General features: G+C 52.2%; 41 protein-coding genes, 1 pseudogene and 1 riboswitch (1 of these 43 running past the window's edge). Of the genes and pseudogenes, 35 read left to right on the top strand and 7 right to left on the bottom strand.

What is annotated here, in order from left to right:
- The 3 genes and pseudogenes from ACFQ2I_RS19155 to ACFQ2I_RS19145 form a co-directional block, all read left to right on the top strand.
- Positions 1 to 239 (top strand): annotated as a pseudogene (locus ACFQ2I_RS19155) (DUF2087 domain-containing protein); its annotated part reaches 517 nt to the left of the window's first position; the annotation flags it as partial.
- Between the two features lie 907 nt (positions 240 to 1,146).
- Entirely contained in the window at positions 1,147 to 2,382 is a 1,236-nt protein-coding gene (locus ACFQ2I_RS19150; RefSeq protein ID WP_377567087.1) for an S-layer homology domain-containing protein, read from the top strand.
- Positions 2,383 to 2,397: 15 nt separating this feature from the next.
- Positions 2,398 to 8,745 carry a glycoside hydrolase family 78 protein gene (locus ACFQ2I_RS19145; RefSeq protein ID WP_377567085.1) on the top strand — a complete coding sequence of 2,116 codons (6,348 nt, stop codon included), beginning with the start codon at positions 2,398 to 2,400 and terminating at the stop codon, positions 8,743 to 8,745.
- 5 nt (positions 8,746 to 8,750) lie between these two features.
- Here the strand turns inward: ACFQ2I_RS19145 and ACFQ2I_RS19140 are convergent, their stop codons facing one another.
- Entirely contained in the window at positions 8,751 to 9,914 is a 1,164-nt protein-coding gene (locus tag ACFQ2I_RS19140; RefSeq protein ID WP_377567083.1) for an ROK family transcriptional regulator, read from the bottom strand.
- 139 nt (positions 9,915 to 10,053) lie between these two features.
- On the opposite strand from ACFQ2I_RS19140, the gene xylA reads away from it, so the two are divergent.
- From xylA to ACFQ2I_RS19110, 6 genes are all read left to right on the top strand, one after another.
- Positions 10,054 to 11,364, top strand: coding sequence for a xylose isomerase (gene xylA, locus ACFQ2I_RS19135; protein WP_377567081.1), 1,311 nt, complete (start codon positions 10,054 to 10,056; stop codon positions 11,362 to 11,364).
- A 24-nt stretch (positions 11,365 to 11,388) separates the two neighbouring features.
- Positions 11,389 to 12,891 (top strand): xylulokinase, encoded by a 1,503-nt coding sequence (gene xylB, locus ACFQ2I_RS19130; protein WP_377567079.1) that lies wholly within the window; start codon positions 11,389 to 11,391, stop codon positions 12,889 to 12,891.
- A gap of 191 nt (positions 12,892 to 13,082) precedes the next feature.
- A complete protein-coding gene (locus ACFQ2I_RS19125; protein ID WP_377567077.1) occupies positions 13,083 to 13,736 on the top strand; it encodes a hypothetical protein in 654 nt (217 codons plus the stop codon).
- Between the two features lie 62 nt (positions 13,737 to 13,798).
- A complete protein-coding gene (locus tag ACFQ2I_RS19120; RefSeq protein ID WP_377567075.1) occupies positions 13,799 to 14,119 on the top strand; it encodes a hypothetical protein in 321 nt (106 codons plus the stop codon).
- Between the two features lie 141 nt (positions 14,120 to 14,260).
- Positions 14,261 to 14,434, top strand: a complete 174-nt coding sequence (locus ACFQ2I_RS19115) for a hypothetical protein (protein ID WP_377567072.1) — start codon at positions 14,261 to 14,263, stop codon at positions 14,432 to 14,434.
- 43 nt (positions 14,435 to 14,477) lie between these two features.
- Positions 14,478 to 14,867, top strand: a complete 390-nt coding sequence (locus ACFQ2I_RS19110) for a hypothetical protein (RefSeq protein WP_377567070.1) — start codon at positions 14,478 to 14,480, stop codon at positions 14,865 to 14,867.
- Between the two features lie 180 nt (positions 14,868 to 15,047).
- Here the strand turns inward: ACFQ2I_RS19110 and ACFQ2I_RS19105 are convergent, their stop codons facing one another.
- Entirely contained in the window at positions 15,048 to 16,319 is a 1,272-nt protein-coding gene (locus ACFQ2I_RS19105) for a BaiN/RdsA family NAD(P)/FAD-dependent oxidoreductase (RefSeq protein WP_377567068.1), read from the bottom strand.
- 610 nt (positions 16,320 to 16,929) lie between these two features.
- On the opposite strand from ACFQ2I_RS19105, the gene ACFQ2I_RS19100 reads away from it, so the two are divergent.
- From ACFQ2I_RS19100 to ACFQ2I_RS19070, 7 genes are all read left to right on the top strand, one after another.
- Positions 16,930 to 18,315 (top strand): ATP-binding protein, encoded by a 1,386-nt coding sequence (locus tag ACFQ2I_RS19100; RefSeq protein WP_377567066.1) that lies wholly within the window; start codon positions 16,930 to 16,932, stop codon positions 18,313 to 18,315.
- A gap of 22 nt (positions 18,316 to 18,337) precedes the next feature.
- Positions 18,338 to 18,472, top strand: coding sequence for a hypothetical protein (locus tag ACFQ2I_RS19095; protein ID WP_377567064.1), 135 nt, complete (start codon positions 18,338 to 18,340; stop codon positions 18,470 to 18,472).
- A gap of 100 nt (positions 18,473 to 18,572) precedes the next feature.
- Positions 18,573 to 19,007 carry a BrxA/BrxB family bacilliredoxin gene (locus tag ACFQ2I_RS19090; protein ID WP_377567062.1) on the top strand — a complete coding sequence of 145 codons (435 nt, stop codon included), beginning with the start codon at positions 18,573 to 18,575 and terminating at the stop codon, positions 19,005 to 19,007.
- Between the two features lie 13 nt (positions 19,008 to 19,020).
- On the top strand, positions 19,021 to 19,830 hold the full coding sequence (gene nadE / locus ACFQ2I_RS19085; protein ID WP_377567060.1) for an ammonia-dependent NAD(+) synthetase: 810 nt from the start codon (positions 19,021 to 19,023) through the stop codon (positions 19,828 to 19,830).
- 222 nt (positions 19,831 to 20,052) lie between these two features.
- A complete protein-coding gene (locus ACFQ2I_RS19080; protein WP_377567058.1) occupies positions 20,053 to 21,471 on the top strand; it encodes a copper resistance D family protein in 1,419 nt (472 codons plus the stop codon).
- 88 nt (positions 21,472 to 21,559) lie between these two features.
- Entirely contained in the window at positions 21,560 to 21,952 is a 393-nt protein-coding gene (gene acpS, locus ACFQ2I_RS19075; protein WP_377567056.1) for a holo-ACP synthase, read from the top strand.
- Between the two features lie 63 nt (positions 21,953 to 22,015).
- On the top strand, positions 22,016 to 22,255 hold the full coding sequence (locus tag ACFQ2I_RS19070) for a hypothetical protein (protein ID WP_377567055.1): 240 nt from the start codon (positions 22,016 to 22,018) through the stop codon (positions 22,253 to 22,255).
- An 83-nt stretch (positions 22,256 to 22,338) separates the two neighbouring features.
- Here the strand turns inward: ACFQ2I_RS19070 and ACFQ2I_RS19065 are convergent, their stop codons facing one another.
- Positions 22,339 to 22,725 carry a c-type cytochrome gene (locus ACFQ2I_RS19065; protein ID WP_377567054.1) on the bottom strand — a complete coding sequence of 129 codons (387 nt, stop codon included), beginning with the start codon at positions 22,723 to 22,725 and terminating at the stop codon, positions 22,339 to 22,341.
- Positions 22,726 to 22,878: 153 nt separating this feature from the next.
- On the opposite strand from ACFQ2I_RS19065, the gene mutY reads away from it, so the two are divergent.
- From mutY to ACFQ2I_RS19045, 4 genes are all read left to right on the top strand, one after another.
- The gene (gene mutY / locus ACFQ2I_RS19060; RefSeq protein WP_377567052.1) at positions 22,879 to 24,054 is read left to right on the top strand and encodes an A/G-specific adenine glycosylase; all 1,176 of its coding nucleotides are present in this window, start codon (positions 22,879 to 22,881) and stop codon (positions 24,052 to 24,054) included.
- 42 nt (positions 24,055 to 24,096) lie between these two features.
- Positions 24,097 to 24,738: a bifunctional 4-hydroxy-2-oxoglutarate aldolase/2-dehydro-3-deoxy-phosphogluconate aldolase gene (locus ACFQ2I_RS19055; RefSeq protein WP_377567050.1), complete on the top strand. Its 642-nt coding sequence runs from the start codon at positions 24,097 to 24,099 to the stop codon at positions 24,736 to 24,738.
- A 23-nt stretch (positions 24,739 to 24,761) separates the two neighbouring features.
- A complete protein-coding gene (locus ACFQ2I_RS19050; RefSeq protein ID WP_377567048.1) occupies positions 24,762 to 25,673 on the top strand; it encodes an alpha/beta hydrolase in 912 nt (303 codons plus the stop codon).
- Between the two features lie 94 nt (positions 25,674 to 25,767).
- A complete protein-coding gene (locus tag ACFQ2I_RS19045) occupies positions 25,768 to 26,985 on the top strand; it encodes a transglutaminase domain-containing protein (RefSeq protein ID WP_377567046.1) in 1,218 nt (405 codons plus the stop codon).
- Between the two features lie 63 nt (positions 26,986 to 27,048).
- Here ACFQ2I_RS19045 and ACFQ2I_RS19040 read toward each other — a convergent pair whose 3' ends face one another.
- Complete coding sequence (locus tag ACFQ2I_RS19040) at positions 27,049 to 28,203, bottom strand: conserved virulence factor C family protein (protein WP_377567044.1); 1,155 nt, start codon at positions 28,201 to 28,203, stop codon at positions 27,049 to 27,051.
- Between the two features lie 217 nt (positions 28,204 to 28,420).
- Here ACFQ2I_RS19040 and ACFQ2I_RS19035 point away from each other — a divergent pair, with 217 nt between their 5' ends.
- The 4 genes from ACFQ2I_RS19035 (at position 28,421) to ACFQ2I_RS19020 (ending at position 33,773) form a co-directional block, all read left to right on the top strand.
- Positions 28,421 to 29,488 carry an MBL fold metallo-hydrolase gene (locus tag ACFQ2I_RS19035; protein WP_377567042.1) on the top strand — a complete coding sequence of 356 codons (1,068 nt, stop codon included), beginning with the start codon at positions 28,421 to 28,423 and terminating at the stop codon, positions 29,486 to 29,488.
- A 126-nt stretch (positions 29,489 to 29,614) separates the two neighbouring features.
- The gene (locus ACFQ2I_RS19030) at positions 29,615 to 31,237 is read left to right on the top strand and encodes an ABC-F family ATP-binding cassette domain-containing protein (protein WP_377567040.1); all 1,623 of its coding nucleotides are present in this window, start codon (positions 29,615 to 29,617) and stop codon (positions 31,235 to 31,237) included.
- Between the two features lie 191 nt (positions 31,238 to 31,428).
- Positions 31,429 to 32,325 carry a cation diffusion facilitator family transporter gene (locus tag ACFQ2I_RS19025; RefSeq protein ID WP_377567038.1) on the top strand — a complete coding sequence of 299 codons (897 nt, stop codon included), beginning with the start codon at positions 31,429 to 31,431 and terminating at the stop codon, positions 32,323 to 32,325.
- A gap of 371 nt (positions 32,326 to 32,696) precedes the next feature.
- The gene (locus ACFQ2I_RS19020) at positions 32,697 to 33,773 is read left to right on the top strand and encodes a C40 family peptidase (protein ID WP_377567036.1); all 1,077 of its coding nucleotides are present in this window, start codon (positions 32,697 to 32,699) and stop codon (positions 33,771 to 33,773) included.
- A 73-nt stretch (positions 33,774 to 33,846) separates the two neighbouring features.
- Here the strand turns inward: ACFQ2I_RS19020 and ACFQ2I_RS19015 are convergent, their stop codons facing one another.
- The gene (locus ACFQ2I_RS19015; protein WP_377567034.1) at positions 33,847 to 34,467 is read right to left on the bottom strand and encodes a YqaA family protein; all 621 of its coding nucleotides are present in this window, start codon (positions 34,465 to 34,467) and stop codon (positions 33,847 to 33,849) included.
- Positions 34,468 to 34,750: 283 nt separating this feature from the next.
- On the opposite strand from ACFQ2I_RS19015, the gene ACFQ2I_RS19010 reads away from it, so the two are divergent.
- The 10 genes from ACFQ2I_RS19010 (at position 34,751) to ACFQ2I_RS18965 (ending at position 54,870) form a co-directional block, all read left to right on the top strand.
- Entirely contained in the window at positions 34,751 to 35,977 is a 1,227-nt protein-coding gene (locus tag ACFQ2I_RS19010; RefSeq protein ID WP_377567032.1) for a Gfo/Idh/MocA family protein, read from the top strand.
- Positions 35,978 to 36,360: 383 nt separating this feature from the next.
- A complete protein-coding gene (locus ACFQ2I_RS19005; protein ID WP_377567030.1) occupies positions 36,361 to 37,371 on the top strand; it encodes an ABC transporter permease in 1,011 nt (336 codons plus the stop codon).
- A gap of 32 nt (positions 37,372 to 37,403) precedes the next feature.
- On the top strand, positions 37,404 to 38,423 hold the full coding sequence (locus tag ACFQ2I_RS19000; protein ID WP_377567028.1) for a Gfo/Idh/MocA family protein: 1,020 nt from the start codon (positions 37,404 to 37,406) through the stop codon (positions 38,421 to 38,423).
- 29 nt (positions 38,424 to 38,452) lie between these two features.
- Entirely contained in the window at positions 38,453 to 39,337 is an 885-nt protein-coding gene (locus tag ACFQ2I_RS18995) for a carbohydrate ABC transporter permease (RefSeq protein WP_377567026.1), read from the top strand.
- A 53-nt stretch (positions 39,338 to 39,390) separates the two neighbouring features.
- The gene (locus tag ACFQ2I_RS18990; RefSeq protein WP_377567024.1) at positions 39,391 to 41,082 is read left to right on the top strand and encodes an extracellular solute-binding protein; all 1,692 of its coding nucleotides are present in this window, start codon (positions 39,391 to 39,393) and stop codon (positions 41,080 to 41,082) included.
- A gap of 60 nt (positions 41,083 to 41,142) precedes the next feature.
- Positions 41,143 to 42,132, top strand: coding sequence for a DUF4838 domain-containing protein (locus ACFQ2I_RS18985; RefSeq protein WP_377567022.1), 990 nt, complete (start codon positions 41,143 to 41,145; stop codon positions 42,130 to 42,132).
- A 40-nt stretch (positions 42,133 to 42,172) separates the two neighbouring features.
- Positions 42,173 to 43,951: a sensor histidine kinase gene (locus tag ACFQ2I_RS18980; RefSeq protein WP_377567020.1), complete on the top strand. Its 1,779-nt coding sequence runs from the start codon at positions 42,173 to 42,175 to the stop codon at positions 43,949 to 43,951.
- A 15-nt stretch (positions 43,952 to 43,966) separates the two neighbouring features.
- Positions 43,967 to 45,541: a response regulator gene (locus ACFQ2I_RS18975; protein WP_377567018.1), complete on the top strand. Its 1,575-nt coding sequence runs from the start codon at positions 43,967 to 43,969 to the stop codon at positions 45,539 to 45,541.
- A gap of 54 nt (positions 45,542 to 45,595) precedes the next feature.
- Positions 45,596 to 52,738 (top strand): DUF2341 domain-containing protein, encoded by a 7,143-nt coding sequence (locus tag ACFQ2I_RS18970; protein ID WP_377567016.1) that lies wholly within the window; start codon positions 45,596 to 45,598, stop codon positions 52,736 to 52,738.
- 170 nt (positions 52,739 to 52,908) lie between these two features.
- Positions 52,909 to 54,870: a DUF4838 domain-containing protein gene (locus ACFQ2I_RS18965; RefSeq protein ID WP_377567014.1), complete on the top strand. Its 1,962-nt coding sequence runs from the start codon at positions 52,909 to 52,911 to the stop codon at positions 54,868 to 54,870.
- 449 nt (positions 54,871 to 55,319) lie between these two features.
- On the opposite strand, the gene ACFQ2I_RS18960 is transcribed toward ACFQ2I_RS18965, so the two are convergent.
- Together ACFQ2I_RS18960 and ACFQ2I_RS18955 are read right to left on the bottom strand one after the other, a co-directional pair.
- On the bottom strand, positions 55,320 to 55,868 hold the full coding sequence (locus ACFQ2I_RS18960; protein WP_377567012.1) for a phosphoribosyltransferase family protein: 549 nt from the start codon (positions 55,866 to 55,868) through the stop codon (positions 55,320 to 55,322).
- Positions 55,869 to 55,922: 54 nt separating this feature from the next.
- Positions 55,923 to 57,005 (bottom strand): NCS2 family permease, encoded by a 1,083-nt coding sequence (locus ACFQ2I_RS18955; RefSeq protein ID WP_377567010.1) that lies wholly within the window; start codon positions 57,003 to 57,005, stop codon positions 55,923 to 55,925.
- A 114-nt stretch (positions 57,006 to 57,119) separates the two neighbouring features.
- Positions 57,120 to 57,221, bottom strand: a riboswitch (purine riboswitch).
- A gap of 104 nt (positions 57,222 to 57,325) precedes the next feature.
- Here ACFQ2I_RS18955 and ACFQ2I_RS18950 point away from each other — a divergent pair.
- The gene (locus ACFQ2I_RS18950) at positions 57,326 to 57,583 is read left to right on the top strand and encodes a hypothetical protein (protein ID WP_377567008.1); all 258 of its coding nucleotides are present in this window, start codon (positions 57,326 to 57,328) and stop codon (positions 57,581 to 57,583) included.
- Positions 57,584 to 57,671: the final 88 nt, after the last annotated feature.

Here is a 57,671-nt window from a genome sequence, read left to right as displayed (position 1 = left end):
AATACTTTCCGGATGGACTGGATGGGCCGCTTTTATCATTCCCCCGCAAGGAGAAGCGGAAGATCGCCGTGCTTCGTCATATCGCCACTTTCTTCGAAGGCGGAGAGAATTATTCGGAGAAGGAAGTGAATGAGCGGCTCCAGCAATTCTGGAGCAAGGATTATGTGACACTACGGCGTTATATGATTCAATACGGCTTTCTTGATCGCGAGGAGGATGGCTCCGCTTACTGGTTGAAGGAGACGGGGAGAGGTGCGACTGAGGAGGCAACTATGGCAAGCCGAAGTATAGAGCCGAACAGCAAGAATGGAAAGGGGAAAGTGGCAATGAGCAAATCAGTGGGCTTATCCAAGGAGCAGCGCAAGCTGCTGACTGCGGAATACCAGGAGCGTGAACGTTCCATGGGCGTGTACCAGATTACGAATGAGAAAAACGGCAAAGTCTTCATCGGCGCTTCCAATAATCTGGACGGACTATGGAATCGAGAAAGGTTCATTCTCGATATGGGGACGCATATGAACAAGGGGCTGCAAGGAGATTGGAAGCAGCATGGCGCTGAGGCGTTCCGCTTCGAGATTGTGGAGACCTACACGCCGGAAGAGAAATTGCGCTATGATTACAAGGATGTGCGTGATGAGGAAGGACAGGAGCTCGCAGAAGTGGTGCGGGACTACAGGAGGAAAATGGATAAGCTAAAGAAGCGATGGCTGGAGAAGCTTCAACCTTATGGCGAGAAAGGGTATCATTAGTGTAGATTAACTCATACCTTGATGGCTGAACGGTGCGGGAACAGTAGGAGTGTTGGTGGAAACTGGATGGTGCTAGTGTGGCTGGAATGGTGCTGATGGGGGTAACGGATTGACGTGTGAACTAAAAAGTGCCTCAAAAGTGTTGACAACGCTCAGCCTGTAAAGTAACATTGTGGTAGATTTTGGCGAATTGATAAATGCATATAGAGATAAATGTGAAGCGAAGCACGCTTTTTCTTACGAATCGTAAGGGAAGTGTGCTTTTTTGCATTGGGAAATGTTGAAATTCAAGGAAAGTTGAAGAAAAATGTTGGCAATTGAGGTGATAGGTGGTACAACAAAACGAGTAACTTGTTACTAGAAAACATGAAAGAAACTATAGAGGAGGATGTTGACAATGTGGAAGAAGCTTTTTAGTTCCGTGCTTGTATTTGGAGTAGCTGTGGGGATTATAGATGGAACGGGTGCTGTTGGTGATGCTCAAGCTCAGGAGATAGAAGCGGTTTCTGGAAGTAACACTACTTTTACGGATATAGATGGACATTGGGCCGCATCGGATATTCAGCAAGCGGTGATGAAAGGTTATGTGGAAGGGTATGATAACGGCACATTTAAGCCAGAGAGAAGCGTGAAGCGGTCAGAGTTTATCAAGATGATCGTTTCGGCCATGGCATTAGATGTAGAGGACGTAACGAAGGGCAATGATTGGTATAAGGCTTATGCGGCCGCTGCGAAGGAAGCAGGTATATACCAGGACGAGTTCGGATCGGAGCAACAGTGGAATGAAGCGATCACACGGACGGAAATGGCGAAGTTCGCGGTAAAGGCTGCCGGTAAAGATGAAGGACAATACTACTACATCGACTTCAATGATCCAGGATACATGTACTTGGCAACGGATGCCGGCCTTATTCACGGGAAAGGCGGGGGAAAGGTAGCTCCTGAAGGGTTAACGACACGCGCCCAATCTATTACTGTTATTGAACGGTTACTGAAGCTGCAAGATGGGGAAGTGCTGCCTAAAGCGGATAAGCTGACACGTTCGAACGCTGAGTTCAATTGGAGAAGGACGAATATCAATACGATGCTGGATGATTACTTGGCAGATTCCTATCATCCATATGATGAAAGCTTTATGGTGGAGTCCCGTGATGGATTATACAAAGGCGAGTTGATTCGAATGACGGTTATTGACCTTGAGGATGAAAACGATCCTAATCGGAATTTAGTAGATATAAATGGTTTGCAGTGGGGAGCTAGACCCCAATACAAGCCGGAGAAATATAATTACTATCCGCTTAAAAACCTCAAAGAAAGTTTTTTGGTTGTTTTTACCACTAAAGTTCACTATGTAAAGGATACAAAGAAATACGGTTCGGGGGATTATGTCTCTATGAATAATTACTATGGTAAATATAGTTCTGACGATCGGGATGAATTGAATCGTGGGGTTCTGAACGGCATTCCATTTCTGTTTTCTATGGAAGGGGAAATTCAATCGCAAATGGTGCTGCTTCCTAAAAAGGTGATGGAAAGTCATAACAGTGTGTTGAGATTTGGATTAAAATCAAGTGCAGTCACTGTAGGTATAACAGATATTGAGGTTTTTAAAGGAGTTATAGAGCATGAATAGGTTAGGTGACAAGTAATGAAACGAAAAAAAATACTTTCTGTAGGCATTATTATTGCGGTCATTACTTCTTTGTTCTATGGGATATTTATAAATGAGAGAATAGATGCTGCTCCGATCATCAAGGAAGTGGAAGTCTCATATAACGGTGTAGATGATAGTGAAATCATTAAAGGCGGTTCGAAATATCATTACACGGCTTACAAGGATATGGTAGCAAACATAGATATTCCCGAGATTCCCGGTATGAAAATTGTTGACCTTGCATGGCACTGGGGGAGCGAGAGAGATAATAATGGGGTCATTTCAGCTGCTCTTGGGAAAAAATCATGGTCAGGCGCCTATACAATAACAGGTGAAGCGTTTGAGGTAATATCCGAAGGAAATACATCTGCGCAAGGCTGGTATGCTTGGGACAGATACAGTCTAGGCAGTACAGGTTCCGGCAGGATATGGTATCCCGGCGGAGGGTCTGAATTGGCCTTTTGTAACGGTGTTACCGAATCTCAGACACCTGCTGGCAATTCGCTCCCTTCTAATAATCGAGATCCTAGAGTGCCGGGGCCTAACTATATGCCAAAATACCCCGGATGCAAATCCGAACAATTGAAGCTAAAAGCGACTCGTAACCAGCCATGGCAATTTGTTGGGGATGATAAAACTTGGGTGAATCCTGTTATGGTTTCCTGGTATAAAGAAGACGTGGAAATCGATCCTTCAAACGATGTGAGGATCAATGAAGACGTAGAGATACTAGGTCCTGGCGGTAAAACAGGTTATGTAGATAGCGACAATAATACAGCAGCTAGAGAAGTGAAAATCTTGGATTCAGAACGAGAAAAATATGAAATCACATATGAGCAAGATTTTAATACGGATACGTACAACTTGCCATGGGCAGCGGATTACGCGCAAATGAATATTTACTTCGCTGCATTTACGGTAGATATCCATTCTAAAACCTACCGTCATTACAACAAGCTCATTGTGACGTATGATGATGAAATGCCCAACATCGAAGAATCAGAAGTGAAAGTCAGGCATATGGTTCGATCATCGCCAAGCGGTGCATTCATCAAGAAAAATGAGGATACGTTCACCTATAACGAGATTCTGCCGCACACAAAATCATTCGAAGCAGAGGGCAGTTTCGGTAACGTATTGGGCCATAGTTTAAGTTATACCGGATATGATGCCAGTTTTACGGGTGGTTCAACGGTCGAAGCAACGTTGACCGAAACCAATAAAATAGCGTATGTATCGTTTTACTATGAACAAAGTTTGCCACAGTTCACCGGCGACTTTGATATCGTGCCGAATGTGATCAATTATCGGGAAACGTTTGAACTGGTGCCTAGAGATTTCGTGATGGATGGCTGTACTTACATCAGTCATCGGTATCGAATCGAGAGGAACGGGAGTGCGTCAGGGACAGATAGCGTCAGCGGTCAAACCAAGAGCAGCGTGTTCCCTTATGCGAAGTATCCCCATGTCATAGGGGTAGGGGAGCATACGGTCAGCATTAAAATGAAGACGAGCTGCGGCGAATCCGAATGGATGGCGCACAAGATATTGACGGTGAATGACATTGAAGGGAATAATCCACCGATTTTTGAAGCTGGTTGGGTTCCGCCGGGCTTGCACTATAAGCCTTACGTAAAGCAGATTGTGCCTGTTGGGACAAAAATGGACTTGGTGTACCTTGAGCAGCCCGAGCCATACGATCCGGACGGAGATTTACTCGTCTATAAAGGTTTTGATTTTTCTGAATTTAATGAATGGTCAAAAAACATTCCCGATAGAGGATTCGAATCATACAACGGGTATCGCAATATCACCTTGGATACGGTCGGCTTTTTTTGCGGTAAAGTAACGATAGGGGATATTTGGGGCCTGGATACGTCTCGCACAGCATGTATTGATGTTGTCCCTCCCAATCCGGTGCCGGTCATTACCGGATCAATTGAGGTCATTGAGGGCAGACCGCTTAAAGACGAACTTAGCTCTGAAAACAGTTACAGCCCTTATGAGAATCGGAGCATTGATCACTCACGCGATGAATGGTCGAATAAAAAGTCGGTATACACGACGATTGGCCAGCAAATCGTCACGTTAGACGTATACGACAATACAGGACTCAAGTCGTTGTCTCCCGCCGTCCACAAGATTAACGTGAAGCCTGATCTACCGCCTATTCCAACACTGAAATATACCGATGTAGGAGTCAGGAATATCGATATCGGATTCACAGATGAATCCTACAGTCCTGATGGGGATATGATCGTAGCGCGGGAATTTTCACTTGTCTATGATAAAAACAATGACGGCAATTTCGATGAACCGGCTACTGCTATTACGGTTGATGCTTCAGGTAAATTCAACTTAAAGCCTGAAAAGGTCGGCAGATACATGATCTATGTGCGAGTAACGGAGGATTGGGGGAAAACAGCGCTTAAAGGATTCCCATTGGAAATCATTAACGACGCGCCTACTGTCTCCTTCCATGTGGAGAGCGAAACCGCCCCACCGCCAGCGGCAGGAAGGGTGTTCACGATTACGCCTGGCCAGCTTATGGGGAATGACTGGAAGAACACGAACGTAGGTAAATCGTGGTCAATTGATCCTTTGGAACAGTCTCTTTCTACCGTCAATTTGTTTAAAACAAATGCAATCAAGGTGAGTGACAACGTCAATTACGATTGGAGAGGTGTATCTCTAGCGACAGCCGATATATCTCCAGTACGCTTACTGTCCGATGCCCCACCCATACAGTTATTTGAAAGCTTTACTCTCGTAGTTGAAAAAAATACATCTCATGGCAAAGAATCGGATCTATACGTCTACAGTAACGGTGTCGAAGTTCGGAAAATGCTCAGATCAGAAGTAAGTTTTGTCGATTATTACAGTCAATTACTATACATTAGAGATTCCTCGAAAAGCATAGATGAAGTATTCTCCTTCCGAGGATTCGCTTTAGGTGAGGGGGCTTTAAAAAGCAAGCCGGGAAGAAGGGCATGGAATTGTATCAGTAGTAACTGCTGGATGGCTGGAACTCACTCCTTACTTGACTACAAACCCATGTACTTTAATCACGACATGAAAGAGGTCTATACCACCAAAACATATAAACGAAATGATGGAACCTACGTTTGGAATGAGGGAAAGGATTACTCGAACAACTACAGTTATGATGCGCCTACTGTATGGAAGAGTAAGACAGACTTCCAAACTGATCTGTCTGAGAGTAATGTGAAATCGGATGGAACGATATATGAGCATAACTTCAAAGGTTACGACAGTAAAGGGAACGTTTACTACGAATCATGGGACTATCATTCAGGTTCTGAAAGCAGTAGAAATTATCACGGTGCCTATCTGACCATGCTCGATGGAGATACGGGAGAAATGGTTAGGAATTTTTATGACGGAGGCACCATTAATTGGTCGGATTTATCTGTAGGTACAGGGTACAGAGGTAAAGTTGTAGGAAATGATGCAGGCAACAAGATTGCGTATTCATTTTATAACACTACGTTCAGTCAAAATATCCATAAAATCATCGTTAGAAATAAGTCTAACGGTTCGATAGCGAGTCAGACAGATGTAGGAGAATATGAAGAGGTCGTATCCAGCTATAAAAATTTGGTCATCACTAGACAGGGTGACATCATAAGGGCGCGTGATTTTAACAATATTTCAACGATTAAATGGCAGCGCAACTTAGGGGATAAATACCAATTACTAACAACCATCATTGTTTCGACAAACGGTTTTATGTATATTGTCCCCAATAACACAAATGTGCTGAAAGAAATCGATTTAGCTAACGGAAGTGTGTTTAATCTCAATCTTCCGGATTTTGAAACTACGTCTCTTAGTCTTCAACTCACTCGCGAGGGCGATCTTAAAGTGTCTTCCTGGAACAAATACGTATTGATATCCGGTAAAGAGCCTATACGGAGCAGTAATTACGATGTATACGGGACGTTCTATTCCGATAAGTTGCCTAAGTTGGACAATTTCATTTTCTCGTACAAGTTTAAAACAAATTACTTTACGGACTATGATCGCTATTCCGGATTCTCTTTCAGGTCGCAAGACAATACGTATCAGAACACATTTAGAGTCGAAACATCATTTGATAAACTATTGCTGACCAAAATCGAGAGTGGAGTGCGAAGTGTCGTGGCTGAAGTGAATTACAGCTTTGACCCGCATATGTACTACAATATTTCCGTCAAGACGCTTCATGATTCCATTAAAGTCTATGTGAACGGTGTACCGTTGATCGATGTATCCGATGATACCTTTACGTCTCCAGGCTACTTTGGCTTGTTCTCTGCCGCAGCTCTGACGGAGTTCAAGGACATCGTGATGACGGAAGTCATTGCGACGAAGGAAACGCAAGAGAACGTCGTCATCGTGAACGAGCCTGTAGAGTACGTGACAAGCTATGTCGATACAGAAGGCGATGATCTTGTACAGGCATTGAGCAAGTGGCATTACGATCATGTCGAGCCCTATAAATTTTTGGACACTGGCGACGGACATTATGGCCTGTCCGCTTTGCACGGGAAAAAGAAAATAGCACCATTATCGCCCGACAAGCTGGGATTGTATCGAATCACCTATCAGGTTCCTGATGACCCTAACCGCGATTACTTGTATCCTAGTGCCGTGTTCGATGCGTACAGGGAGTATTCCAATCCTTATTCGCAGAACATTATTGTCCACCGCAAGCCTATCGCACAATTTAGCTTAACGGTGGATGGCGCCAATAAGCGGGTGGTATGGGATGACAGGAGCTACGATCCGGATCGATATGCATCGGATACCAGGTATTCGACCGAAAATACCGGTATCGACTATCGCAAGACGCGTGGAGTCATGGAGAGAAGGTACTACTACATTACGCCAAGCGGTGAGTACGTCGCGGAAAAGCTGCTAACGCCTACAGAACGAGGCATACATGAAGTAGGGTTGGCGGTGAAAGATGAATACGGCGCTTGGAGCGATTACTATGTCGTCACTATAGATGTGACCCATATACCGGCTCCCAACACCCCGCCTGTAGCTGGATTTACAGTCAATAAAAAGACAGCTTACAGAGGGGATACGATCACGATAAACTCCACCGCTTACGATAAGGAGGATGGAAATCGGACAAAGATCAAGCATTACTATTATCTGAAAAACATGGATACAACGGATGTGGAGCTTGAAGTAAGTACGAGCAGGACAAGCTGGAGCAGGGTATTCCATGATTTCGGCACCTACAGGATACGGCAGCTAGTGGAAGACTCCGTTGGCGCTACTGATCAGGCGATTGATGAGATTGAGATTGTGAATCGAATACCCGTCGGCCATATTACCGTTCCATCCAGCTCGAATGCCAGTGAACCCACAAAATTCACCACGCTTAGACCGACTTTCAAGTGGACTTATTGGGATGCGGATGGAGATGCACAGAAAAAGTACCAGCTGAGAATATACCGATATGGCGGCTATGTCATGCATGAGTCAGGCGTTCTCAATGGCGCGGATTTGGAATGGACACCTTTGTTCGATCTCATGGAGAAGCTGAATATGTATGTTCAAGTGAGAGTATATGACGGCTATGACTGGAGCAGCTGGAGCCCGGCGAAGTACTTTTATATTGAAACGAATCGACCGCCTACGGCAGACTTTACCTGGTCGCCGCAACCTGTATATGAAGGTGATAATGTGACGTTCGCCAGTGCTGTGCACGATTCTGACGGAGATACGTTGACATTAGGCTACGAGTTGACAAGTCCATCTGGGACGAAGCGAAATTATTCCTATACTGTCCACCCTCCGTATCCTTCAACGGGGCCGGAGTATCGGATGACGGAGCTGGGAGCGTGGCGCATGAAGCTGTCAACCAGCGATGGCAAAAGAAGTCCGATTGTCGTCGACAAAACAATCCATGTGCTGCCGCTTGCGATTGCTGGAACTGTGGAGCATACGGAGGAATGGAACGACCGCCGAAGACAGTACAACAGGAACAAGAGCGGCAATCCGGAGACGCCCCGTGGAGAGGCGGTGTTCTGGGCCGGTGAGAAGCTGGTGCTGAAGGCGACGACTACGGAGACAGGAACGGATACGAAGGCGTCGCACGTAGAGGTTCAATTCCAATCCGTTACAACAACCTTGCAGCCAGCAGAAGCTGAGGCGGACCAATGGAGCGGAGAGCTGTGGGAGGAGTCGTTCCTGGAACTGGAGGATGGGCCGTATAATGTGACATTCACCGCATTCTACAATAACGGTACGATAAAGACGGCAACGGTAACCATTGAAATCAAAGGGAATGCGTCAAGCATAAGCGGCGTGCATCGGGTGAAATAAGCGGGCTAATGCCCGCTCTTCACCTCTGTCCAGAACGCTTCGATCGCGTAATAGGCTGCACCGCGCACAGCGGATTGCTCCCCCAGCTCGGCGAATTGGATGAGCAGCCGCTTATGATGAAAGCGAAGCGTGCGTTGCGATACGGCTTGCTCAATGGCTGGCCGTATCCATTCCGCCGCTAGAGACATCCGGTTGCCGATGATGACAGCTTCCGGATTGAATATATTGGCAATATTGGCGATGCCGATGCCGAGATAAGTGCCGATGTCATGGAAGAGCTCTCGCATATGCGGTTTATTCTGCTCGGCAGCTTGAAGCATGGCATGAATATCATGATATCCGTATGCAGCGCCGGCTTCCAGCAATGCATGTTCCGAAGCGTACAACTCCCAGCACCCTTGATTGCCGCAACTGCAGCTCCTGCCGTCGAACTGAATAGACAGATGTCCCAGCTCTCCCGAGAAGCCGGAGCTGCCCTTGTATAGCTTATTATGCAAGACAATGCCCGTACCGATGCCGATACCGGCACTGACATATATCTGGTCTCGGTATGGTCTGCCCGCTCCGTAGATATGCTCGCCTAGTGCTCCCGCATTCGCTTCGTTGTCGATCATAACCGGCAGCTGGTAAAGCTTCTCCAGTGCGTGCTTCAATTCCACCTGCGACCATCCCATGTTAGGGGCGAATACGACTGTGCCTTCTTCGTTCACGATACCGGGAACGCCAACTCCGATGCCTATAATGCCATAAGGGCTGTCGGGAGCTTGCTGCTTGAATTGATCTATACATTCCGATATTGCCGTTATTACAGCGTCATGGCGGCAATCTATCACGGGATGATGAAGTTGCTGCAGCATCGTTCCGTCCAGATCGGTCAGAATGCTTCTCAAATAATTCACACCGACATCGATTCCGATTGCGAAGCCGGCTCTGCTATTGAACATGAGCATCACAGGCTTTCGGCCGCCGCTGGATGCTCCCGCTCCGACCTCCAACACCAGCTGGCGGTCGATCAGATCCTGTACCAGACTAGAGACGGTCGCTTTATTCAGTCCCGTCTTTTGAGCGATAGCAGCCCGGGATAAAGGGGCATACTGCAAGATGCATTCCAATACGATGGAAGTGTTAATTTGTTTTATTAGAGCAGGATCTCCTGTCGGTTTTGCCATGCTTCTTCAATAGCCTCCGTTTGCATAAGAACGTTCGTATAAGTGCCAGTATAGCATAAAGTTAGTTTGTTTAATAGACAAACTAAGTCAGCGTATGCTATTCTGACGGTATATTTCGTATAGGGGAGGAATTGTGGCGATGACTTATTTTTCTGTAGACCGGATTCAATATGAGGGGGTAGCAAGCGGCAATGCGTTCGCATTCAAGAGGTATAACCCAAGTGAAGTCGTACTAGGCAAGACGATGGAGGAGCATCTTCGCTTCGCTGCGGCGTATTGGCACACCTTCAATGCCAACGGCTCGGACCCGTTCGGAGCGGGTACGATGGTGCGTGGCTGGGATAAGTACGATGGGCTGGATCGCTCTAAAGCTCGTGTGGAAGCCAATTTCGAATTTTTGGAGAAGCTTAACATCCCGTTCTTCTGCTTTCATGATGTGGATATTGCGCCGGAGGGTGAATCGCTGCGGGAGACGAACAAAAATTTGGACGTTATCGTCGCCATGATGAAAGACTACATGCGTGACAGCGGCAAGAAGCTGTTATGGAATACGGCGAATATGTTCACCAATCCAAGGTATGTGCATGGCGCTGGGACGTCCTGTCATGCGGATGTATACGCTTATGCAGCCGCTCAGTTGAAGAAAGCGCTGGAGGTCGGCAAGGAGCTGAACGCGGAAAATTATGTGTTCTGGGGCGGGCGCGAAGGTTATGAAACGTTGCTAAATACGGACATGTCGCTGGAACTGGACAATTTGGCACGGTTATATCATATGGCGGTAGACTATGCGAAGGAGATCGGATTTCATGCGCAGTTCCTGATTGAGCCGAAGCCGAAGGAGCCGATGAAGCACCAGTACGATTTCGATGCCGCTACGACGATTATGTTCCTTCAAAAATACGGACTGCAGGATCATTTCAAGCTGAATATTGAAGCCAACCACGCGACGCTTGCCGGTCATACGTTCGAGCATGAAATTGCAGTCGCGGCGATGAACGGCATGCTTGGTTCGCTTGATGCGAATCAGGGCGATCTGCTGCTGGGATGGGATACGGATGAATTTCCAACGGATCTGTACGCCACGACGTTGGCCATGCTGGAAGTGCTGAAGGCGGGAGGGCTCGGACGGGGCGGCATCAATTTCGACGCGAAGGTACGTCGGGCTTCGTTCCATATGGACGATTTGGTGCTGGCTCATATAGCGGGGATGGACAGCTTCGCATGGGGATTGAAAGCAGCGGCGAAAATAATCGAGGAAAACATACTGGAAGAAATCGTTGCTGAACGCTATCGCAGCTTTAACGATGGAATTGGCGCGGATATCGTAGCGGGAAAAGCGACCTTGCAATCATTGGAGCAATATGCGTTGAACAATCCCGTAGCACGGCTTCAGTCGGGACGTCAGGAGCTGCTGCGACTCAAGCTGAGTGAAGTCATATTCAGCGTATAACTATTGGTTAATCGGAGGGATAGCATGCGCTATGTAATCGGTATCGATCTGGGGACGAGTGCAGTGAAAGCGCTGCTTGTCGATCGCAATGGGCAGGTGGCTGGAGAAGCGTCGCGGAGCTATCCGCTTATTCAGGAGCGATCAGGCTGGAGCGAGCAGCGGCCCGAGGATTGGGTTGAAGCGACAGTGGAAACGCTATATGCCTTAATGCAGAGCTCTGGAGCAGCGCCGGATGCAGTGGAAGGAATCAGCTTCTCAGGGCAGATGCATGGACTTGTCTTGCTGGATGCGGGAGGTCGGCCATTACGCAACGCGATTCTATGGAACGATACGCGAACGACTTCGCAATGTCGCCATATTGAAGCAGCGCTGGGCGACAAGCTGCATGCCATAGCACGGAATCCAGCCCTGGAAGGAATGACGATGCCCAAGCTGTTATGGGTACAGCAGCATGAGCAGGAGCTGCTTGCGCAGGCGGAGACGTTGCTGCTCCCAAAGGACTATGTGCGTTATCGGCTGACTGGAGAGCTGCACATGGATTATTCGGATGCGGCGGGGACGCTAATGCTGGATATTGCGGCCAAGCAGTGGAGCCGAGAGCTGTTAGCGGCAGTGGGGCTATCAGAATCGGAGAAGCTGCTGCCCCCATTAGTGGAATCCCATCAGGAGGTAGGCGCACTGCTTCCCGCTATAGCGGACCGGACCGGATTGGTTGGTTCCACCAAGGTGTTCGCAGGGGGCGCGGATAATGCATGCGGGGCTATCGGCGCCGGTATTTTGGATGAGGGATTAACGTTATGCAGCATAGGCACCTCGGGAGTTATTCTGACCTACGAAGGGAATGTAGGAAGATCGTATGACGGAGGCATGCACTTATTCAACCATGGCAAGCAAGATGCTTATTACGGCATGGGCGTTACTCTTGCTGCGGGTTATTCACTGAGCTGGTTCAAGAATACGTTCGCGGCGGGTGAATCCTATGATGAATTGCTGGCTGGCTTGAGCGAGGTGGAGGCTGGAGCGGGCGGGCTCTTGTTCACCCCTTATCTGGTCGGAGAGAGAACGCCGCATGGCGACGCCGTTATACGCGGAAGCTTTATCGGAATGGACAGCTCACACGAGAGGATTCATTTCGCCCGGGCAGTCATGGAGGGGATAACCTTCTCGCTTAATGAGTCGCTACACTTATTCCGAGCGGCAGGCAAGCCGATCGACAAGGTCGTATCAATCGGCGGCGGCGCCCGCAATCCGGCATGGCTGCAAATGCAAGCGGATGTGTTCGGCGCATCGGTAATCTCACTGAAGCATGAGCAAGGGCCGGGGCTTGGCGCGGCAATGCTGGCGGCTTACGGATGCGGCTGGTTCGACAGCTTGGAGCAATGTGCGCGGCGGTTCGTAGATTACGGTATGACATACGAACCTCATCCCGAGAGGACGACCAAGTATGAGGAGCTGTTCCAGATATATCGGGACGTGTATCGACAGACGCGCGGCTTGAACGAGGCTCTGGCAGCGTATAGGTTGTAATTGGCAAGGCAAGTAACATGAGCATATGTCTATGCGGCTGCAGCAGGTGACAAGCAGCTGGGATCAAGAAACACTTTTCTAATTCATGAATCACATATACAGCGTGAAGCATACGCCGTTATCTCTTGGTTTGAGATAGTCGGCGTGTTTGCGTTTCATGGCGATCATTATTTTGTGGAGGGTTGATGAGGATGTCATTTGAAGTGGAGTTTCAGGCTTTCCTGGAGAAGCAGATATCAGAAGCGACCGGCACTAGATTGGATATGCTGCAGAAGGAACTAGTCGGTGAGAAGAAACTTTTTCAAGAAGTATTGTGGCCTATATTTCAAACCTTCGAAGGTTTCGTTCTGGAATATGAGCTTCAGAGCTCTTCGGGTGTGAAGATGTATATGGATGCATATTTCAAGCCGTATGGTATTGCGTTTGAAAGCGACGGTTATGTCGTGCACGGCGAGAATATTTCGAGAAGCAGATTCAGCTTCGAAAAGCAGAGGGTGCGAACGATGGCAAAGAGCGGTATTGTGTACATGCCGTTCAGTTGGGATGAGTTGGATAAGAAAGCGGAGCAATGCAGAGCTTCCGTATATGAATTGCTCAGCCGTTTTCGAGCATCCCCCGATTCAACGCTTAACGTCTACGAGAGAGAGGCTATTCGGTATGCACTGAGGCTTGGCAGACCTATTAGAAGAGAAGACTTATTCAGTCTGCTTAAGAAAAGTGATTGGATTGTTAGAAACGTAATCAAATCACTAGTTGACAAGAGTTTGATAGTCCCTCTTAAACCTAACAACAGTAGGCATTATGAATATGTAGTGGATAAAAATGCGATTAAGTTCATTTTGTGATTGTGGAGTGTATGTGGCATGCATAAGAAAGGCGGATCGGCGGAAATGGGGCGGCTGAGTGTATGTGGCATGCATTAGGCGGGCGGATCGGCGGAAATGGGGCGGTGGAGTGTATGTGGCATGCATTAGGCGGCTGGATCGGCGGAAATGAGGCGGTGGAGTGTATGTGGCATGCATTAGGCGGCTGGATCGGCGGAAATGAGGCGGTGGAGTGTATGTGGCATGCATTAGGCGGGCGGATCGGCGGAAATGAGGCGGTGGAGTGTATGTGGCATGCATTAGGAGGGCGGATCGGCGGAAATGGGGCGGTGGAGTGTATGTGGCATGCATTAGGCGGGCGGATCGGCACAAATGAGACGGTGGAGTGTATGTGGCATGCATAAGAAAGGCGGATCGGCGGAAATGGGGCGGTGGAGTGTATGTGGCATGCATTAGGCGGGCGGATCGGCACAAATGAGACGGTGGAGTGTATGTGGCATGCATAAGAAAGGCGGATCGGCGGCGGAAATGGGGCGGTGGAGTGTATGTGGCATGCATTAGGCGGGCGGATCGGTGGAAATGGGGCGGTGGAGTGTATGTGGCATGCATTAGGCGAGCGGATAGGCGGAAATGAGGCGGTGGAGTGTATGTGGCATGCATTAGGCGGGCGGATCGGCGCAAATGAGGCGGTGGAGTGTCATGAATTGAGCCTAATATAGGTATGCTATAGAGAGCTAAATTACTGTAAAGGGGCAAATGAAAATGACGCATCAAGCAGCGATTATGTTCGACTTCAGCGAGGGAAAAAGCGCGAGGTTGGCTTATGATATGTTGAACGAGCTTGGTTATGATCCTGTCATGCATGACGAGACCAGGCTGCATATTCATGTAGAGGGCAATGACCTCACTTCCGCACTGGAAATCGCACAGTCTCACGGAGGCAGACTTGTAGAGCAAAGAAGCATGAGCGAAGAGGATATAACCAGTTCAGCATATGAACTGGATAGCATCACAATTCCGGCCCATGTTGTCAATGAGGATCTCATTCAAGCTGAGGATGGTGACAACGGGGAGAATGTTGCTGATAAAGTTGATGAGTTTTTGCCCGATTCAGAAAGCTACAACCACTTCTCCGGAGATGTGCACATCTGAAAGAGAAATAGCCCATCTAACAGCAAAAAATCCATACCCATGAAGCCGCTTCACGGTACTCCCAAGGCGTACACGAGGCGGCTTCATGGGTATGGCTTCAAATCTGCCAAGTGGTATTCAAACAGTTGCAACGATTTCCACGAATTGTCGTTATTATTACTTTGCGGTTCGAGCTCCCTGTCACGATTCCGAGAGCGCTGATTGCGCCGCATGGAGGCCGGCATTGTAGCCTGTCGAGAAAGCAGCGGTAATGTTGTAACCTCCCGTATAGCCGTGGATATCCAGAATTTCACCACAGAAGTACAGTCCGCCCATCAGCTTGGATTGCATCGATCTCGGATCAACCTCCTTCAGATGTACGCCGCCGCCGGTTACGAAAGCTTCCTCGATCGAGCGCGTGCCGCTGATCCACACCGGGAATGCCTTCGCTGTCCGCGCCAGCTCCATCCACCCTTGCTTCGGAATATGATCGAATGTGATATCCTCCTTAACGTCGGATAGCTGGAACAGTAGCGGCAGCATGCGCTCAGGAAGAACAGATTTGAGGACGTTCTTAACGGCCTTCCGCGGTTCGGAGCCGCACAGCTTCAATGTGTATTGGAACAGTTCATCCAGGGACCATTCCGGCTTCAGGTCAATCGTTGTCTTCACTGAACACCCAGAATTCTTCTTCAGCTCCTTCACGACAAAACCGCTGCAACGAAGCGCAATCGGTCCCGACAAGCCGAAGTGGGTGAAGAGCATATCGCCCTCATGCTCGATCAATCGCTTGCCCTTGTTGTTCCAGACGGAGAGCGATACGTCTCGCAACGACAACCCTTGCAGTAGCTTGTTCTGAATGAACGGCTCCCTGGATGTCAATGGCACTTCCGTCGGGAATAGTTCCACGATTTTATGGCCGGCTTCTTCCGCCCAAGCGTAACCGTCGCCGGTGGAGCCGGTATGTGGAACCGATTTGCCGCCTACCGCAACAATAACGGAACGGCTGTACAACTGTTGGCCTCCTTGCAAATGTACACCTGCGACGTGACCATCCTTATACAGCACTCTTTCTACTGGGCTATTCGTACGAATATCTACGCCCAACTCCTGCACCTTCCGCACGAGTGCATCGACGACGGATTTGGCCTTGTCTGTGACAGGGAACATTCTGCCGTTATCTTCCTCCTTCAGCTTGATGCCAAGCCCTTCGAAAAAAGCAATAATGTTACTGTTATTGAAAGTGGCGAATGCGCTGTACAGGTATTTTCCGTTACCAGGGATATGCTTGATCAATTCGTCAAGCCCCTTCGCATTCGTCACATTGCAGCGTCCCCCGCCGGAAATGCCGAGCTTTCTCCCCAGTTTGTCCCCTTTGTCGAGAATCAGCACTTTAGCGCCGTTCTCGCCTGCAGCGACCCCAGCCATTAATCCGGATGATCCTGCGCCAACGATAATTACATCATATTTCATAATATTGCTCCTATTGTCGGTATTAGATATCGTTAACAAAGTCTATAGTCAAATGCAAGCTATACAGTATAATTTAGTTATTATACACCAATAAGGAGGAAAATGGTGAAAGCGGCTCGGACAATGCCGGTATGTTGTAGCCGCTTACCAGGAGTAAGGCCATAGCCCAACAGTCGTTTATTCAAGCGGAAGATGCTTAGGATGAACGTTATTGATGAACTCCGATGTTGTAGACGGAATGCTTATGCAACGGGACACCTCGGTTGTATAAACCTGAATATCTCTTAAATTCCAGTTAAAGGAGGCGCGGTCTTCAGTGCTGAAGGATTTGTTGCTTCAATTTTTCCTATCCGTTCTACCCGTCTTTGCATTTCTGCTTTGGCATGATAAAGAACGCGGCTGGCAAGGTTTCAAAGTGTTTATTACGGCCACAAGCGGAGTGGCAATGATATTATGTATCCTTACTTCTACTCAACTCCATGTATATGATCTCGATTTTCGCATGGTTCCCTTGGTTATCGGTTCGCTATATGGGGGGTTCCGCTCCCTTGCTATTCTTTCCGCTCTGTACATACTCCTTAGAATTCCGTTTTTGGAGACGACGACTGAGGTGATCACATTCGTGGTCTTCATGCTTGTCGTCGTTCCGCTACTATCACTTACAGTCCGCAAATTTCAGAATGTCAGTTCGCTGCGCAGAGAGAGAATAGGCACAGGGATTATTGCCGGCATCATTCTATATTGCACCTTATCCATGAACGCTTACTTGCTTTTTACCGGAATCGGATGGTCCTACAGCGTTGGTATTACATTCCTGCTTGCAGCCATCGGCTTGTGGCTGGCTTGCTGGCTATCCATTTATATTATCGAAGGCATTACGGAGAAGCAGTCGCTCTACGATGAAGTCAAGCAGTTGTCCGCAAGCTACCGTAACGAGGTAGAGAAGCTGCAGCAATTCATTGACAAGGCGCCGCTTGCCGTCATGATTGTAGATCCAGAAGGGAAAATTACGCACGCGAACGAAGAATCGGTGAAGCTGTTAAGCCTGAAGGAGCAATATATGAAAGCGAGCAGCTTGCTGAACGAGAAATATGACGACGTATTCCAGAGGGATGCTGGAGGCACCGGGAAGGAGTTGCTCCACGGCGCGCTGAACGGATCAGCCTCTACGTTGACGCCTTATTTGGAAGAGGAGAAAATGCTTCTCTACACGTCTGTCGCGATGTGGGATGTGACAGAACAGCATATTTCCGGTGCAGCTATTATTGCTCAGGATATTACCGAACTCAGTCAGCTTCGCAACGAAGTAGGCCGTATGGAGCGGTTAAGTCTGGTGGGGCAGATGGCCGCCAGCATTACGCATGAAATCCGCAACCCGATGGCCGTCATCCGAGGCTTCGTCCAATTGATTCAAGAGCGTAGTCCGGAAAGCCAATTCGAATATTTCCGCATTATAATGGAGGAACTTGACCGCACGAATCTGATCATTAACGATTTTCTCTCGCTGGCTCAGAACAGGGAGCTTAAGATGGAACCGGTGTCATTGAACAATACGATCAAGGATCTGGTGCCGCTGCTCAGCGCAGATGCGAATCTGCGGGGACAGACGCTTGATGTGAATCTGTGCGACAATCTGCCGCTAATGATGCTGAATGATCGGGAAATGAAGCAGATGCTGCTTAATCTGGCTCGAAACGGTATGGAGGCGATGGAGGAGAAAGGGGTGCTTTCCATTAGTACGACGTATACCGATGATGAAATATGCGTCTGTATAGCTGACGAGGGAATAGGGATTCCTGAAGATAAGATCAATCGGCTGTTCGAACCATTCTATAGCACGAAAACAAGAGGCACCGGGCTTGGTCTTCCCTTGTGTCTCAGCATTGCGGAGCGACACAGAGGCAGAATCGATGTGACGAGCAACGCAGGACAAGGTACGACTTTCCATGTGACATTCAACATTTCTACTCCAATTCCAGAGCATAATAAGTTGTGAAATGAATAGAGGAGGAGAGCGAATGTCCCATCGTAAGAATCACAATGATTCAAAGGCGCAGAGGAGACAAGCAGCGGACAATGCCACCAGAAGCTCGATAGCTGATGCAAGCGGCATGGACAAGAAGCTGAACGGACCGAATCGCCCATCCACATAGTATTACAAGAGCAGCCGGAGCGTATAGCTTCGGTTGCTTTATTTTCACAAGGAACGTTATAATAGTAGCTAAATTGGAATTATTAAAAGGAGTGTATGATATGTCAATGTCATTCGAGAGATATATGCTGGATATGGTGCAGCCGATGCGCGATGAGTTAACCAGATTGGGGATTCAGGAGCTTCGTACTCCTGAGGAGGTAGAGAGCAATCTCCCTGATGCCAAGGGAACGGCGCTTGTCGTCATTAATTCCGTATGCGGCTGCGCGGCGGGGCAATGCCGTCCTGGCGTAGCGGACGCGCTCAAGCACAGCAAGACGCCGAATCATCTGTTCACCGTGTTCGCAGGACAGGACAAGGAAGCTACAGCGAAGGCTCGCGAATACTTCGCGCCGTATCCGCCGTCGTCTCCTTCTATCGCGCTAATGAAGAACGGCGAGTTGGTTCACTTCATCGAGCGGCATTCCATCGAGAACCGCTCTGCAGCTGACATCGCTGCGGATCTAACGGAAGCTTTCGACAAATATTGCGACTAAAGGGTGTATGTCCATGAGCTTGCAGAAGCAAATTATTGAACGGCTTGGCGTCAAGCCGTTGATTAACCCGCAGGAAGAGATTCGCAAGAGAGTGGATTTCTTGAAGGAATATGTGAAGAAATCCGGTGCTTCCGGACTGCTGATCGCCATTAGCGGCGGCATAGACAGCGCTGTTGCGGCCGGATTATGTAAGCGCGCGACTGACGAGCTGAGCGAAGAGACGGGACAGCCGTATATGACGCTGGGGGTGTTCCAGCCTTACGGCCAGCAGTCGGACATTGCTGATAGCTATGCCGTCGCGGAAGCGTTAGGATTGGCGCATAAGGCGGAGACGAATATCGAGGAGGCGGTCGACGAGATCTCTCTCGAGGTGGAGCACGCCTTCAAGTCACTCGGCATGCCGCGCCACATTAGTCGCGGAGGCAAGGGGAATGTCAAGGCGCGAACGCGGATGGTCGTGCAATATGCGCTCGCGTTCGATCTGAACTTGCTAGTCGTCGGTACAGATCATGCATCGGAAGCGCTGACGGGTTTCTTCACGAAGTGGGGCGACGGAGCGGTCGATATTACGCCGCTCAGCTCTCTGAACAAGCGGCAGGTCCGTGAGCTTGCGTCCCATCTGGGCGTGCCTCAGTCCGTGCTGGATAAGGCGCCGACCGCAGGGCTCTGGGATGGTCAGACAGACGAAGGAGAGCTTGGCATCAAGTACAGCGACAATAACGATTATCTAGAGGGTAAGGAGATCTCGCCCGACATCCGCGAGAAGCTGGAGCGGCAATACTTAAAGACAGAGCATAAGCGTTCTCCGATCCCCGGTATATAGCGGCAAGCGAAAGTCAAGACTGCTGGCAGATGCAACAGGCTGTCCGGCAGTCTTTTTTTCGTGTCCATCGTCCATCATACGTTCACAATGTTGTTGGCGATATGACTCGAAGGAGTCATGCCGTTCGCGCGAGTACTTGATACAATGAACGTTATGGGAAATTAGGGTGGCGTTAGCATCAGAATACGTCAATAGTCATGTGCTGAAAGAATGGAGGTACATATGTTGAAACGAATACTGGCAGCGGTTTTTATGACAACGGCCATATTAGCAGGTGTGCTTTTGCCGATGACGCTGGGAGCGGATGGCATTGTCTTCGGACAGGATGCTGCGGCCATCGCCGAAGCTGCAGGGGAGCATGATCATCATGCGGATGGCGATGGCGATCATAGCCATTTCGGCGGACAGCGGCTTATGGTTGTGATGCGGATAGCGGAAGTGGTCGCTGCGGCAGCGGCGGGGGGCTTCCTGTTTTTCCGCTATGTGTTGTATCGGAAGGAGAAGCTTCCTATTCCAGGCGCATTCACTCCGGAGGCGGAGCGGTACTTGATGTTCGTCGTTGCCATGATCTGGCTCATGACGGGGTGGGCAAGAATCGGGATGCTGATGGATCAATTCGACGGGATCCCGTTCGGCACGATCGTGGCATCGACGACAATTGGCAAGATGGCGGTCATTCGTCTCGGCGGAGCATTGCTATTGGCCTTGCTCACATTCGCGCCGGAGCGCGAGAAGCTGTGGGCCAATCCGCTGAAGGGGGTGACGGTGATCGGCCTGATCGTCACCTTCCCGCTGACGGGTCACGCCTATGCCGTTGCTTCCGGAGCTGCTGCGGCGGTCTCGTCACATGCGCTGCACATCGCTTTCGCGTCTGTCTGGGCTGGCGGGCTGGCTGGGTTATGGGCTGTCAGCTTCGGCATCGACCGTGCAGACCAGCTTAACCGTCTGGCAGTGACATTCTCTCGATGGGCGCTCGTCAGCATCGTCATTATTATAGGCAGCGGAGTGTGGCTGGCGATCGTCCATCTGTCCTCATGGCGGGAGCTCTGGATGAGCGAGTACGGCATCATTGTTCTGACGAAGAGCGTGCTGATGCTGCTTATCGTCTTCATCGGCATCCTTCACCGCAGCAAGCTTATGGGACTGCTGGATCGGGGGCAGGAACGCAGCTTCCTGACAGCGGTCCGCATGGAGATCGTGGCGGCGGTCGCTCTGTTCCTGCTGGCAGGCTGGCTGTCTTCGACTTCACCTGCTCCGGTGGAGGCGAGCGCGCTGGGGGACAAGCCTTTCTATTGGCATGAGATGGGCGAGGAAGCTCATATGACGCTTCGCATGAATGAAGGTGCAGCTCCAGGCGAGCAGCTCGTGAGGCTGTATGTATGGCTGCCGGAAGGGCAAGGAGCACCGAAGTCTATAGCAGTCGGCTACCGTAGTGGAGATGACGACACTACTGCCGAGGTGAACATTCCGATGGAGCCGATGCCGGAAGGGCAGGAGAAGACGTTTGATTTTCCGGGGTTCACGAAGTACAGCTACTCTGCTGAAGGCGGCTACCTGCCACCCGAAGCGTCCGGCGAGGTCATCGTGAAGCTAACGGATGCCAACGGGAAAGCATTTCACTATAAACGCCAATTTCCTTAGTACTGAGCGTATTAGCATTATCGTTAAGCGTTGACTTTGCATCCGTCATTTGCTAAGCTCACCAACAAAGACAAGAACGGGTGATGGTATGATAACGGGAATCGGTCATGATATGACGGATGTGGCACGGATTGCGGAAGCAATCGAAGGAAAGGCGGGACAGCGCTTTAGAGAACGAGTGCTGACGGAGGCGGAACGCAAGCTGGCCTCAAGCTATTCGGGAGCGCGGCTGCACGGCTTTGTAGCGGGGCGCTTCGCCGCCAAGGAAGCCGTTGTGAAGGCTTTCGGCTGCGGTATCGGCGCCGTGCTTGGCTTTCAGGATATAGAGATTATGCCTGATGGGAGCGGCAGGCCGATCTGCACGCTTGACGAAGCGGCTTGGAGCAGACTGGGCTTGCCACCGGAGGGCATTCGGCTTCACGTGACGATTACGCATGAGAAGAGCATAGCTTCCGCATTTGCGGTTGCGGAGCGAGTATAAAGGGGACCTTTTGCCCATACTTGGAATGTATTGTAGCAAGCAGGGCGAAAGGAGTGATCATTCATGAATGATGATGATAAACGCGGTGTAAGGCGGGGGAGACCGCATCGCTTCAGGACGGGAGAATGGGTGCAGTGCGGCGGCGTGTACAGTGACGATTGGGGAGAGAATATGATGCTGCTTCAAGGCGATCTGTTCCCCGGCAACCCGCAGATGGGACATACAAGCTGGACGCTGCAAGGGCCTTCCATGGGCATTAGGCAACCGAATAGCGGCTGGAACCGGTATGATGCCGGCTTCTAGAGCAAAGAAAGGATATGCCGGGGTTGCCGTAAGCAACTGGCCGGTCATATCCTTTTTTTTGCTGCTGGGGCAACTTTCTTCCTTCAATCCAATGCAGAGCCTGCAAGCCACGCGGCAAGTCCGCTAATCTCCTCCTCGCTCAGTATGTCCATGTACGGCTGCATAAGTCCGCCGCCCTCCTGTATCCGCGTTGCAATTCCCTCGAAGCTCATGCGCTCGCCCACCTGCTGCAGATTCGTATTGCCGCCGACCAGCCCCTGAAGCTCGCTGCCGTGGCAACTCAGGCAATGGGCTCTATATACGGCTTCTATGTCGGTGGGAGCGTCCTTCAGTCTGACCTTGTCTTCATCGCTGCTGCTGCCGCAGCCTGAGAGCAGCATAAGCAGCAGCAGCGCTGCGACGGCGATGAGAGGCGTGGCAAGGCTTCGCCTCCGTTGAAGTCGTGCATATGGCAGACCAGTCATCTTCATAAGCGCATCCCTCCTATGTTATTAACCTATTAACCCGTATAATAAAGGATAGTGTATGAACGAACAACATGGACCGCACGGAATGTGCGATAATGGACACAATTCGTGTAACGCATTATACACAATTGTGGAAAGGCAAGGGGAACAGGAGTCATGATGACAATGTCAACAGAGCAATATTTCAGTACGGAGCTGCTGGCCTGGTACCGGCTGCAGAAGCGTGATCTGCCGTGGAGACAGAATCGCGATCCTTATCGCATATGGGTATCGGAGATTATGCTGCAGCAGACGAGGGTGGATACGGTCATCCCGTATTATCTGAGGTTCATGGAAAAGTTCCCGACTGTGCGTGCGCTGGCGGAGGCGCCGGAGGAGGAAGTGCTTAAGTGCTGGGAAGGGCTCGGCTATTATTCTCGGGCAAGGAATCTGCAGGCTGGCGCCAGAACGGTCGCAGACCTGTATGACGGCATTATTCCGGATGACACGGCCTCCGTATCGGGCTTGAAGGGAGTGGGCCCCTATACGACCGGCGCCATTATGAGCATCGCCTTCAACCGCCCTGAGCCCGCCGTAGACGGCAACGTGATGCGCGTGTTGTCGCGCTACTTCTGTCTGGAGGAGGACATCGCGCGGCCGGCTACTCGGGTCAGCATCGAGAAGCTTGCCGCATCACTCATTCCGGAAGGAGAGGCGGGGGATTTCAATCAGGCGCTGATGGAGCTAGGAGCGCTTGTCTGTACTCCGAAGTCGCCGGGCTGCCTGACCTGTCCGGTCATGGAGCATTGCGCGGCGCGTATCGCGGGCCGTGAGCTGGAGCTGCCCGTCAAGACGAAGGCGAAGCCGCCTCGTGTGGAGCTGCGAGCGAGTGTCATCGTCACGGGGCGAGGAGAACAGGAGGGCAAGGTGCTCGTCCGGCAGAGGCCGGATTCCGGACTGTTGGCTGGTATGTGGGAGTTGCCTCATATCCTGCTTCCGGACGGCGGCAAGATGTGGTTCCCGGAATCGGAGCGGGAGCGGAACAGTGAAGCTACGGAGCAACTGGCGCGGCTTGTCGACGAGGAAGCAGGCGTGTTGATCCGGCCGCACGGCATACGTGAAGATGCGGATCATCTATTCAGCCATATTCATTGGAAGATGCGCATCTACGAAGCGGATACGGGGAAGGCAGACGATGCGGTGGAACCGCTAGCCGCGGCGGAAGCACCAGCTCCCTATCACGTATCTTCGCCTTATAGATGGATTGGCAAGGAGGATATGGGGGAGCTTCCGTTCCCGAATCTCTTCCTGCGCATACTGAACGACTACTGGGAAGGCAAGAGACAACGTTAACATGCAATCATATTCACAGATGATAAGAAGGGGATGGCAATCATGGCACTAGAGGGGAATATGCAGGAGCTGCTGCTGAAGCACAAGATTGTTGCGATATTAAGAGGGGTGGAGGAGTCTTACGCCGACGATACGGCCAGAGCGTTGATCGAGGGCGGCATTCGGCTGATGGAGATCACGATGAATACGGAAGGCGCTACCGGCATGATCGAACGATGGCGGACGATATTCGGAACGAAAGCGGCGATCGGTGCGGGTACCGTCACGGATATCCGGCTAGCAGAGCAGGCGGTGGCTGCCGGTGCGCAATTCCTCATCTCGCCCAACTTGGACGAAGAGGTAATCGCGTACGGCAAGGAGCGCGGCGTTGCAGTGTGGCCAGGCGTGATGACGCCAACCGAGATTGTGAAGGCCTGGAAGGCGGGAGCAGAAGCCGTCAAGTTATTCCCGATGGGAACGCTCGGCGTCGGTTACTTGAAAGAAATTCGCGCACCGCTCGACCATATCCCGATCATGGCTACAGGAGGAGTCGATCTGCACAACATTCGGGATTACTTCCAAGCGGGAGCATGCGCGGTCGGCATGGGCGGCAAGCTGGTCAATCTGGACTGGGCCAGTGCGGGTGAATTCCATAAAATTGCGGAACGCGCCAAGTCCTTCACGGATGCAATAAGAGACCTATAAGGTGAGGAGGCGGTTCTAGCGCAATGGAATTAGTGGGGATTGCACTATCTGCAGCGGCTGGGGCAGCGCTGCTAGCCGCTGCCGCATTATGGCGAATCGGAGCAGCAAGCCAGCAGCCGAAGGTCGTGCCGAACGACGCCGTGCCGGATGAGCGCATGCAGTGGAACGAGACAGCCTTCTCAAGCGGCGGCTCCCGACTGGCAGGTTGGCTGCTACGGCCAGTTGGCGGGGCGAGCGAGAGCACGCCGCTGGTTATCATCGCTCACGGCTGGGGCTCCAATCGCTCCAGAGTGCTGCGTTATGCGTATCCGCTGTGCGAAGCAGGGTATGCCGTGCTCCTGTACGACGCTAGAAGTCATGGGGACAGCGAGCGTATGAGAGCTCCGTCGGCGCTTATGTTCAGAGACGATGTGTTGGCCGCTGTGCGTTATGCACGGACGCTGCCGGGTATCGATCCCGAGCGAATTGCGCTGCTGGGCCATTCGCTGGGCGGCTTCGGCTCCTTGCTTGCGCTTGCGGAAGGACTGGACGTGAGGGCGATCGTGACGGACTCCATGCCGGTCAAGTTCGAGACGATGCTGCAGGCAGAATTGAAGCGCAAGGGATTGCCGAAGTTCCCGCTGGCGTATGTGATTCCTGCGGTATGGCTGCTTCGGGCTGGCATATCACGGGAGCAGTTCCGCAGGGCGGATATCTCTGCAATCTTGCAGGATAGGTGCCGGCGTACGGAGTCCCGCATTCCGATTCTGATGATCCATTCGCACGGAGACGATTTCATTCCGGCCTCCGACTTGCAGCAGCTGGAGAAGCAGTTGCCGGAGGGATGCTTGCAGACGTTGTATGTGTTGGCGGAAGGGCATAGCGCCTCTCAGCAGGACCCTGCGTTCTGGAATAGCGTGCTGCCGTTCCTGCATGCTGCTTTTCTGAAGGAATAACGCGCTGCTGATTAATGGGCGGGCGGCTGCGTTCCGGGCATCATTTTGCGTTAGCAGCATAAGATGGGTATGAGGACAAGGGAGGCGATGACGGGTGAGAAGGACAGTTATGAAGCTGGTATTGCTGTTGCTTGTGGTGGGCGCGATATACGCTATGGAGCTGAAGCTGGACCTGTTCCCTCCGTCCACAGAGACAAGGGACAGCGTATCCGTCCATTACCGCTCGGCGGAGACGGAACAAGCGGAATCCCCCCTTGTCCAGACCGACCATCGCCAAGCTGTCGCCCCTCCTGTCGAAGAGGAGTACAGGGAACTGGAATTGGAGATTGCCGAAGGCTTCCGCTCCAGATTGGAACGGTTCACTCTTTCCCACAAAGGGGAGAGAGAGAAGCTGTCGGAGATGATGAGCGATATTGTCAAATCCGCGCTAAGGCGGGACGATTACTCCGCTTATATATTGGAGTCTTATTTGTATACGATCCGCAGCTTGGGCAATCTGTCCAGAATTACGATCGAGGCGCATTATCGTGAGACGAAGGAGGAGACGGCTGCGGTAGACCGCAAGGTGAGCGAGACGCTGGCCGGGATCATTACGCCCGCTATGGACGAACACGAGAAGGTCAAGGCCATTCACGACTGGATTGTTACGCATGTCGCTTATGACGAGTCGTTGACTTATTATACCGCTTACGACGCGATCGATCACGGACAGACGGTATGCCAAGGCTACGCCTTGCTGGGCTATAAAATGCTGAAGGCGTCCGGCATTCCCGTACTCATAGCGGAAGGGACGGTGAACACGGGCGAGCATGCGTGGAATATGGTTCAGCTGGAAGGGGAGTGGTACCATCTGGATCTGACATGGGATGACCCCGTAGGCGCCGACCCGGAGGGGGCCATAAGCTATAAGTATTACCTGAAAAGTGATGAAGAGCTTCGCAGTGACCACGCCTGGACGATGAGCTATCCTGAGGCTGGCGTAGTCTATGCGGATACATTGACAGCATTGGCGGAATCAGGCGGAGAACGGGAAGCGCGGCGATACGCCAGGCTGAAGCTGGCACTCGGTCTGCATTGGCTAGATGCGGAGCGAACGGTAAGCGGCGAGGAGCAGCTGAAGAGGATCATTGCGGAGGCGGTGCGTACCGGTTCATCGCAATTGCAATTCCGTTATGTCGATGGCCCTTCCTTCCCGGATGCGCTCAAGGCCGCCGTACAGCATGAAGGAGGTTCGTACGGATACAGAGCGAGCTACGAACCTTATGGGCGCGACGGCTCCTTACTTGTAGATTTGCAACTACAATACCGGTAAGGTGATTGGGCCGTCCAGCCTTATAACATGCCTCTTAGAGTGGCAACAGACTAACCCGCAAGCTTATGCTTGCGGGTCTTCTCTACGCGCTGCGGTCATCTGCTGCCATATGGTGCCGGCTGCTTCTTCCCCGCGCTGGATGCGCTCCATCGCGATCTTCGCTTGCAACTGCACTTCGAATTCAGGATCGTTGCCCGCTCTCTGCAGGGCCGGAAGCGCGGTGTCGTCCCCGACTTCATAGAGGAAGCGGGCTGCGCGCCAGCGAACCAGCTTGTTCTTATCCTCCAGCGCATCGATCATCGCGCCGATCGCATCCTTGTCACCGAGGTCGGATAGCGTATCGCCGGCCGTCCGTCTGACGGATGCGGAAGAATCCTTCAGCGCCCTAATCAGCAGTCGCAGCGCGTCCTTATTGGCAATATCGCCGAGATAGATAACGGCGAGCCGTCTGATAGAGGCATTGTCGTCGGTGATTGCCCGTTCCAGCAGAGGCAGGCCTTCAGGGGCGCTGACGTATCTCTCCAGCGCTGCATAGCGAGTCTGCCACATCTCCGACTTGAACTGCTCCTGGACCTCTTCCAGCGTCAGCGGAGCGGGCCGGACGGGAATTGTAGCTTCTCTCATATCCGATGCTCCCATGGCTTGAGCGGCTTTCACCAGCTCGTCCAGCCTCTCTGATGTATAGGAGGCTTCCAGCTCTCGTACAATCTCAGAGGCGATCTCCTCCGGATCGCCGTAGCGGACGCCGAACTCCTCCAGCTTGCGCTCCAGAATCATGGAAGCTCCTGCGGCGTTGCCCACCGCCTCGGCGAATTGCGGCGGCAATGCAGCACGGACCTCGCTGTCTCCTGTACGCACTCGCACTTGCATCGGAATGCCGCGATACATCTGGACTAGCGCTTGTGATTCTCCGAAGCCTGTGGCGATGCCGTCGCCGCCTGTGGCGCGGTCTGCGCCGTCTTCGCTATTAAGAAGCGCTCTGACGTCCGTCAGTATGCGGGCCCAATCCGCTCCCGGCTTGCGATCCAGCGCAATAAAGTCGGCCGTTCGGAACAATCCTCTTACCCCATCGATTCGCAGTAGGCTGCCGAGAGGCTCTGGCGCCTCTTCATATTGCTTGGCTGTATACGTTAAGCGTCGTCCGCGCGGCAACATCTCGTCGACGTTCAATTTCATGGAATTCGGACTTGGCGTCGGTTCTATAGAGATCAACTTCATAATCAGTATCCCCTCCTTACCTGTAACTATATCATGATTGCGAGATAACGTTCAAAATAGACCGCTGATCGCTATCTTTTCGGTCGCGGTCTCGTCCACGCGAACAGCTCCCGGAATTTGCATTGACTACTTCACGCTGGTATCTTTAAGGAACATCGGAAATGTCAACATAGATGCTTTTTAGAAACAAAGACGAGACGACAAGGAGGCAGAACGTTTGCGCTTTAAAAGATATGCCAATCAAGAATTTATCGAACAGCACAATTCCTTCAAACAGTTCAAGAGATGGCGTCAGGAACGCATTCGCAAGCTTCGAGATAAGGACTACTCTTATATCATACCCCATGTTGAGCCCGATAGAGCATTCATTAAGGCTAATAAGCTGCTGCCTACAATTACCTGGATTGGCCACTCTACATTCTTCATCCAACACAGCGGTCTCAATGTCATGACGGATCCCGTATGGGCGGAGCAGATGGCGTTCCAGAAGAGGCTTGCTCCGCCCGGTCTGCCGATTGACGACATTCCTCCCGTCGATGTTATCCTTATCTCGCATTCTCACTACGACCATTTGAATGTTGCATCCCTGCGACGATTGACAGGAGAGAGGCTCCTGCTAGTGCCCTCCGGACTGAAGTCCAAGCTGAAGCTGAAGGGGTTCCGGAAGGTGGAGGAGCTGAACTGGTGGGAGTCCGTGACGGTAGGCGATGTCAAGTTCACATTCGTTCCCTCACAGCACTGGACGAGGCGCAATCCGTGGGACATGAACACCTCGCATTGGGGGGGCTGGGTGATGGAATCAGTCGGGGGCAGTTTAATCGACGGGAGTGAAGAGGCGGCTGCGCAATCTAACGTCTCAGCAGCGCAAGAATATACTCCTGAAGCCGATACCACGCCACTACATTTGCCTGCGCGCAGGGCCCGCCCGACGGTTTCGCCGGCGCCTACTGTTTATTTTGCGGGGGACAGCGGCTACTTCAAGGGCTTCAAGGAGATCGGAGATCGCTTCTCGATCGATGTAGCGTTAATGCCCATCGGCGCTTACGAGCCGGAATGGTTCATGGGTCCGCAGCATGTGACGCCGGAGGAAGCACTTCAGGCGTTCCAGGATGTAGGCGCTCGCTGGTTCGTCCCGATGCACTACGGCGCGTTCAAGCTGGCTGACGATACACCGCTTGAAGCGCTGGATCGACTGGAAGCGGAGCGGGCAAGACGAGCAATCGATACCGAGCGACTGATTCTGCTGCCCCACGGCGAGACATGGCGCTTATGGACAGAACAGTAGATGGGCGAAGAGGATTATCATGCAATCCAAAATGCCATAAAGCGTTCGTTTCTTCATTGGACTGTGCTATAATAGTTCGAGAATAATGAAATAGTGAATATAGATAAGAAGGACGGGGTATAATCCATGATTAGCACAAACGGTGTCACGCTTCGCTACGGGAAGCGCGCGCTTTTTGAAGATGTAAATATCAAGTTCACGCCTGGCAATTGCTACGGTCTGATCGGGGCCAACGGCGCGGGCAAATCCACATTCCTGAAAATATTATCCGGCGAGATCGAGCCGAACTCCGGCGAGGTTCATATGACGCCCGGAGAGCGCTTCGCGGTGCTGAAGCAGAACCATTATGAATATGACGAGTTCCAGGTTCTGGAGACGGTCATTATGGGTCACAAGAAGCTCTATGACGTTATGAAGGAGAAGGACGCGCTGTATGCGAAGGCGGACTTCACGGATGAAGACGGCATGCGCGCCGGCGAGCTGGAAGCGGAATTCGCCGAGATGAACGGATGGGAAGCGGAATCCGAGGCGGCGGAGATGCTCAATGGTCTGGGCATTACACCGGATATGCACGACAAGAAGATGGCTGAGCTTGACGGCAATGAGAAGGTTCGCGTATTGCTGGCGCAAGCATTGTTCGGCTCGCCGCAAATCCTGCTTCTCGATGAGCCTACGAACCACTTGGACATCGAATCGATACGCTGGCTGGAGAATTTCCTGGCTGACTATGAAGGTACGGTTATCGTGGTCAGCCATGACCGTCACTTCCTGAACACGGTATGTACGCACATCGCGGATATCGACTTCGGCAAGATCCAGATGTACGTCGGCAACTACGACTTCTGGTACGAGTCCAGCCAGCTTGCTCTGTCGCTCATGCGCTCTGAGAACAAGAAGAAGGAAGACAAGATCAAGGAGCTGCAGGCGTTCATTCAGCGCTTCAGCGCCAACAAGTCGAAGTCGAAGCAAGCAACTTCCCGGAAGAAGCTGCTGGATAAGATCTCGCTGGATGACATTCGTCCATCCAACCGGAAGTATCCGTTCATCCAGTTCAAGGGCGAACGCGAAGCAGGCAAGCAATTGCTGCTTGTGGAAGGACTGACGAAGACCATTGATGGCGAGAAGGTCATTGATAACTTGACCATTACGATCAATAAAGGCGACAAGGTCGCATTCGTCGGGCCGAACGGCTTGCCGAAGACGACGTTTTTCCAATTGCTGATGGGCGAGCTGGAGCCGGACGCGGGCACTTATTCCTGGGGCGTTACGACGAAGCAGGCCTACTTCCCTAAGGACAATTCCGCCTACTTCGATGGGGTCGATCTGAATCTGGTGGAATGGCTGCGTCAATATTCTACAGATCCGGACGAGACGTTCCTGCGCGGCTTCCTGGGCCGTATGCTCTTCTCTGGCGACGAGGCTATGAAGAAGGCGAACGTGCTGTCCGGAGGTGAGAAGGTGCGCTGTATGCTGTCGAAGATGATGCTGGAGGGCGCGAACGTCTTCTTGATGGATGAACCGACGAACCACTTGGATCTGGAGTCCATTACCGCGCTGAACAACGGCCTGATAGAGACAGACTGCACTATTCTGTTCACTTCGCATGACCATCAGTTCGTGCAGACGGTTGCGAATCGTATCGTCGAGATTACGCCGGGAGGCGTCATTGACCGCATGACGACTTACGACGAGTACTTGGAGAATAAGGAAATTCAGACCATTCGCGAGCGCATGTACGCAGACCAATAATAATGGAACCGCCGCTTCGGGAACTAACCCGCAAGCGGCGTTTGCTATTTCAGAGAACGATACACCAGTAGTTGTTGCATCCATGCATAAAAGTACGCATAAGGTCAACACTGTTTCTCTAGACCCACACGACTTGAATCGGGTATGATACGAAATGACATTGTCTAGAGATTGGCAGGAGGCGTAACAACATGACTCAGTATGATGATATCAAACAAGGCGAGAAGGGCGCTTGGGTCAGCATCAGCGCATATGTGGTGTTATCCGTCCTGAAGCTGGGAGCGGGCTATTGGTTCTTGTCCGGAGCACTCGTCGCGGACGGTTACAATAATTTGACGGATATTATTGCTTCGGTAGCCGTATTGATCGGATTGAAAATATCGCAAAAGCCGCCAGACAAGGATCATCCCTACGGTCACTTCAGAGCGGAGACGATCTCCGCGCTTGTCGCATCGTTCATTATGGCAACCGTCGGTGTACAAGTGTTAATCAGTGCGGGCAAGTCGTTGATGGAGGGCTCTCAGCATACACCAGACATGATTACGGCCTGGATTGCGCTATTGTCTGCTGCTGGAATGGGCGGCGTCTACTTGTATAACAGCAGGCTGGCGCGCCGGATTAACAATAGTGCGCTTATGGCCGCATCTAAGGACAACCTGTCTGATGCGCTGGTAAGTATAGGAGCCGCTGTCGGCATTATCGGGGCTCAATTCGGCTTGCCCTGGCTTGATCCTGTAGCAGCGCTCGCGGTAGGCATCATTATATGCAAGACGGCATGGGACATCTTCTACAGCTCCACGCACGCGTTAACGGACGGCTTCGACGAGAAGGAGTTGGAGACGCTGCAGGCGACTATCGCGAAGACGAAGGGCGTTCACGCGATTAAGGACATCAAGGCCAGAGTACATGGAAGCAATGTGCTTATAGATGTCATCGTGCAGGTTGATCCGGAGCTTTCCCTTATAGAAAGCCATAGAATCAGCGACGATATTGAGCGACGTATGGGAAGGAAGCATAATATTATGAGCGTGCACGTACATGTCGAGCCGCTTGACGGCCACCCAAAGCTGCCTCAGTCGCAGTCTTAAACCGGCTTGATCCGGGAATCTACAGGCTAGTAAATTGTGGGATTTTGCTTGATTATGGTGAAAAATGAGTCAAAAGACCTATTCCATTAATGAGAGAGTCCTAATGTATATGAGAATATACTCATGATGAAAATGTCAATTATCGCTTGAATAATCGTCAATTAGTACATGATGGGAAAGGCGTCTCCGAGTTCGGAGACGCCTTTTATTAATTTTTTCTTAGCAAAAAAGGGTAATCCGCTGTTCCCATAAGCCCCTGTGCCTATTTAGGAACATCGGTCGATGACTGCCTCCCCGCATCCCACTTACAATGAATGCGAAGCGCCGGACAAGCGGCAGCAACAATTACTTCTCAGGGAGGCGTATTCTTCATGAATTATTCCATAAAGCAAAAAGCGGTGACCGTAACCTTATCGGCAGCGCTATTATTGGGATCGGCAGCCATGCTGCCTGCTCCTGCAGCTTACGCGGCTACAGCAACTGCCGAAGTGCAGTGGGGTGTGAATATGCGAACCGCACCTTCTACATCAGGAACGATCATCCGCATGCTGAAGAAAGGCGAAGAGGTTGCAATTATCGAGCAGGCAAGCAGCGGCTGGTACAAAATAAGCGACAGCAGCGGTCGGACAGGCTATATTTCATCCTCATCCAAGTATACGAAAGTAACAGAATCCGGTTCTTCTTCCTCATCAGGACAAGATGCTGTGGCGGCTATGAATGCGGTCGTGAAGCGCTCGGTATCCTTCCGTCAAGGACCGTCGACGTCCTCGGATCGTATTCGCTATCTGAAGAGCGGCGAGCAAGTGCAAGTGACAAGCAAGTACAACAGCTACTGGTACGAAGCAGTTGATTCTCGCGGTGTGAAGGGCTATGTATCTGCCAACTCCAAGTATTTGGACCTGAATGGCACTGTTTCCGGTGGAAATGGCAGCAGTAGCAATACTGGCAGCGCGGGTTCGGGAGGAAGCAACTCGACGGACTCCGGACAGAATGAGGGTACGGCAAGCAATGCTTCTGTCGAGAAGGTAATTGCGGCGGGCTTGAAATATTTGGGTACGCCATATGAGTTCGGCTCTAATCGTAACTCCACCAAAACGTTCGATTGCTCCGACTTTGTAAGACGCGCATTCATTGACGGCGTCGGCGTTACGCTGCCGGCAGATTCCCGCCAGCAAGGGGATTATGTGAAGAAGAAAGGCAATGCGACGACGAATATTAATAATTTGAAACGCGGCGACCTGATGTTCTTCATGTCCTATAAAGGCACCAGCGCGTCCGCATACAGCGGCGTGAACAAAGCTTCTCAGCGCATTACACATGTAGGCATCTACCTCGGCGACGGGAAGATTCTGCATACGTACTCCAAAGAGAGCGGCGGCGTGAAGACAAACAGTATTAAAGGCACACACTGGGAACACCGCTTCCTGTTCGGCGGAAGCGCATTGTAATCCCGCTGAAGCATAAATAAAAAAGAAAGTCTCCGATTCCCAGCTCTTGCTGTGCTAATCGGAGACTTCTTGTCTATAGAGACATTATTTTTATGGATACTGAATCTCTTTGCTTGGCTTGCTCGGCAAGCCTTCTCTTCTTGCGTACCTTGGCGCGAATGAACAGGAATATTAAAATGATCGGCGTGGCGATCAGGAAAATATAGAGCGAGACGTCCTTCACCATCGACTCCGCGGAGCGACCATACAAGTAGAACATGGCTCCGACGACGTAGAACTTGGCAGCTCTTCCGACTGCGGCATAAGCCATCAATCGCCATAATGGAAAGTTGAGAACACCCGACAGGATTGTAAACACTTTAAAAGGGATTGGCGTAAAGGAGCCTAGTAAAATGGCGGCTTCGCCATTTTTCTGAAATTTATCGGTAGCGGCATCAATCCACTCCTTCTTCAAGAAGCGGTACAATACGGACTTCCCCATCAGCTTTCCTAGATAATAACCGACCGGCGTGCCTACTAAGCAAGCGATGTAACCGACGGTTGCCAACCATAAGGCTGAAGTAGGATTAATCAAACTTAAGGACACCTGTGTGAAAAAGGCCGGTATGGGAAAAATAACGGCATCCAGAAACGAGTGAATGACGAGTCCCCAAGGGCCGTAATCCTTCAAAAAATCGATTACAGCTTGAAACATGTAAGAGGCTCCTTTGTGTTCGACTTATCTGTTAAGTATAGCATAACGCCAATGCTCCATCCTGCAAAAATAATTGGATTACTCCCTGAGCAAAGCTGCGCATAATAGTCACTACGTAAGGCAAGGAGTATAGTTTCAACAAATATAAGAAAACCTATATGGCGCTTATAACCATTCAAAAATAATTCTTCTCCAACCGATTAACATGTTCGTAAAAGGTTAAGAAAAAATAGCGGCATTGCTATATACTAGAAAGAAATGCTTGATCATGGAGGGGTTATCTTTGAAAAAGTATCGCATGGCGCTAATTGGCATTGGGGGATTCGGGGCTAGTCATGTAAAAGTGCTGCTTCAGTTGGCGAATGAAGAAGTATTAGAAGTGACAGCCTTCGCCGAGATGAATGTGGCGGCACAACAGCAGTCCTACGAGAGACTGACAGCAGTTGGCGCTAATCATTACATAGATTACGAGGAAATGCTGCAGGCTCATCCGGACATCGACTTCGTAGTCATCTCGACACCGATTGCTACCCATAAGCCAATCAGCATTCGTGTTATGGAGATGGGATTCCATGTGCTTGTGGAGAAGCCGCCTGCGGTGACAATTCAAGATGTGGATGAGATGATCGCAGCGAGCAAAAAATACGGGAAGTATTGTCAGGTTAACTTCCAGATGACTTCAGGCAGAGCATTCCGCAAGATGCTCACAGAGCTTAGGAACGGATCAATCGGGGAGTTACGGCAAGTGACGGGCGTTGGCATGTGGCAGCGGACGAAAAATTATTATTCCCGAACGGGTTGGGCGGGCAAGCTGGTATATAACGATCAATACGTATTGGACGGCACTTTCATGAATCCGCTCGCACACACGTTGAATAACTGTCAAATCGCCGCCTGTGCGGCTTCGAATGACGTCTTGTCCGTGACTCCGGAGTGGGTGCAAGCGGAGCTTTATCATGTGAATGATATCGATGGAGATGACGTATCTTGTATTCAGACTCGCATGTCTAACGGTGTCGAAGTGAATTTCTACGGCATGCTGTGCCATCATAGGAGCGACGTTCCTTATATCGTGCTGCGAGGAAGCAGCGGAGAGATGCGCTGGCAGTATGATCATACAATGACCATTAACAGCGGCGACAGGCTGGAGAAGCATACCTTCGACGATGGGGATCTCATGGGCAACATGTACCGGAACTTGATAGACGCCATCGATAACCCGGAGACGGAGTTGCTGGCATCGCTTGAGGCTTGCCGCAATTATGTGCTTATAGCCAATGGGGCTTATGAATCCGCGAAGAAGGTAGTAGACATTCCACGGCAATATGTGGTGGAAGAACAGCTGCCTGAGACGAGTGTCAGACTGCTGCCGAGTCTGTCCGAGAGGATCCTGGAGATCTCGAATGCCGGCCTGTTGTATTCGCAAGCAGAGCTGCCTTGGGCGGTTGCGACAGACAGAATGGATATGACAAGCTACCGTTATTTTGAACTGCCTGAGGGTTTGAGGTAAGCCTTGCATATACTGTTTCTAGTGGAATGAAGGACAGATCATTTGTAGGATCTGTGATCCTCTTGCAATGCTTTTTTACGATTTATCGTACAAAACCCGCCCAATAAGCGTCTGCAGGACCCAGTTTGTACGATTTTTCGTACAACTGAGTCGAAGTTACGCCCGATCCCGAGCACTTTGTACGATTTATCGTACAAAGCTTGCTGCTCTACCGTCGGTTGAAAGTGTTTGTTTGGAATCACGCTCCCCCCTTCCTCCACACCTGACCATCTCCCGTATATTAGACGCCATAAGGCGTCTTTTTGCATTTTCCCCTGTTTTTCTTCTGCAATCTCTCCGGTTTTGCCCCTGTCGGTCTCTCTCTATAATGAGATTAACTTCAGATGCTTGCGAGAGGAGGAGACATTATCGCACCACATACGACTGCGTCGAACGGCGCATCCCCCAGGGCGCAATCTGATCAACGGGGAAAGCAAGCAGCTGCCGGAAGGGGATGGAGGAAGCTGGTCTCGCAATACCAGCTTATGCTCATGTCCGTTCCATTCATTGCCGTTCTAATCGTGTTCAGCTTCTTTCCGTTATGGGGATGGATTATGGGGTTTCAGGATTACGCCATACCGAAGGGAATTGCCGGAAGCCCATTCGTAGGCTTGGAGCAATTCGCCAAGCTGTTCAGCGACGACTGGTTCTACATCGTGCTGCGCAATACACTGGCGATGAGCCTGATGAGTCTGGTGGCCAGCTTCGTCTGCGCCATAGGTCTGGCGCTGCTGCTGAACGAAGTGAGAGTAGCTCTGTTCAAGCGTACGGTGCAGACAATTACGTATATTCCCCACTTTGTATCGTGGGTCGTCATCGCCAACATTGTCACCTACGTGCTGTCGCCGGACGGCGGACCGCTGAACGAGCTGCTGATCTCGCTCGGCTGGCTGGATGAAGGCATTTACTTTATGTCGAAGGAGCACTGGTTCTGGGGCATTCATACGCTTGCCAGCCTGTGGAAGGAGCTTGGCTGGAGCACGATTATTTATTTGGCTGTTTTGACCGGCATTAATCCGGAGCTGTACGAAGCGGCAGACGTAGACGGAGGGGGACGCTTTCGCAAAATGCTGCATATCTCTCTGCCGGGTCTGATGCCTACAGCCGTCATGTTGCTCATCCTTGCCGTCGGCTATCTGATCTCGACAGGCTTCGAATCGCAGATGCTGCTGGGCAACAGTCTGGTGATGGAATATTCGCAAGTGCTGGATCTGTATGCGTTGGAGTATTCGCTGGAGATTGGAGATTATTCCTACGGCGTCGCGATCAGCATGTTCAAGTCGGTAGTCAGTATTACGCTGGTTCTGCTCGTTAACGCTTGGGCAAGAAGACTTGGCCAGTCCCATATTCTATAAGCGGAGCGGACAATATGACAAGGAGGTTAGCCATGAGTAAATTGAAATTTGCGGTTGTCGGCAGCGGATGGGTTGCCGGTGAATATTTGCAGGCCATCCATGCGCGGGAAGATGCGGAGGTTCGTACGGTCGTCAGTGCCAACAAGGCATTCGCGAGCGGACGATTGGCTGAGCTGGGGATTGCTGCGCAAGTGACGGAACGGTTCGAAGAAGCGGTCAAGGACGACGGGATTGATGCCGTTGTGCTCTGTTCCACCCCGAACCGACGCGAAGAAGAAGTGGCGCTGGCTGCACAGTGCGGCAAGCATGTGGTCATTGAGAAGCCGCTTGCGATGAACCGGCAAGGGCTGTGGAAGATGGCGGAGGCATTGACCAAGCATTCCGTGGTTACAGCCGCCAGCTTTGTGCTCCGCTGGAATCCGTCATTTGTCAATACCAAATCGCTGATAGAGGAGGATGCGCTCGGCCGCATCTTTATGGCGCAAGTGGACTATTGGCATTACGTTGGCCCGCAGTACGGGCAATACCGCTGGAGCAGGACGAGTCAGCTTGGCGGCAGCAGCATGCTTTCGGCTGGCTGCCACGCGGTGGATGCGGTGCGATATTTTGCCGGAGACATTGCTGAGGTGTCCGCCTACAGTTGCCGTACATGGGCGGATTCCGACTATGAGTTCGATCCCAATGCTATCGCCATCCTCAAATTGAGAAACGGCGGCATCGGCAAGGTATCTTCATCGCTGGAATGCAAGACGCCATACAAGTTCAATGTGCATCTGCTCGGCGAGAAAGGCGCAATCATGAACAATCAGCTGTATACCCACAAATTGCCGGGACAAACCGATTACGCGACGATCCCCACCATACTGCCCGATAGCGGGGACGTGTCCCATCATCCGTTTGTAGAAGAAATTAACGATTTTGTACACGCGGTTCGATCGGGCGGAACGACGCGCTGCGACTTTTTTGACGCTTATCATACGATGGAAGCTTGCTTCGCTATCGATGAAGCGATCGCCTCAGGCAAGGCGGTTCAATTGCCTCTGGCACGATAATTGGTACAAACAAGGAGGTGCTGCTAGCTATGCGGAAGCGATCGCTCGGGGGCGCTTTGTTCCAAACCTGCAATGTAACCTTTCTTATGCTGCTTAGTATGGTGACGATGTACCCGTTCCTGAATCTGCTGGCGATCTCGCTGAACGAGTCGCTGGATACGCTGCGTGGAGGCATTCATATCTTGCCGCGCGCCTTCACGCTCACCAACTATGAGCTGATCTTCCAGAATCCGCGCCTGTTCACGGCGTCGTGGTTGTCAGTTGCCCGTACCGTGCTGGGAACGGTGCTGTCTGTCGGCGCCACCATCATGGTGGCCTATACGCTAAGCCGCAGGGAATATATGCTGCGCAAGTGGCTCAATACGATCATCGTCGTCAGCATGTATGTGAACGGGGGCATTATTCCGTACTATCTGCTCATCAAGAGTCTGGGACTGACCAATACGTTCCTGGTGTACATTATTCCGACCCTGCTGGTCGCATTCAATGTCATGATTATGCGAAGCTACTTCGAGCAGCTGCCGGAAGGCTTAATCGAGTCGGCCAAGGTGGAGGGGGCGAACGAATTTCAGATTCTGATGCGCGTAGTGGCGCCTGTCAGCCTGCCTGTCATTGCGACAATCACCTTGTTCGTATCGGTGCAGCACTGGAATTCGTGGATGGACAACTTTCTGTTCAACAGCCGCGAGAGCCTGACGCTGCTCCAGTATGAGCTGATGAAGATTCTGCTGCATTCCACGGAGCAGATCAATGCGACGCCGGGCAATGTCGACGATGCGCTCATGCGGATGACGACGCCGCAGTCGATCAGAGCGACGATGACGATTATCGTCACGGTGCCGATTCTGTTCGTGTACCCGTTCATGCAGAAGTACTTTATTAAAGGGATGACGCTTGGCGCTATGAAGGAATGATATCTCCGGGCTAGTCCCGATGATATAATGAATAGAATGGAGAGGGTGTTGACATGAAGAAAGGGACTACATTATTGCTTGCCGTCATGCTCATGCTGGCCGCATTGGCAGGCTGCGCAGGCAATGAAGGAAGCGGCGGGAACGAGGGCAAGTCGGGAACTGCAAGCGGCGAGCAGGCCGGCGAATCGACGAAGGAACCTGCGGCTGCTGAGAAGCCGAAGGAGCCGATTACGGTTCAGGCTGCCAACCTGTTCCCGAATCTGGACCCGAATAACCCCGTCATGCAAGAGATTGGTAATCGGGCGGGCGTGAAGTTCGACCTGGTGACCGTGACGGGAGACCGCAATCAGAAGTTCGATCTATGGCTCGCTTCCGGCGATTATCCGAAGGACACGCTTATTCTGAAGCCGGACTATATCTCGAAGTACAAGGAAGCCGGAGCCATCATCCCGCTGGAGGAGCTTATCGAGGAGCACGGTAAAAATATAAAAGAAAAGTATGGTGAGTATTTCGACCTGCTGAAGGATGAGAACGGACACATTTACTCCCTGTACGTGCCGAATATTGCGACGGAGCCCGCTCCGCAAATTCAGGCGCCGTTCGCCATCCGTTACGATGTGCTGGAAGCGGCGGGTTACCCGGAAGTGAAGACGCTCGATCAATTGTTCGACGTATTGAAAGCGTTTTACGATGAAAATCCGACGATTGACGGCAAGGCGATGATTCCGTTCTCCGGATTCAGCACATCCGGCAGCGGAGGAGAAAACTTGGGAGGACCGTCATTTAATATCGCCGGACTAACGAATCATGGCAGATTTTATATCGACGACAGCGACCAGGCCCGTCTGATTTATGTATCTGATGCGCTGAAGCAGTATTATCAGTTTTTGAACAGACTTTATAATGCCGGTATGCTGGACAAAGAGTTCTTCACGCTCAATATGGACGGCTTGACCAAGAAAATTACAGAAGGCCGCGTACTTGCAGGGTATTTCCCCGATTGGTACGTGCAGCCTGAAGTAGAGAAGACGATGCGGGCATCCGGCGATACGGATCTGATGTACGCTTACTTCCCGCTAATGCAAGATGAGAATGCGAAGGACCGTTCATTCGTCTCTCTTCGCACCCGTTCCAACTGGAACTGGGCGATATCGGACAAGTCCGAGCATCCGGAGGAAGTGATCAAGCTGCTGGATTATATGTTCTCCGATGAAGCTCAGATTCTGATCAATTGGGGAGTGGAAGGCCGGCATTATGAAGTTGCAGACGGCAAGCGAAGAGTGATGGATTCTTACAAGCAGCAGTTGAAAGACAATCCGGACGCACTCTGGAGCGAGCATGCCTCCATCTTCTACGGCACTTCGATGTACTTCGCTCACGGGACGAAGCTTGCCGACGGAGACTATGCAACACCGCTTACGAAGGATTCTATTAAGGAAGGTTATGATGAGCGAACGAATGAAGTGCTGGCGCAATACGGTAAGCAAGTATGGTCGGACTTCCTGCCGGAGCTGGAATACATTCCTGCCATCCTGAGCCAGCTTGGCGAAGTGGAGGATGTGCGTGCGGAGATGAAGCGGGTAGAGCAAATCTGGCTGAAGGAATCCGCCAATATGATCTTTGCCGGTACATCCGATGAGTTCGATCGGTTATGGACGAATTACGTTCAGAAGATCGACAAGGCCGGAGCTGCGAAGTTGGAAGAGGCTTATACCGAGCTGTGGAGAAAAAATACGAAGAAATAGTAGCACCCTGCCCGAGGGGGAGAGGGTGTGATATGCGAATGGCACTGGAGTGGTTATCGGATGATAGGAAGAAGAGGCATCATACTGGATCTGTACGATCTGCACGAAGCTTGGCCGGATCTGTTGCATGAAGCCGGGATCAATGTGCTAGGTATTCATAATTGGAGCGGGAGCAATCAATTCAGTGAGAAGATTGACGAGATTGCCGCATACGTCCATTCTCCGGAAGGCAGTCAATGGATGAATCGTCTTCAGCGGCTCGGAATTGAAGTGGAATATGAGCTCCATGCCATGAGTTGGCTACTGCCCAGAGACTTGTATGGTCGGTATCCGGAGTGGTTCCGGATGGATGAGCATGGCACTCGAACGCCGTCGGCCAATTTCTGCCCGTCCCACGAGGATGCGCTAGAGATGATTCGCGGCAACGCCGTTCGTCTGGCCCGCTTGCTGCCGCCTACAACGGAGCGCTATTACATGTGGCAGGATGACAATCAGCCATGGTGCAAGTGCGAGCGGTGCCGATCGTATTCCGACAGCGATCAGACGTTGATGGTCAATAACGCCATTGCGGAAGCGATTCGTACGGTAAGGAGCGATGCGAAGCTGTCTCATCTTGCTTATATGCATACCCTGGAATCGCCACCGCAGCAAGTGACTCCGGCGGAAGGCATCTTCCTCGAAATAGCCGGTCCGATCATCCATCGCCATGAGCATCCGAACTATGCAGACGGATCGCCTGAAGAGCTAAGCCGTCTGCGGGATGACCGCAAATTCGTTAAGGCATTGGAGCGGAATCTGCAAGTGTTCGGTGCGGAAGACGCTCAGGCGCTTGATTATTGGCTGGACGCTTCCTTCTTCAGCAAGTGGAAGAAGCCAGCCAGAGAGCTGATCTTCAATGAGGAGCAGACAGCTGACGATATTCAGTTCTACCGGGATATGAATATTGGCTCGATCTCGAGCTTCGGCGTATTCCTGGATCGGGAATACTTCAGCCGCTATGGTCATCCTCCGGTCGTTGCATACGGAGATATACTGGGTCGCACCAAGTAATCGGGCACTGCATAGCCAGTCAGAAGGGAGGCAAGCGACAATGAGTATTCGGACAAAGCTGTTTCTGACCAATAGCGCGGTAGTCATTCTGTTGCTTGCTTCCCTGACCTTCTTGATGGAGTCGCACGGACGCAAGTCGATGCTTAAGAAAATGATGGAGAATACCGGTTATTCTCTGTCTCAATTAACGGAAAATGTGGACAAGCTGTTGGGCTCGTATGAGCAGCTTGCCGATTTTCTGTATATGGAAGATTTGCTGCAAGACCGGCTTATGCATCAGTATGATTCCTTCCCCGATGCTCATCGGGATTACTTCGACCATGTGCTGCCGCTGCTGACCGCGCTGCGCTCGTCGAAGGACATTGCAAGCTTGAAGCTGTATACGGACAACGCCTCGTTCCATATCGGCGATGTCCGGCCGCTATCGGAGCTGCCGTCGCTTGCGGACGAAGCGCGATGCTCCAGAAGATCGGGCGCTGTCTCGGACAAGCGATGGAGCGTGCTGGCGGATGGTGACGGCGAGTTGCTGCTGCGGCTGACGCAGCGGTTGAATCATCTGTACTTCGACGCTTGCCAATTCGCCGTCATCGATACGGAAGCGGACATTGTGGCCGATCTGATCCGCAAGGAGAATGACAAGACGAACTTCGTCGTGTACTTGCCTGACGGCAGCATCGTACTGGATAACTTCCGGAGCGGCGATCCGGCAGCTGGCGACCGGGGGAGTGCAGAGGGATATTGGTTCTATCCGGAGCTGCTGTCTGCCGAGGGGGATCGGGTGGTATACCGGGACGAACAGGCCTATCTGCTGGCTCACCGGACGATAGACTCGCGCAACAGCGTTCGCGGCATCGGCGTCGTCTCGCTTGTGCCGCTGGATGAGCTGGAGGCGGAGACGAAGGAAATTCGAAGCATGGCGGTCATTCTGTTCCTCGCGGCGCTAAGCGTCTTCGTCGTAGCGAATATATTGATCTCGACAGGTCTTACCCGCAGGCTGACGGAATTGTCGCTTCGGCTGCGGCGCACCAATATGGACAATCTTCAGCCTATACCGCGAATTAAAGGCAATGACGAAGTGAGCCAGCTGGGACATATGTTCAACGGCATGGTGCAGCGGATGCAACGTCTCCTGCGCGAAGTGTACGACTCCGAGCTGGGCCGCAAGGAGCTGGAGCTGAAGACGAAGGAGTCGGAGCTGTACGCGCTGCAGACTCAGATCAATCCGCATTACCTGTTCAATACGCTCAATGCGATCAGAGGCAATCTGCTGGAGAACGGAGACCGGGCCAATGCGGAGATCGTCAATCTGCTTGCCCGTTCGTTCCGTAATGTGCTGGGCAAGGGCGGCGGTCTGGTCACGCTTGCGGAGGAGCTGGATATCGTGGAGACTTATCTGAAAATCCAGTCGTTCCGCTTCAGCGACCGGCTCAACTATCGCATCGAGGTGCCGAAGCCACTTCATCGGGTGAAGGTGCCGAAGCTTGCGCTGCAGACACTCGTCGAGAATGCGATCATTCACGGTCTGGAGCCGAAGGAGGATGGCACGACGATCGCGATCCGATCCGTCATTAACGATCAAGGGGAACTGCATGTCATCGTGGAGGACGACGGACTGGGCATACCGCCGGAGCGTCTCCAGGAAGTGCGGAGCGGCTTGAACGATGCTGGACAATCGCTTGCCGCCAAGCATATCGGCTTGCGGAACGTGCATCAGCGTCTGAAGATCAGCTTGGGTGAGCCGTACGGCATCCTGATAGAGAGTGAAGTCGGTCGAGGGACCAGATTGATCATGGTGCTGCCTTTGCAAGATTTCGTGTGATGGGAGTGGGGAGGAATGTATCCGATATTGCTGGTAGACGACGAGCCCGGAGCATTGAAATCGATGAAGTATTTGCTGGATTGGGAGGAGCTCGGCTTCACAATCACGGGCGAGGCGCGCAATGGGAGACAAGCGCTGGAGATGTACCGGGAAGGACATTATGCGTTGATCATTACCGATATCCGCATGCCGGTGATGGGCGGATTGGAGCTTATATCGCATATACGAGCGGAAGACGATGTGCCGATCATCATCATGAGCGGCTACGAGGACTTCGGCTATGTGAAGAAGGCGCTTTTGTACGGAGTGAAGGACTATCTACTCAAGCCTGCGGAGGCGGAGGATGTGCAGCGGCTGCTGGAATCGGTAGCCAGAGAGCTGGAGGAACGCCGCATCATGCATCAGAAGTTATACCACGGCGTGCAGGCGCTGCTGGAGAATACGGTGAGGAACTGGGCGACGGGCGTGATCGCGCCGGCGGAAGCGATGAGGCAGCTATCTCTTCTCGGCAAGGCGCCGAAGGCGGAGCCGGGCATCTGCTGCCTGGCGGCGGAGCTGGACTTGCCGCAATGGGAAGATCCGGACTGGAGCGACAAGGAGCTTCAGACGAAGCTGTTCGCCGCCCGCAATGTGCTGGAGGAAGCGGCGGGATCGTCAGCCGTCTTATTCCCGCTAGAAGAGATGCGCTTCGGCATTGTCATCAGCTCAATGGAGGAGCCGCTGCGGCAGGATATGATCATACAATTGGTCGAAAAAATGAAAGCGCATACGAAGGAATTTGCGAAAATCGGCGTTACAATGGGATCGGGCAGCATCGTATACGATACGGCGGACGTCAGCCGCTCCCTGGAGGAAGCGCGCCGCATGCTGGAGAAGGTGCTGTTCCTCGGCGAGCATAGCTGGACCGGGTACTCCTCTGCGGCGGATGCGCAAGCGGGAAGCTTGGCGTATGCACATGACATAGCCGCCATCGTCGGAGCGATGAAGGAAGGACAGTTCCGGCATGGCGAAGGGCTGCAGCAGCAGCTGTGGCAAGCAATCGCAAGCGGTCAGGCGCCGGCGTCCCATGCGAAGTCCGCGGTCGTGGAGCTGTATGTGGAGCTGCTTCGACTTGTCAGGGAGCTGGGCGCTCCCTATGAACGCCTCATTAGTCCGAAGCGCGACGATTATGAGACGATTATGGGCATGAAGACGCTTGCCGGCTTGCAGCAATGGTCGGAGCGGAAGTGCAAGGAGGCCGCGGAGGCGCTGGAGCTGCTAAGGCGATCGCCTGCAGAGCAAATGGTGGGAACGGCAATCAGGTGGGTCAATGAACGCTACGGGGAAGCGATCAGCATGAAGAGCATCGCTTCCAGCCTGTATGTCAATGCTGCCTATCTGGGCCAGCTGTTCAGGGACGAGACAGGCACGTCGTTCAACGAATATCTGCTTCGCGTCCGGATGGAGAAGGCGAAGGAGCTGCTTGCCACAACGGACCGGAAGGTGTACGAGATCGCCGCAGCGGTCGGCTACAACGATATCGACTGGTTCTACAAGAAGTTCAAAGGCTATGCGGGCGTCAGCCCGAAGGAATATCGCATGAAAGGATAGAGATAAGGAGAGAGCACTGCTGCAGGTTTGAATTAAACAGTGGAGGTGCTTCATATGAGAAATCGGAACTGGAAAAAAGTGTTGTGCGCATGGCTGGTTATGGTATTGACAGTGGGGGTGCTGCCTTTTGGAGCGGCGCCGCTATCGGTCGCTGCTTCATCCGACGCAAATGAAGTAAGCAGTTTGTCAGAACAGGATCAACAAATCCTGTTCCATGATGACGGTACCAGCCTGCAGGAGGCAGGCTGGATTTTGAATGCTCCGCCAGTGGAGGGGGTGTATATTACGGATTCAACCGCATCGCTGGGCAATCCGAATGGCGTGGATCTGAAGCAGGTGGAGGAGGGGCATTATCTCTTATACGGAAATAAAACAGCTAGCGACACCGTGAAATATTCTACGATGACCAAGTCTGTTCCGATCGGATCTGGCGCATGGACAGTCGCTTTCAAGGCGCGCTTCGTCGACCTGATGAAGCCGAGCCAGCATCCCGCGTACCGTGGAGTAAGCTTTGAGGTGTTCGCGGGCGGACAGGAATATAAGATTACTTTCAACGACCAGAACAAAATATTGGCCATGACGAATCCCGGCGGCGCTTATGTGCAGGAAGAGGTGATCATGCCGGCTGATGATGCTTTCCATCAGTGGGAGCTTTCCTATGACGGCAGCCGGAATGTGTCCGTCAAGCTGGATGGGGAGGTTGTCGCTTCATTCCAGGATATAGCGATCCCCGTGAGCGGCAGAGAGGACGCTATCGTTATTTTGAATGCGCCTCTGAACTGGGAAGCTGGAAGAAATGAAGTATATATCGATGATCTCACCGTCTTGAAGGGCAATACGGACTTGTTGTTCATGGACGATGCCTCCAGCTTGCAAGAGTCGGGCTGGAACAGGAGCAGCAATCCGCTGAGTGGGGTATATATTACAGATGCGGACAATACGCTCGGAAATCCGAACAATGCGGAGATGAAGTCGGTTGAAGCGGGCCAATATTTGTTCTATGGCGACGAGAGAGCAAGCCAGGACAGAGCCTACACGTCTCTCATGCGTCAAATGCCGATTGGAGCAGGAGCCTGGGTGCTGGAGTTTTCCGCCCGCTTCGTTGATCTAATGAAGCCGTCTGCTTATTACGCAGAACGCGGACTTTCTTTCGATATCCATGCCGACGGGAAGCGGTATAAACTGACGTTCAATGACGATAACAAAATATGGGCGCTCAGCGGGAACCAGCAGCAAGCAATCGCAATGCCCGAAGATGATGCCTTTCATAATTGGAAGATCATGTACAATGGGCACGATACAATCTACGTGCAACTGGATGATGCGACGGTTGCCCGCTTCGATAATGCTTCGGTGGCGACGACGCAATCTGATCGGCTCTCGATTGTCAACGCGCCGTTGGATTGGGAAGCGGGTACGACCGAGGTATATATAGACAGCATGAAACTGTACAAGACGCCATCCGGAGATCCATATACCCTTATTGCCGACGATGCCTCCAGTCTGGAGATTGCAGATTGGACGGTAACGCCGCCTACAGAGACGGCTTACTTCCGGGATCATGCCGGGACGGGCGGTACGGCGGATGGCATGCTGCCGGTTGAAGAGGGGATGTACTTCACGTTCGCGAATACGGCGTCTTCGACACCTGCCGCTATCTCGATGGAGAAGGCAATTGGAGATGGGCCATGGGCATTGGAGATCGAAGCCAGGATGGAAGAGCTGGTGCAGTCAGCTGCTTCGGGACCTGAGCAAGGCTTGACGCTGGAATTGGCTGCCGGCGGAACGCTGTACCGCATCATATTCAACAATGGGAATCAGTTATGGGTCGGCAATAGTGACGGCGGCTACGAGCGGATAGAAGCTGAGCTGCTCTCTGAAGCGTTTTTTGATCAGTGGGGAATTGCCTACGATGAGCATGGCCGACTAATGATCACCCAGAACGGAATCAAGCTTGGCTTGCTGGAGAATGCCGGAGTGCCTACTGACGCACCGGACCACCTTTCTATTATCAACAATGCAGTAGGGGCTTGGAGCGGAGAGACGCGTGTCTTCTTTGAACAAATCTCACTCCTGAAGGAGGAACTGCCGGAATGGAGCCAATTCCAGCCGGTGATTGCCGGGGTAACAGTGCTGCCGACATCGCAGTCTGATCATCTGGAGACGATCGTATCGGTATATGATGCCGATCCGCTGCGGTTTCAAGACGGGGGCAATCCGCTCTTGCTGGAGGCAGAGCTGTATAAAGGCGAAGCGGGTGAAGGAGGGCTGCTGTCTGAGTGGGCTCAGCCGGCAACGGGAGCTTCGAGCAAGCTGACGCTTCAAGCCGGCGGGGAGACGGGACGCATGCTACTGAAGCTTCGTCTGGTCGATGGGGCTAAAGTCGTTAGTCAGACGGATCATAATGTAGAAGTGTATAGCAAGGTGAATAAGCTTGTGCCTAAGAAAAAGGCGACGGCGGGGCCGGGAGAAATGTATTTGTTCACCGCGATGGAGCAGGCTGAGGCAGGGCATAAGCAAACGGCGGCTGAAGCGGGCTGGAATACGGCGGGCTATACTTATGAAGGTACGGATAGCGGCGGCGTCTATCTGGAAAACACCGACGAAGCGCTGGAGCTCAAGCTGCCAGTCAAGCTGAAGGGCTGGTTCGGCGTAGTGATCGGTTATGTGACGGGGACGGAAGGCTTCATCGTATCCGATAGCAAGGACGGGCAAGTGCATACCATAGTCATGGATGGAGATATGATCGCCGAGGCGTCGGAAACATACGGCGACAAAGCGATGAACGAAGTGTTCGCGTTCGCCTCCAAATTCCGGAACGGCACCGTGCGCATAAGCCCTATGGACGGCAAGAAAGCGCGTATTGCCTATGTGAAGCTAAAGGGATTGTCGGACGAAGAAATCGAATTGTATCAAAAGCAGGATGAGGGACCGAACGGCAAGCGCGTCATTTATAATAATGACGGCTATAGCGATTTTTTCAGCGGCATGTACGATACGAAGGAGGGACTCTACGAGCATGCTGTCGATCTATTCGAGAATCAAGATGTGAGCGCTCTGCACTGGGCGTTAGGCACGACGATGAACGTGCTTCGGGACAGCGCTGCCGCCGGAATGCCTTATGCCGGTATGACGCCGGAGCAAGAAGCGCTGATGCGGGATGGAGACAAGCATGTGCGGGATACGGTCTTAACTTATATAGATGCAGGCAACGACCCGCTTACGCTGGTGGCGAGCCGCGGCAAGGAGATCGGCTTGGAGACGATCGCATCCTTGCGGATGAGCGCCTTCTATAACGAGGCGCAGTATCCATGGCTTAACGGCAACCGCTATGGAGAGTTTACGGATAAGGGCTACCGCCAGGTGCGGAAAGACGGCTCGCAGGCCGTACAGATGAGCTATGCTTTCCCGGAATACAGGCAGTATATTATCGATGTGCTGAAGGAAGCGGCAACGGTGAGCGATACGGAAGGGAATGCGCTTGTTGCAGGAGTGGAGCTCGATTATTGCCGTTATCCTTATGTGCTCGGTTATGAAGCGATACTGACAGATGCTTATGAAGCGGAATACGGCGTCGACCCGCGCAATGAGACGTCGGCGGAAGGGCTGCAGAGATGGCAGCAATTCCGTGCGGATATAATGACAGCTTTTATGCAGGAAGTGCGTGATGAGCTGGAAGGCAAGTCGATTGCCGTCCGCATCCCGAATGTGGATTATTTCCAGTATGGACTGGATATTGATGCATGGATTGAACAAGAGCTGGTCGACATGCTTGTACCGTGCACAATCGGACATGAGGATTTCTTCGAAGAGATTGGACAGTTCCATGAGCTGACGGACGATACGGGAATTAAGCTGTACGGCAATATTAACGGTACGTTGTCGGGACATGATTTGACGAAGCGGGAGGAAGAATTGCTCAAGCGCGGCGTCAGGCTGAAGGTCGGTCATACGCGAGTCAGCAGAGCACAATATCTTCTTAGAGCTCATCAATATTACGAGGCCGGTTATGACGGAATATATATTTTCAACAGCTGGAGGGGGATTGCCTCCGAAGGACAATCAACGCTGGGGCTGCTCGGCGACAAGGTAAAGGTTGAGAAGTGGTACGGCTTGTCCTATCCAGCGGAATGGGTGCAAAATCTGGTGACGGTGGAACCACCGGGCAGTCTGGTTGTACCCGGAACGGATGTATTGGCCGCATCAATTGGATTCACGCTGTCTGATCATAATCCGAGCACAGGAGCGCTTTCAGATTTCGGCGCAACGTATGGCTTCGCGCTGGATTACGATTATCGCAGTGTCGGCGCCGATCTGGGGGAGGAGCAATCGTTCAACTCTATTGAGTTGTCCGGCACCCAACCTTTGAGCCGCGTGGAGAAGCCGGATCTGTCGCTCTATGTCAGTAACGATAATGCGACTTATACGAAGGTGCAGGATTGGGATTTCCTGAAGTTAGGCGAGAGAATCATCCTGTACAACTTCTCGGAGACGGCAAGGTATGTCAAGGTGCATAATCACTTCGATGATCCCGGCTTTACGTACCAGAATGCCAACCTGCAGCAGATGATGAAAGTATTCAATAGGCCGGCCGGGAGCTGGACGGCATCGGGCGGCGGAGACTGGAGCTACAGCAAACAGATTCAGGTTGCGAACTCCGGCAATGGCATATTGTATGATCGCGCCGTATATGTCACGAAGCAGTCGCTTGATACAGCCGGCCTTATAGCAGCCGGCAAGCTGCAGAGCGATTACCGCGATGTGCGATTCGCCGACGATAACGGACGGGAGCTGCACTTCTATATGGACGATGACGGCTTCTTCGTCCGCATTCCGGAGCTGGCTGCCGCTGATGATGCGACGATATGGATGTATTACGGCAATCCGGCGGCTTCGTTCCGCGGCGCGGCGCAGGAAGCGCTGCAGGTGGAATACGGCAACAAGACGCTGCAGCAGCACGATTCGCAAGGCGAGCTTGGATTCGGAGCCAATGTGAAGCCGATCCGGCTGCAGGACGGTACGCTGGCGCTGGTGGCACAGACGACGAAGACAGAAGGCATCCATGCCCAATACTCCTTCGATAACGGGCGCACCTGGTCGGCTCCGGAGCCGTTCATCTCTCCCGGCAGCCGAGCGGGTGTCTCGCTGGACAGCCCCGGCGGGGCATATGTTGATCCTGCGACGGGGACGGTGTACGTCATGTTCTATTCCTATCATTACTTCAATGTATGGAATAACGGTGCGGCGGATTGTCTGGACGCCTCGCAGTGCCGGACGGATCTCTACTTCGTGAAGTCGACCGGCTTCCAGCAGGGCAAGCCTGTATTCGGACAGCCCGTGCAGGTGACAGGAATGACGACGGCGGGTGGAGACCCCGTGCATTACGCGCTTACGTACGCCAATCCGATCCGGACGGACTCGGGCCGGCTGGTTGCTCCGATCTCTTACGTCATCGGAGCGGACGGTACATTCGGAGGCGGAGTGGTCTATTCGGATGACGATGGATCCACGTGGACGAAGAGTGTGAACGATCTGAGCATTCCTGCCGTTGGCGGAGAAGGCGGCATCTCGGAGAGCGCGGTCGTGGAGCTGGCGGACGGTTCCTTGAAGATGTACTTGAGACAGCAGCGGTCGGACAAGTTCAGCTTTGCCTCCAGCGTATCGACAGATGAAGGAGTGAACTGGACGCCTGTGGCCGATAGCGAGGTGATGAGCACGAATACGATGCCTGCTCTCAGCCGGATGGACAATGGCGATATTCTGCTCAATTGGTCGGGACATAATGCCATGAACAGCGGCAGCTATTACCGCAATGATCTGACCGCGGCATACAGCTCGGACGAGGCGGGCAGCTGGAACGGCTATCGCGACTTGCTGGGCCGGACGCGCCTGTCCGCGCCGGGGTGGTACGCCTTCGAACAATCCCGGCGCGTTACGGAAGCCGACCATGTGCCGGCGGGGAGCGGCGATTATTTGTTCGCTTGGTCGGGCGAGGGAGCGCACTCGATGCTGATTGAGGATTTCTACCGTTACCTCTACCGCAGCCACGGCGCTATGGATGATTTCGAATATGAGAATAACGGCTTGACGGAGAACGATGGCAGCCGTCTGGCGAACGACTACTGGTGGCAGACGACGAAGTTCGGCACGCTGGAGTCGAGTGCGAACCGCGCCAAGCAAGGGCAGCGTTCGCTGAGGCTTCACGATCATGAAGAGACGAAGCGGGTGACGGCGGGTTCGCGTATGTTCCCGGCGATGAGAGAGGGCAGCGTGTCGTTATGGCTGAATGGCGCCAGCTTTGACAGCGATGTGCATATTTCCTTGCAGGAAGGTTATTCGACGCACTGGAATGCGGTCGGCACTGCTTTCATGCTGCAGATCGATGAGAACGGCACCGTGCGCTATTCGGACGCTTCCCAGCCCTATGTGGATGTGGTGGCGGGCTACATTGCTGACGATCTATCGCCTGCGACGAGCAACTTGACGCATCTCGGGTACTCGGGCGGCTTCGCTCTGGACTACAAGGACAGAAGCATCGGCGTCGATCTGGGCCGCGTGGAGACGGTGCTGGAAGTGAAGCTGAAGGACAACGACGGCAGCAGCCGGATCGAAGCAGGCGATCTGGAAGTGTACGTGAGCGACAACAATGACGGCGACTGGACGCAGGCAAGCGGCTGGACGTTCGACAAGACGGGCGGCATTATTACGCTTTCCGGCATGTCGGTTCAAGCTCGTTATGTGAAGGTGCATCAAGCCTATAGCGACACAGCCTTCTCATTCGTAGGCGAGCTGCAGGACATGATGGAAGTGACGACGCAGGGCAATCAATCGGGCTCGCAATTCCAGCCGTTACCGGTGCCGACGAATGTCGCGCTGAACGAGTGGTTCAAAGTGAAGATCGACTTCGATCTGGAGGCGGGCCTTGCAGATATTTACGTGAATGGCGATCATAAGGGAACGGTCGCGGCGGCCCATCCGGGCGAGGCGGTAAAGCATCTGATGATCGCCGCAGGAAGCGGTACCGGCACGGATGTGTACATGGATGAGCTCATCATTCAAGACACTTCGCTAGGCAAGCCTCAAGTTACCTTGGTAGGGTCCGAGTGTTCGGTGCTTCCGTTGGAAGACGGCTGGAAGGATCGGGACGAGGCCATGGATGAGGATGATAGTGAAGAAGACGCTAGGAATGAGTGGTAGAGGAAGGTGGGGCTGAAAGCGGCGAGACTCAAAGCAATGCGGCATCTGTTGAAGCATGTTGGCAGCCAACGAACCAATTGTCTATCTTAATCTTAGCGATATGCCGCTCAATTCCTATGAAGCCGCTCTCTATTGACTTAAACCACTACTTGGAGTTGGAGGATGAGAGGATGAACAGACGGATTGATATCGCAGTCGTCGACAGCGCGATGAAGCAGGAGCCAACCCGTTTCGCCGTAAGCGAATTGGAGCGGTATGTACATGCAATGACGGGGATGCCAGTTTCCGTTAGAAGCTTTGAACAATATGACCATCTCATTCCGGCTATATGGGTGGGGGAATATTCGCAATTCTCCCTCCTGGCTAGCTCGAGCGGTTTTTTCTCTCCTTACGATGATGAGATAACCGTGAAGATGACGGGCTGCGAAGGAATTATCGCGGGACTTCATCCGCGCAGTGTCCTGCAAGCGGTCTATCGTTACTTGACGGAAGCAGGCTGCAGATGGGTGCGTCCGGGAGACGATGGCGCGTTTATTCCTTCCAAGCCGCTATATCATACCAATGTGGATCTGCAAGAGACTCCGTCCTACCGCCATCGGGGCGTATGCATCGAAGGCGCCGTGTCCATCGACCATGTAACGGCGATGATTGATTGGTTGCCCAAGGTAGGGATGAACAGTTATTTTATTCAGTTTAGGGAAGCTTATGTATTCTTCGCCCGCTGGTACCGGCATGCTCATAATCCCCTTGTGCCGGAGGAGGAAGACTTTGATCTGGTAAAGGCGGGAGAGTATGTGGCCCGAATCGTTCGCGAGCTTGCCAAGCGAGGCATGATCTATCACGCGGTCGGACATGGCTGGACGTGTGAGCCGTTCGGCATCCGCGGCATCAGTTGGGACGAAAAGTGGGAGGGAGATGTTCCGGAGGTAGCACTCTCCAGCATGGCGATGATCGGCGGAGAGCGAAAGCTGTTCGGCGGGATTCCGCTCAATACGAATCTATGCTATTCAAATCCATCCGTTCGCACAAAGATGGTAGCGGAGATCGCAGAATATGCCGGCCGGCATCCCGAGATCGATCTGCTGCATGTATGGCTGTCCGACGGTTCGAACAATCAATGCGAGTGCGAGGCATGTGCGATGACCACCCCGTCGGATTGTTATGTGAAGCTGCTGAACGAACTGGACGCAGCGCTGACTGCGAAGGCGTATTCGACGAAAATCGTCTTCCTGCTTTATATCGATTTGCTATGGCCTCCCGAGCACGAACGAATACAGTGCACGGATCGCTTCATGTTGTTGTTTGCTCCCTATACAAGATCGTATCGTCAATCTTTCGGGATGGAGGAGAAGATCCCGCCGCTCCCAGCCTACCAGCGCAACAAGCTGGAGCTTCCGCCGACAGTGGCAGGCAATCTGGCTTTCCTTCAAGCTTGGCAACGCTTGTTCGAAGGTGAGGGCATCGATTTCGACTATCCTTTTATGTGGGCACACTATCTCGATCCCGGCCTGATGCGAATTTCACGCATCGTCAGCGAGGACATCAAGCACTTACGCCACATTGGCTTGAATGGTTACATGAGCTGTCAAGTCCAACGCTCCTTCTTTCCGCATGGCTTGGGCATAACCGTAATGGCGCGCACATTGTGGAATGCCGATACCAATGTACGGGCAGAGGCAGAGGATTACTTTCACAGCACATTTGGCGATGACGGTCTGTTGGCTCTCGAATATATGGAAGCTTGGTCAGACTTGTTTGATCGCATTAATCTTGAGCAAGCTGGAGAAGCAAATCTCGAACTGCTGAAGGAAGTCCCGGGACTGATTCAGCGCTTCAGCGAAGTGCTGAGAAGAAACCTCAGCAATGACAAGGATTCCTTGCAGAATGTTCATATTGTGTCTTGGAACTACATTGCGCTGCACGGGGAGATTTGGAGCAGCATTGTCTCCGCCATGAGAGCCTTCATTGAGGAGGAGTCCGAGCGGGCCGACCTGTATTGGGAGGCGGTGAAGCTCAATATTTGGGAGAAGGAACCGGACTATGTGCGCGTGTTTGATGCCTTTCATTTTATCCGAACTTGCGACAACATGATGCAGACCTTAAGGGAGAAAGGATCTTTGCGAAGCTTGTAAAAAAAACCTCTGACACTGTACCGGCAGTCGTCAGAGGTTTTTATTTGCAGGATTTGTATACTGTAACGGATGCTAGAGAGCCTAAGAGTCTAGTTTCTCCTGTGATGCCATTGTAACGGTCACAGCGGAGCTTAATTTGTCTCATTTCGTTACGATGGGGCAAGTTTGCAGAAAATAGCGTCAGTCACACCCGTTAAAGTCAGATGTGGACGTATAAGGCTAAAATAGCGTCAATGGCATCCGTTAGCGTCGGCAGTCGGCCCAGCGTCAATGGCACCCGTTAGCGTCGGCAGTCGGCCCAGCGTCAATGGCATCCGGCCCAGCGTCGTGTGTCCAGCCCCAAGCGTCAGCGTCTAGCACGGCGAGCTAGTCCCCGGCCGAGCCCTGCAGCCAACCCTCGCACGCCTAGTGCCGAGGGCCAGCACCGAGCCGACCTGCGCACAAGCGCTCTACTTCGACTGGTGCTGGAACAGCGGCAGTTCGCCGAGGAAAATAATGTCGTCCCGCTTCGCGGCATCGCCTTCGGCTAGAATAGCCGCTCTAGCGACAACTTCGCCGCCTGCTTTCGCCACAAGCTGCTCCAATGCCAGCAGGGATTCGCCCGTGCTGATCACGTCATCGACAACGGCGATGCGTTTGCCGCGAATGAGCTCCGCATCCGACTTTTCCAATATGAGCTCCTGCTCCTTCTGCGTTGTAATGGAGTTCACCTTGTGGGATATCGTCTCGCCCATGTAGGCTTTCACGCTCTTGCGCGCAACGACGTAACGCTTCATGCGAAGCTGCTTGGACAGCTCATAGACGAACGGAATGCCCTTCGCCTCCGCTGTTACAAGTAGGTCCACCTCAGGAAGCTTGGCTGCCATATCTTGCGCAGTCTGCGTCACAAGCTCCGTATCGCCGAGAATGACGAAGCTCGCGATGCTGAGAGAATCCGATATCGGTATAATGGGCAGCTCTCTTGTCAGCCCGCCAATGTGCAACGTATATGTGTTCATGCTTGCTCCTCCTCTGCCAAATCCTGCTTTTTACTATTTCTATGCCCTTCTATGCTACATGCCGAACCAGTTCATCAAGGTCTCTACCACGATGCCGGACAGCATGCCGATGAACGGATCGGTAATCGCAGTCATCACCATTGTAACGCCGCCCACGATGCCGGAGCCAGCCCCTTCGCCTGTCAGAGCCGCGGCTGCATTACCCGGCAATGTTACCATAGCGCCCAGAATCATCAGGAAGCCTGCAATTGACGAGCTCGGAACATATTTGCCGATCTTCGGCAGCATTCCTGTAAACAGGATGACGGCCATTATGATCATCATCAGTACACCGGACCACACGGCATGCGGTGCGCTCGCAGTCGCGGAAATAATAATTTCCACCGGCGCTCCGCCGAACAGAGACGAAGCCATATCCGCCAAGCTGCTGATGACCGACAACGTATCGACATTGACGGATTGGCCGGCGATGCCTTCATTAATTCTGCCGAAAGCGATATTCGCTCCGATGTTGAGACATGCCATGGCAAGCGCTCCCCGCACTACGGTAGAATTGAGGATCAACTTTTGCATTTTCAGCCCTTCTTTAGGAACGGGCTTGCTTTCTTGTTTGTCGGAGCCGCTCTTCTTCTTCATTATATTATACACGATGCTGGAGAGGATGACGGATGCGGTAATCGTATAGACGAGATCCTTCGTCAGCATGTAGACCATTAGTGCGCTGAAGATGGAGGTCGCCCCGATAATCCGGTCGTTCTTCGCCATATCCCAGGCGACCTTGGACAGCATTAGGCCGACACCGGCCATCATCCCGCTTGTAATGACGGGACCGATCCAATCGATAACGCGCTCCAATACGCCGAACAGACCGATAATAAGCAGGATGGATGCGCCGAAGAAAATCATCGACAGCCGCTCCCGCATGTTTTTGCCCATCGTCCCGGCCAGTGTGATAGTCTCCGCTTGATAAGAGATGACCGCTACGTTGCTGGTAGCGGCATTGCCGACCGCGCCGACGACGAAGGCCAATGCGGTGGGAATGGAGGCGAAGCCGAATGCGAGCGCCAGCAGTCCCTGCGGCAATCCGTTGAGAACTACGCTGATCGCAGCAAGAATGTCCTGAAGTATGTCTTCCATTGTTCGTTCCTTTCTTTTTTGCCCCTATCATCAGATGAAGTGATCAATTGTAGAAGATGCCGCCTCGCGAAAAAACATTCTGATCCCATGGTTTGGAAACCAGAATGCTTGCGTAAACAGTAACTCCAACTCCATAGTAGAAAAATTGACGGTTTCTCTGTAGAAACTCCCGAACCTTATTTTCGGGAATATATGGGGGAGACTTTCATTTATATTCGGTATGAATACCTATAGAAAATTATCATATTTTTCGACAATGTTCAACATTTTTTTCGCCAAGTGAATTTATTAATTTGAGTTGAATACCTGAAGCTAGTGGAGTGACTCGCCCGAACGCGGCTGCAGTGTATACAGCCAACACTACAGTGGCGAAGTCGCCTGTAATCGTGCCTGCAGTGTATGCAGCCAACACTAGAGTGGCGAAGCTGCCTGCAATCGCGCTTGCAGTGTATGCAGCCAACACTAGAGTGGCGAAGTCGCCTGCAATTGCGCCTGCAGTGTATGCGACCAACACTACAGTGGCGAAGCTGCCTGCAATCGCGCTTGCAGTGTATGCGACCACAGTAGCGTTGCATTAAACTTGACATGGATTGTGCCTCTAATAAGTCGTTCTAAATTGTGCTAAATATGTTAAATATATGTGGTTCATGACAGAAAAAAAGCTCC

Origin of the sequence: Paenibacillus chungangensis (assembly GCF_042675905.1) — a bacterium.
Taxonomy (GTDB): Bacteria; Bacillota; Bacilli; order Paenibacillales; family Paenibacillaceae; genus Pristimantibacillus; species Pristimantibacillus chungangensis.
Note: the sequence above shows the minus strand (reverse complement) of the source record. Positions and strands in the feature narration are given on the sequence as shown.

Coding starts and splice junctions, on each gene's coding strand:
- ACFQ2I_RS19150 (WP_377567087.1), top strand. CDS start 1,147: ATGTGGAAGAAGCTTTTTAGTTCCGTGCTTGTATTTGGAGTAGCTGTG.
- ACFQ2I_RS19145 (WP_377567085.1), top strand. CDS start 2,398: ATGAAACGAAAAAAAATACTTTCTGTAGGCATTATTATTGCGGTCATT.
- ACFQ2I_RS19140 (WP_377567083.1), bottom strand. CDS start 9,914: ATGGCAAAACCGACAGGAGATCCTGCTCTAATAAAACAAATTAACACT.
- xylA (WP_377567081.1), top strand. CDS start 10,054: ATGACTTATTTTTCTGTAGACCGGATTCAATATGAGGGGGTAGCAAGC.
- xylB (WP_377567079.1), top strand. CDS start 11,389: ATGCGCTATGTAATCGGTATCGATCTGGGGACGAGTGCAGTGAAAGCG.
- ACFQ2I_RS19125 (WP_377567077.1), top strand. CDS start 13,083: ATGTCATTTGAAGTGGAGTTTCAGGCTTTCCTGGAGAAGCAGATATCA.
- ACFQ2I_RS19120 (WP_377567075.1), top strand. CDS start 13,799: ATGTGGCATGCATTAGGCGGGCGGATCGGCGGAAATGGGGCGGTGGAG.
- ACFQ2I_RS19115 (WP_377567072.1), top strand. CDS start 14,261: ATGTGGCATGCATTAGGCGGGCGGATCGGTGGAAATGGGGCGGTGGAG.
- ACFQ2I_RS19110 (WP_377567070.1), top strand. CDS start 14,478: ATGACGCATCAAGCAGCGATTATGTTCGACTTCAGCGAGGGAAAAAGC.
- ACFQ2I_RS19105 (WP_377567068.1), bottom strand. CDS start 16,319: ATGAAATATGATGTAATTATCGTTGGCGCAGGATCATCCGGATTAATG.
- ACFQ2I_RS19095 (WP_377567064.1), top strand. CDS start 18,338: ATGTCCCATCGTAAGAATCACAATGATTCAAAGGCGCAGAGGAGACAA.
- ACFQ2I_RS19090 (WP_377567062.1), top strand. CDS start 18,573: ATGTCAATGTCATTCGAGAGATATATGCTGGATATGGTGCAGCCGATG.
- nadE (WP_377567060.1), top strand. CDS start 19,021: ATGAGCTTGCAGAAGCAAATTATTGAACGGCTTGGCGTCAAGCCGTTG.
- ACFQ2I_RS19080 (WP_377567058.1), top strand. CDS start 20,053: ATGTTGAAACGAATACTGGCAGCGGTTTTTATGACAACGGCCATATTA.
- acpS (WP_377567056.1), top strand. CDS start 21,560: ATGATAACGGGAATCGGTCATGATATGACGGATGTGGCACGGATTGCG.
- ACFQ2I_RS19070 (WP_377567055.1), top strand. CDS start 22,016: ATGAATGATGATGATAAACGCGGTGTAAGGCGGGGGAGACCGCATCGC.
- ACFQ2I_RS19065 (WP_377567054.1), bottom strand. CDS start 22,725: ATGAAGATGACTGGTCTGCCATATGCACGACTTCAACGGAGGCGAAGC.
- mutY (WP_377567052.1), top strand. CDS start 22,879: ATGATGACAATGTCAACAGAGCAATATTTCAGTACGGAGCTGCTGGCC.
- ACFQ2I_RS19055 (WP_377567050.1), top strand. CDS start 24,097: ATGGCACTAGAGGGGAATATGCAGGAGCTGCTGCTGAAGCACAAGATT.
- ACFQ2I_RS19050 (WP_377567048.1), top strand. CDS start 24,762: ATGGAATTAGTGGGGATTGCACTATCTGCAGCGGCTGGGGCAGCGCTG.
- ACFQ2I_RS19040 (WP_377567044.1), bottom strand. CDS start 28,203: ATGAAGTTGATCTCTATAGAACCGACGCCAAGTCCGAATTCCATGAAA.
- ACFQ2I_RS19030 (WP_377567040.1), top strand. CDS start 29,615: ATGATTAGCACAAACGGTGTCACGCTTCGCTACGGGAAGCGCGCGCTT.
- ACFQ2I_RS19025 (WP_377567038.1), top strand. CDS start 31,429: ATGACTCAGTATGATGATATCAAACAAGGCGAGAAGGGCGCTTGGGTC.
- ACFQ2I_RS19020 (WP_377567036.1), top strand. CDS start 32,697: ATGAATTATTCCATAAAGCAAAAAGCGGTGACCGTAACCTTATCGGCA.
- ACFQ2I_RS19015 (WP_377567034.1), bottom strand. CDS start 34,467: ATGTTTCAAGCTGTAATCGATTTTTTGAAGGATTACGGCCCTTGGGGA.
- ACFQ2I_RS19005 (WP_377567030.1), top strand. CDS start 36,361: ATGCTTGCGAGAGGAGGAGACATTATCGCACCACATACGACTGCGTCG.
- ACFQ2I_RS19000 (WP_377567028.1), top strand. CDS start 37,404: ATGAGTAAATTGAAATTTGCGGTTGTCGGCAGCGGATGGGTTGCCGGT.
- ACFQ2I_RS18995 (WP_377567026.1), top strand. CDS start 38,453: ATGCGGAAGCGATCGCTCGGGGGCGCTTTGTTCCAAACCTGCAATGTA.
- ACFQ2I_RS18990 (WP_377567024.1), top strand. CDS start 39,391: ATGAAGAAAGGGACTACATTATTGCTTGCCGTCATGCTCATGCTGGCC.
- ACFQ2I_RS18985 (WP_377567022.1), top strand. CDS start 41,143: ATGATAGGAAGAAGAGGCATCATACTGGATCTGTACGATCTGCACGAA.
- ACFQ2I_RS18980 (WP_377567020.1), top strand. CDS start 42,173: ATGAGTATTCGGACAAAGCTGTTTCTGACCAATAGCGCGGTAGTCATT.
- ACFQ2I_RS18975 (WP_377567018.1), top strand. CDS start 43,967: ATGTATCCGATATTGCTGGTAGACGACGAGCCCGGAGCATTGAAATCG.
- ACFQ2I_RS18970 (WP_377567016.1), top strand. CDS start 45,596: ATGAGAAATCGGAACTGGAAAAAAGTGTTGTGCGCATGGCTGGTTATG.
- ACFQ2I_RS18965 (WP_377567014.1), top strand. CDS start 52,909: ATGAACAGACGGATTGATATCGCAGTCGTCGACAGCGCGATGAAGCAG.
- ACFQ2I_RS18960 (WP_377567012.1), bottom strand. CDS start 55,868: ATGAACACATATACGTTGCACATTGGCGGGCTGACAAGAGAGCTGCCC.
- ACFQ2I_RS18955 (WP_377567010.1), bottom strand. CDS start 57,005: ATGGAAGACATACTTCAGGACATTCTTGCTGCGATCAGCGTAGTTCTC.